The organism is Candidatus Oscillochloris fontis (assembly GCF_004138135.1).
Classification (GTDB): domain Bacteria; phylum Chloroflexota; class Chloroflexia; order Chloroflexales; family Chloroflexaceae; genus Oscillochloris; species Oscillochloris fontis.
Genome location: NZ_RYFD01000034.1, coordinates 1 through 47,894, shown reverse-complemented (window position 1 = coordinate 47,894; position 47,894 = coordinate 1). Strand labels below are relative to the sequence as shown.

The window sequence follows — 47,894 nt, the reverse complement described above, 5'->3', positions numbered from 1 at the left end:
GGCACGGGCGGTATTGATCAGGTTGCTGTTCAGGGTCGGCACGCTCTCCCGTACCGGGTAGTAGGCCAGATAATGCAATTTCGTCGCATTGCCGACCTTCGCATCCCATCCCAGACGCACGAACTGATTGAAGGCAGCCGTGAACAGGCGGCTCGTTTCGGTCAGCGTAGCCGCTTGGCTAGGAGATGGGGTCAATCGCATGCGTATTGTTCGCTGCATACGTACAGTATAACATCCAATCATCGTTTTCGTTCGAGCAGGCCAGTGGTTCGCAGCGTATGTATCCGAGGACTTCGGCGAGCTCAGTCGGGCCATGCGTGCCGTCCATGCGCCGCGCCCGCGTTTCCTCTACCGGGGGTAAAACCCCGCAGCTATCACGCGGGTTCGGATGGTATTATAGCCGGTAGCCGGGATGGGGAGGCATGCCTTCACGAAAAATCTTGTTAGCGCGAAGCGCCGCATGGCTTCGACAAGCTCAGTTTCGGCAAGCTCAGCTACCGCCAACGGCGCGGTGGCGCATCGTAACCGGCGAGAAGCGGATGTGTAGGGGTGCGTCGTGACGCGCCCTCCGGCGCGATGATCGCGGCGACGTATTGCGTGGGGACGCCAGGGGCGCGTCACGACGCGCCCCTACGCGATATTCCTTCACCGCACTTTCATACGGAGTAGACATGAGCATCAATTGGAGTGAACGCATCGCGCAGCGGGCGCGCGAGATGAGTAGTTCGGCGATCCGCGATCTGTTGAAACTGACCGTGCAACCGGAGATAATCTCGTTTGGCGGCGGGTTGCCCGCACCAGAACTCTTCCCCACTGAGGAGATTGGAGCCGCGTGTGAACAGGCGCTGGTTGAGTCGCCCGACTCGGCGCTTCAGTATGGGACAACCGAGGGCCACGCGCCACTGCGTGAGATGATCGCGGGTTGGATGCATGACCTGGGGATGCGGGTCAGCCCGTCGCAGACCCTGATCACCTCTGGGTCGCAGCAGGCGCTCGATATGCTCGGCAAGCTGCTGATTGACCCCGGTGCCCCCATTGCGGTCGAGAGCCCCACCTACCTGGGGGCGCTGCAAGCATGGCAGCCCTATCGCCCCCAACTGTTGCCGTTGCCTATGGATGCGCAGGGGCTGCAAGTGGAGGCGCTGGCCGAGGTGTTGGCACGCGGGGTGCGCCCGCGTTTCCTCTACATCGTCTCTTCGTTCCAGAACCCCACCGGGGTAACGCTGGCTCCCGAACGGCGGCGGGCCTTGGTGGAGTTGGCGGGGCGCTATGATCTGCCGATCATTGAGGATGATCCCTATGGCGAGCTTTATTATGAAGGAACCCGCGCTACCCCCTTGGCGGCGCTGGATTGCCAACTGTATGGCGAGTTGCGCCATGTCATCTATCTAAGCACCTTCTCCAAGTTACTCACCCCCGGCCTGCGCGTGGGTTGGCTGATCGCGCCAACCGGCCTGATTGATAAGCTGGTGCAGGTGAAACAGGGGCTGGATCTGCATACGGGCAGTTTGGCCCAGGTGGCGGCCTATCTGACCTGCCGCGATGGGCTGCTGGAACGCCACATCCCGGTGTTGCGCGAGGTGTACGGGCAGCGCCGCGATGTGATGTTGGCCGCGCTGCACGCGACGATGCCCGCCGGGGTGCGCTGGACCCATCCGGCAGGGGGGATGTTCCTCTGGGTGACGCTGCCCGACGGTTGGGACTCGGCGGAGTTGTTGGGGCGGGCGATTGGCCATCAGGTGGCGTTTGTGCCGGGGCGCACCTTCTACCCGGCGGGGGATGTGATCAATACCATGCGGCTCAACTTCTCTTTCTCGCCACCGGAGTTGATCAAGACCGGGATCTCCCGTTTGGCGGAGGTGGTGCGGAGCTATGCACCCGGCGGGCAGTTGCCGTTATGAGAATCGCAACCCTGGGTGGCTGGGAGTGCATGATCATCCTGCTCGTGATCGCGGTGGTAGCGGCGCTGGCCTTTCGGACTGGCTACTTCCGGGGGCGGCGGGGGCCACACTGAGCGCAGCGAATGAAAGGCCGCCCCCTGAGTCTGTCGAAGGGGGCGGTTCGGTTAAGCGTCCTCTTGCGCCCCGGTTTTTGACCGCAGAGGACGCAGAGGTACGCAGAGGAAGAACCATAGGTCGTAACCACAGGGAGCGCAAAACCCATCCCTCTGCGTCCCTCGGTGTCCTCTGCGGTTGATAGGGTGTACCACCGAGGATGATACCCTCCGTAACCGAACGCCTATGGGGCGGCATCCCCTGAATCGTTTGCCTGTAGCATCTTTGCACATGCTTGGTTGCGACAAGGCGATAGGTTCAACATGAGTTGGGAAGCTCTCATCTCGAAAACTCCCTCTTGAACAGAACAAACCAGGGCAAGCTTTATATCAAATAATCATTCATATATACTTGCTTTCGCAAAGAAAATATGGTATATTCCTTTCTGTTAAACGGAAATTGTACGGTTCAATAGTAACCTTCATTGATATACACAAGACAAAAACCATTATAATGATACAAAAATCTTTTGAAAGAAACAAGCATATATACCACAACGAAGCTTTTGCTGAACTTATTAAAGATGCTGTTCGTTTTTTTAACGGAACACCAGTTCATTGTCTGCCACCACCAGAAAGATTTTCTGGAACTGGCGTTTATGCTCTTTACTACACAGGAAGCAATCCTATCTATAAAAGGTATGCTGAGTTAAATCGACTTTCCTATGACTTTCCTATCTATGTAGGGAAGGCAGTTCCAACCGGATGGAGGCAATCAAGCTCATTAGGTGGAAAGCATAAAGCTCATCACGATAGTCGGGATATGTTTCCCTATGCGATCAAGTGCATTGAACGACTTCAGCCGAAAGCGTTTTTTTTTGAAAATGTCAAGGGTTTACTACGTACATCTTTCGCTGAGTATTTTGATTATATTATTCTTCGTCTAACGTACCCAACTTGCACCATCAAAGAAAATGAAGATTGGTTGCATCATCTCAATAGACTTAGAAAAATCACAACGAATCAATACAATGATATAAAATATAAAGTTGAGTACAAATTGCTCAATGCAGCTCACTATGGTATCCCGCAGAAACGGGAACGAGTGGTGATCATTGGTATTCGCTCCGACTTGGATGTTGAATGGACGTTCCCACAATTCACACATACCGAGGATAGATTGAACTGGGATAAGTTCGTTACTGCAGAATATTGGGATCGCCACGAGCTACCCCGCCAGCAGAATGTTTTGATCGAATCTCTGCTTCAGCAGAAGTACGGAATGTTTCCACCAGAAGAACTTCCTTGGCAGACTATTCGCGATGCACTGGTAGGCGTTCCACACCCACAGGAAGACCATAATATTCCAGATCACATCTTTAAGGGTGGTGCTCGTATCTACCCAGGCCATTCAGGTAGTAAGATTGACCAACCCTCGAAAACCATCAAAGCGGGTGGACATGGTGTGCCTGGTGGTGAAAATTTGATCCGCTATGAAGATGGATCAGTTCGCTACTTTACTATATTCGAAGCAAAGTTAATTCAAACATTCCCGCAGGATTTCATTATTACTGGTGCTTGGGGTGAGGCAATGAGGCAGATTGGAAATGCAGTACCTGTTAGATTATCTGAAATTATTGGTAAGCAGTTGCTTTTATTACTACATTCAAATCTTCCCATATTGCGTAAAGCCCATGCCACACCCGTATGGGCATCCCCTGAATCTCTAGGTTTCAGGAGAGGTGAGATGGTATAATACAGCCACGCAGCCTGCCCACCAATGAGGTTCCTCCATGCACCGCATACTCCGCACTCTATGCGCCGTCGCGGCGTTCCTGATACTCAGCGCCTGTAGTTTGCCGGGGGTGGGCCAGCCTCCGGCGGCGACGCTTGCGCCGCCCCCTAGCCCCGAACCGACCGCCGCTCTGGCTCCCGATCTGGATGCGGAGACGCTGGTGGAAGCCTTGGGGGTGCGCCTGAGCCATCCCCAGGGATGGGTGAGCGAGGTGATTTCGGGAACCCTCGTGTTGGCTCCGTCGGCGAGTAGCCTGGATCGCACCAGCCCCGGCCCGGATCTGCTGATTACGCTCGATGCCACTCCGTCCGAGCAGGTGGCGGCGCAGTATGGGCGCGAGGCGAGCCAGAATCCCGAAGCCTTCTTTGAGGTGAGTAGTGCGCTTATTCAACAATCCGGCTATACCATCAGCCCGACCACCCCGATCACCATCACGGGCCAACCGGCGCTGCTGGCCGATCTGCAAGGTACGGGTGGCTCTGGTCAGTTGGTGGTGGTGGTTGGCCCGCAACAGGTGGTGCGCGTGGTGGGCCAGAGCGACCCCGCAAGTTGGGCGCAGCAGAGCGTCCTCTTTCAGGCGATCCTGGAGAGTCTCACCTTCTTCCCGCTGACCCCAACGCCAACTCCTACCCCAGTCAATCTGGCGCTGCAACCCGATGTGCTGCGCGAGGGGCCAGCCGGGTTTGTTTTGCGGATTGGTGGGAATGGTGGCGAACGCAACGCACGCTTTATGTCGGCACGCGGCATGGCCACTGCCCCCGATGGTACACTCTATGTCGCCGAGAACAGCCGGGGCATTTGGGTCTTTGCGCCCGATGGGAGCCTGCTCAGCACCTTCGGCGCTGAAGAGTTGCTCGACGCCTATGATGTGGTACGTACCAGCACTGGCGATCTCTTCGTGGCCGATTATGGGCGCAACGCCATTGCCCACTTCCACGCCGACGGCACGTTTATTGCGCATTGGGGCAGTGCCGGGGAGGCTCCCGATCAGTTTGGCCTATCATCGCCGCAACGCATCGCCCTTGGCCCAGAAGAACAGATCTACGCCCTGGATAGCCGCTCCAATGCTGAAGGTGATGCGATCTCTAGCGTGATGATCTTTCAGCCTGATGGGACGTTCGTGACCCGGCTGAACCTGCCTTCCGATCTGGCCCCATCCGATTTGGTGGTGGATAGTGTGGGGAATATCTACCTCGCCGAGAGCTTTGGTGGCTCGGTGGTGAAGCTCGCCCCCGACGGTAGTGAACTGGCGCGTTTTGGCGATCCGGCAGCGACACTGAGCCTTGCCGCAGGTTCGATTGACCTGGATGCGGGGGGCGATATCTACCTCGCTACCTACAGCGCCGGGATCGTGCGCCTCTCACCGAGTGGGGTCACGGTTTCACGCAACGGCACGCCCGCCACGAGCGGCAGCCTGCCCGGCCCCGGCGAGTTTAGCCTGCCCAACGGGATTGTGGTTGGCCCCGGCGAGGTGGTGTGGGTGAGCGACAACAGTGGCGAGTACAGCGCGGTGACAGCGCTGCGCCTCCAGGGCGATGCGGCGCTCAGTTCCACCCCCGGCCCAGAGGCCGAGCAGAGCGCCACCCCGGAGCCGACCGTTGTGCCGGAGGAGAAGTTACTCCACCAGTGGGCCAGTGCGGCTACTGCCAGCAGTTTCTACGCCCCCGATTATGATCCCGAAGGGGTGCTTGGCGCACCGGATGTAGCGGGGTGCCAGGACAGCCCCGCCGCATGGGCCTCGGCGGCCCCCGATGGCCGCGACACGCTCGAACTGAGCTACGCGACGCCGGTCTTTGCCAGCAGCCTCGTCATCTACCAGAACAGCCAACCCGGTTTTGTCAGCCACGTGGAGTTGATTGACGAACGCGGCGAAGTCATCCCGGTCTATACGGGTAGCCCCAGCCTAAGCGTCACATGCCCGTTGGCCCAAAGCATCACCTTCACCCAGACCTTGAGCCGGGTGGTGAAGGTACGCATCACGATTGATCAGCGCGGCGGCACCTATTGGAGCGAGATTGATGCGGTGGAACTGATCGGGCTACCATAAAGCTATGCCCCAAACCCTAGTTTGTGTTGTTGTTTGGCGGCGAAGCCGCCAAACAACAACACAAAGATATTTCACTACTTCCCCACCCCCACCGGCTTCAACAAACGCACCGAGAGGAACAAAAACAGCCCCGTGGCCAAAATCGAGAGAAAGAGATAGACCAACCACGGTGAGGGTACCAACACATCACCCGTACTGGTTGGTATGTTGAAGTAGAAGGCATTCTCGCCGCCCACCAACGCGGCCTCGGTAATCCCCAGCGCAATAAAGGGGTGCGCACTCAGCATGAGGCCCACCGTATAGATATAGATAATGTCGGGTTCATAGTAGCCCAATATGATCGAAATGATCGTAAAGATAAAGGGAATAATCAGCAGCAGAAAGATGACACTCCCCAACGCTGTAATATTCGCCCCCAGTGTGCTACGCATCACAGTCGAGAAGAAGATCCCTATCGAGGCGTAGCAGATCGCCGTAACGATCAAGCCCACCAGCCCAATCGCAAACTCCGTTCCGCTCACCCCACCAAAGAGAAACGCCAAACCCGCCATGGGCAAAGCGGCAAAGATGAGCAACAGCGCAAACGCCAGCGCCGAAGTCAGTTTCCCCAGAATAATCTGCAACGGCGAGAGCAGCGTGGTGATCAAGAGATCATAACTCTGGCGTTCGCGCTCACCCGTAATCGCCCCAGCGGTAAGCGCGGGCGAGATGATACATACCTGCACTAGGGTCGCAATCATCACCGTAATAAAGATCGACTTACCAATCGTGGGGCCAGCCTCAATATCCGTCATCCCACCAGAGAAACTATTTGAACTGGCCAGATAGACCAAAAAGGTGATCATGCCGGTGATCGTGAGATAGATACTCAACAAGATCATCGCCCGCCAGCCACGGATACGTCCGCGTAGCTCACGGGTCAACACCGGATTCTTGAGCAGGTTCATTGCTTCCTCCTAGGATGGCAGCCCCAATCGGTAGCCGCGCCCACGCGCAGTATGGATCAACTTTGGCTGATGCGGCACGAGACGTTGTAGACGCTTGGACAAGCGGCGCACCAAGACCCCAATCCGATCCGATGAGAGGTCAATCTCTGATTCATCGGGATAGACGGCCTTATAGAGTTCCTCTTCACTACACACCGTACCATAGCGTGCATAGAGATAGGCCAAGAGGACGAACTGTAGGCGCGGCAACTGATCGCCAATCTCGCGCCCATAATAGTATACCTGCTGGGTCGTAGGATTGATAGAGATCGGATCTGGCTGTGAGTCATTGGGTGTGACCGACGCAGTACGGGCAATCTCACCCGCGACAAGTGTGTCCAAGAGCGGGCTAAAGATCTGCCACCCATCGGCGTGGGGTTTGAGCAAGCCCTTGAGGCTCAGATCGGCATGATCATGGAGATCGAGCTTTCTGTGATGATGGGCCTGCCAGAGCAGATCTTGCTCTTCATCAGAGAGATCATTCCAGATCTTGAGGCACTCGTTACGCACATTCGGAGCACGCCGCATCAAGAGGCGCGGCTCGTCACTCAACGTTCCATACTCTAGCACGACCTGTACCAGAGTGCGGATGAGGCTGGGATGCCCGCCACTCAGATCAATGATGCGCTCAATCTCAGCCGGGGGGATCGTCTGCTGATAGCGGCTACTAAAGCGCACGGTCTCACGCTGCGCATCTTCATGCCGCAGAGGGGGCAAGCCCTCTTCACCCAACGAAAAGAGTTCGAGAAAGGACTCGCTCTCTTCCGCATACATATCGGGGCAGAGCGTCGGCAAGCGCTCGCGGGTCAGCGCGAGATACATCAACCGATACTTATAGCGATCACGCAGGGCGCGCAGATTACGGAGTGTGGTGGTGCTTATTTGGGGTAATAGCGCATCAAATTCATCCAGAATAATAACTAAACGGGTATAGTCGAGGGCGACATTGATCGCATTGCTACAGCGACGCAGCGCCATCGGATAGTTCCCATAGGCGGCGAGGATTGCGGCATGCTCCTCACTGATACGTTGGAGCGCCACTTCAGGCAACAGCGTGCGCAACCCCACCCGGAGCGCCACGGTCAAGCCCTCAAAGAAACCCCAACCGCTAGGTTCCGCCAACATGTTCGCATCGAGGCTACAAAAGGCTAAGGGTTCACCGTTCCCAGTGATATAGTGGGCAATCACATCAAAACGTTGAAGATGCTGGAGCATGTTGGTCTTCCCGATCCCATTGATTCCGACGATACTACAACATTCACCCGCAGCCAAGTGCTGGATGAGCGGTTCAATGATCTCGGCACGATAGGTGATTGGACGTGGATCGAGCATATTCAAAACCCTCCTATGGATGAACGACGTAGACTAGCTTGGTAGAGCGGATGCAGGCTGCCCCCCACACCACACCCGCGAGGATTGATGTGCCGCCGCAGCGGACGCGGCGCTGCTTGAACCTGATTGGGCCACGTCTCCAACTTTCGGATCTGTTCAATCACGGTGGCCGCATAGGCCGCACTCAGATAGGCCACACTCGCCAGCGGTTCGATCCGGGCCTGCGGCTGTACCCAACGCTCGCGGCCCTGATCGTACAGATTACGATACTTTAACGCGGCGAGTCCATAACCAATCAGCCCTAGATAGTATTCGTAGGGGCGTGGGCCGCCCCCCTTGACCGGCTTGAGTGCCAGTTGGCGTAGCCTCAGGATAAACTCATACGCCCGTACCAGTTCGTGATCCCGATCCAGATAGCGTTCAACATCACTGGGGTTGGTTAGGGCGGCATGCAACGCGGCCTCCAAACGGAGCACATCAACCCGGCTGCGCAGCCGGTGGCTCAGAATATGTAACTTATACTCCATCTCCAGTTTGACCAGATCAAAGACCGTATGCCCACCGGGGCGAGTCTGATCAAAATCAATCAACCATGCTGTCACGCCACCGATCCCATTGGGGCCATACTCACGCATCAGGATGTTCCCCAGGTTCAGATCGCCATGGATAATCGAGGTATGCAAGGATATGGGGGTATCGAGCAGGGTAGCATAGATCGCTAACGGGTCGGCGAGATTCTGGCCCACCAGATTCTCAACTTGGCGCAACCCATGGCGTTCAATCTGATCATACAGCAGCGTATAGCGGGTTTGTACCACCTGCGCCTCCAGTGGAGCCTCCTGAAGCAGCGCCGCCCGCACATGGGCGACGTCTTCAGCGGGGATGATTAGTTCAATCCGTGCCGCAACGGGATCGAGTGGCCGGTAGATACCGGCTGGCATCGGGTTGCCTGCCAGGAGGTGCAGGCGTAGCCGTACCAACCCGGCATCCATCGGCTGTGCCTCCACCTCCTGCAACAGCGGGTAGCCCGCACAGACCCCCAGCGTGATGCGCTGACCCAACAGGCTGCGGGCCTCTGGCTGATCAGCGCGGGCGAGGAGGCTCTTCACGGCCTGCGCATCAACACCACCGTGCCCGACACGGACATTTTTCAGACTCAACACTGGCGGCAACACGCGATTATAGAACCACCCCGGACACTGATTGGCGAATAGCCGCGCATTCATATGCCAACCATTCTGGCCGCCACTTCCTGCCAGGGTATCGGTAAACAGGTTACGAATAGCCGTCAACGCACGCTGCTGATCGGGGTGTTGCCAGAGATAATCGCGCAACGTCTGGATCGGCGCATCCACCGACCCCAAATACGCATAACTCAACGCCGCCAGCCCACCATACGCACTCGTCGCATGCAACTGGGGGCGTTCTGCGCGCGTAAAGGGTTCCACATACTGGGTGTAGTTCTGATACTCGGCAGCAATCGCAGCGGCCTGCCCAATCCGAATCGCCACCGGATGATACTCCGCACCATCGTGGGTGATCGGCTGCGCCAACACGAGACTCAACGAACTAAGCCCGGCACTACTCCCCGGCAGCGTGCGTACCCGCACCTGCGCCACATCTGGTTGCTTGGCAAAGAGATCGCCGATCAAGGTTCGCAAGTGGGCGAGATTGACGCCATCCAGCGCATGATCGAGGAATATATCAATGGCGTCTGGCGTAAGCATCGGTGTGGCGTGTCACCCAATCGTCGCAGTATGATCGTCCTACATACAAGACACCTCCCTCTTACATAATTTGTGATCGGCGTATGTTTCCCAAGGAACACACAACGTCAGGGTGGGCACATGGCCCACCCCGACGTTGTGTTCTGACGAGCACCGACTAAAAATGCACATCGAGCTTCAGCGCCTCAGCCAGAAGTGCGTGATACTCGGTACGTGGTATCTCGATCACCCCAAACTGTCGCGTCAGATTGCTGGCCATCTGCGCGTCAACCAGCACAAAACCACGTTCGCGAAGGTGCTCGATAAGGTATACCATCCCGACTTTGCTGGCGTTCTTCTCTCGATAGAACAAGCTTTCGCCAGAAAAGAAGCCACCGATACTAATCCCATATCCACCGCCAACCAGATCATCGCCATTCCAAACCTCGGTACTATGGGCATAGCCAAGGTCATGCAGTTTGGTGTATACCGCTACAAGATCGGGCGAGAGCCAGGTTGTTTCGCGTAGAGGATGGATTGCGGCGCATTCGGCAATCACCTTGCCGAATGCGCGGTTGAAGGTGACGGTGAAGTGGCCACGGTTGATGAGTTTGCGTATGTTAGTGGGGACATGAAAACGCGAATCGAGCGGGAGGATCGCACGCATCTCTGGGTCGTGCCACTGCACAATGTCGAGTCGCCCCGCCATTGGAAAGCGGCCTTGGCGATACTTGGTTAATACGGCATTCGGGGTTAACTGTTCTCGCTGGCGAAGTACGAGCGAGACGAGGTTACGCGCAATCGGACGAAGTAGCCGCTTAACACGGTGCATTATTCTGATTGCCTTTCTAAAATCACCCCTCAAAAAACCGCTTGGCTAAGCTCGGCAACTGCTTGAGTACACCGGTGCGGATACGGGTGTGGGGTAGCGAGTCGAGGAATTGTTGCCCGTACTTCTTCGAGATCACCCGCTTGTCGAGAATGACCACGATCCCACGATCTTCTCGTGAGCGGATGAGCCGCCCGAAGCCCTGCTTGAACTTCAGAATACTCAATGGGACGCTGTATTCGTTGAAGGCGTCGGTGAAGAGTTCACTGCGCGCCGCGTAGATCGGATCGGTGGGGACGGTGAAGGGCAGTTTGGTGATCACCAACACCGAGAGTGCATCCCCCACCACATCCACGCCCTCCCAGAAGCTGCTCGTGCCTAAGAGGACGGTGCGCGGAAATTCGCGGAAGCGGTCGAGGAGCGCGCGCCGTGAGCCGTCTACCCCCTGGGCTAAGACGGCGATCTCCTGCTCCTCCAAGTTCTCCTGGATGGCGGCGTAGGTCTGCTTGAGCGCACTGTTGGCGGTGAAGAGCGCTAATGTGCGCCCGCCAGTGACGGTGCAGAGATCAATCAGGCTCTGCTCGACCGATTGCTGATAGCCGCGTTGGTTGGGTTCGGCGATGTCGTTGGGGATGAAGACCAGCGCTTGTTGCTCAAAGTCGAAGGGGCTGTCGAGTTGGAGACTCTGGTAGTCGCTGATGCCGATTCGTTCGCTGATGAAGTCGAAGCTCCCCGCAATGGTCAGCGTGGCTGAGGCGAGGATCACGCTGCGCTTTTGGGTGAAGAGGTGCGCCTGCATGATCTCGGCCACATCCAGGGGCGCGGCGATCATAAAGAGGCTGTTACGGAAGCGATCATGGGTCAGCCAACAAATAGCCTCTGGGTTGCCAAAGATGATGTCCTTGGTATGTGTGCGGACTTCAAGCACAAATCGGTTCAGGATGGTGGTCTTGAGGAATAGCTCGTCATAGTTCATGAAGGCATCACGATCTATGCCGCTCAGAATGGCCTCGATCTTACCCAGACCGTCACCAATCGCCGTTAGATTGTCTAACAGGTATTGCCAGTTGACCTGGATTATCTCCCAGGTATCGCGTTGGCGGATCTGATCGGTGAGCCGCAAGCGGGAGTCGTAGGGGCTGGCTTCGGCCTCTTTGGCGATAAAGGTGTTGATCTGGCTGAAGCACTCGTCAATCGTGAGCCGCGTGCGCATGACGCTCGGCATGAGTACCCGTACCTGCTCGCTCACTTTGTCGAGTAGTGCCTGTTCGACCTGCCCCTGGCTCATCCGCATGGGTAGATCGCTCAGCAGGCCGCTCACCGCCTGGAAGCCGCCTTCTAGGTAGAGATCGTCGAGGAACTGGATCAACTTGGCCTGATCAATACTGAAACTGAGTTGATCGGTGGCCACATCCTCTAGGTTGTGGGCCTCGTCAATAATCACATGATTGTAGTCGGGCAGCACCCTCGCCGTACTGGTCAGATCGGCGAGTAAGAGCGCGTGATTGACCACCAGGATATGTGCGGTTTCGGCTTCGCGGCGCGCCTGGAAGAAGAAGCACTGCGCAAAGTGTTTGCAGCGCACCCCGATACATGTCTCACTCGTCACACTCACGCGGTTCCAGGCGGTATGCTCGCGATCAAAGAGTAGCAGTTCGGCCTTATCGCCACTGGTGGTGGTGGGGAGCCAAAGCTGAATCTTGAGCAGCGCCCGCACCTCTTCGGGGTTGAGGGCTGGGTTCTCGCGCACCTCGTGGTAGCGCTTGAGGCAGAGGTAATTGCTGCGTCCCTTGAGCAGGGCAGCCCGGAAGGGCGGATCGTCCTCCGATTCCCCGGCCATGATCTGTTGCAGATCGGGAACATCTTTGAAGAAGAGTTGGTCTTGCAGATTGATCGTGTTGGTCGAGACCACCACCCGCTCACCGCGCCGCAGTGCGTGCTGCACCGCCGGTACGAGATAAGCCCAACTCTTGCCGGTACCCGTTCCGGCCTCGACAATCAGGGCGTGGCCCTCATTGAAGGCCGCACCTACTGCACGCGCCATCTCGATCTGGGCGCTGCGCTCTTCGTAGCCGGGGAAGGCATGCCCCAATGCGCCCTCGCGACTGAAGAACTGCGCGATCTGGTCGAGATCGAGCGGGCGACTGTCGTTCGTTGGTTCCAACGTGGGCGACGCATCCATTTCCCATGTGAATCGCGAATTGGCGGGTATCAGACGTGGTTCGACAAGAACCTGTCGGGCGCGCTGCTCCAGCGCATGCTCAAAAAGGTCGCGCATGGGGAAGGGGACTTGCGTACTGATACGCACAATCTCCTTCAGTTGCTCCAGACTCAACGCTTCAATCACGCCTAAAAGGTGGTTGAAGACATGCGCCGTGACCTCGGCATCATTCAGCGCCCGGTGGTCGGCGGGGTGCGCGATCCCCAGGCGCTCCGCAATAGCACCGAGCTTATACACCGCCATCTGGGGCAGCAGGATCGTCGCCAGATCGAAGGTGTCATAGACGGGCTGACTGAAATTCATGCCCTGGGAGGTCAGCATTTTGAGATCAAAACTGATCGAATGCCCCACCAGCGGGTAACTCTTAATGAAACTCACGATCTTGCCGCCCACTTCGTTGAAGGACGGGGCATCGGCGAGATCGTCTGGCGTAATCCCGGTCAGCCGGGTGATCTTGAGTGGCAGGGGTTGGCGCGGTGCGATGAGTTGGCTAAAGCGCTCAAGGATCTCGCCACCACGAAATTTGACCGCCGCAAACTCGATGATCTCGTCTATACCGGCTTGCAGCCCGGTTGTCTCGACATCAAGGGCGACGAAGATGCGTTCTTTCATAGGGTTTGTATCTTGTGTAGGTGAGGTTCGTAGGGGTATTATACCCGCTTGTAGGGGCGAAGCATGTGGCTCCATACAATATGGATGGGTTCTGCCCTATTCGTTGGGCCACATGCCTCGCCCCTACAACACCTAATCTAGATCCCAACCTATCTATTGATACGAACATGCGCTATACTGGTTATGGAGATCTACAGGTTATCATCAGGGATGCGCTGCTATGCTCTTGTCATCCTCCGCCACAAGCCAGCCGCAGGGTGCATATCAAGATGCCCATGTTCTAACCCGCATTGCGCAACATTCGAGCAATGCGATGATTCTTACCAATCATCAGGGTCGGATCGAGTGGGTGAATGCAGGGTTTACCCGTTTGACCGGCTATGTCTTGGCGGATGTGGCGGGCCACAAGCCGGGGGATCTGCTTCAGGGGCCGGGTACCGATAAGGCCACCGTTGAGCGCATGAGTCTCGCTATTCGCCAAGGCCAGGGCTTTAGCGAAACCGTACTCAACTACAATAAAGCGGGCCAACCCTACTGGATCTCGCTCCAGGTCTCGCCTATTTTTGATGCGCAGGGCCAGTTGAGCAACTTTTTTGGTGTGGTGACGCCCATCAGTGAGCGGCGCTATTACTCGCAACTCTTCTGGCATAGCGAAACCTATTTGCGTATGGTCTTTCAGACCATGCCAGTGGTTCTGTTTGTGCTCGATCAGCAGGGTCATTTTATCCTCGGTGCAGGTAAGGGTTTGGAGTTGTTGGGCTTGAAGCCCGGCATGTTCACTGGGCAATCGGTCTTTACTATCTATGCTGATCAACCCCAGATTCTGCAAAGTATCCGCCGGGCGCTTGATGGCGAGAGCTTTGCTGTCCTCAACCAACTCAAGGATTTCTCCTTCGAGACGCGCTACCACCCCATCCGCGATGTGCAGGGGCAGGTGACTGGGGTGATCGGGGTGGCCTTCGATATTAGCTCGCGCATTCAGGTCACGATGGCGTCGCAGAATGCTAATTCGCGCCTCTCGACCCTGATTGCGAATATCCAAGCGGGGGTGCTGGTTGAGGATGATCAGTGTCGCCTGACCCTTGTCAACCAGACCTTCTGCGCCATGTTTGGCCTTGCCATTCCTCCAGAGGCGTTGATTGGGATGGATTGCCAGGATATTGCGCGCATGATCACCCCAAGCCTAGAGAATGCAGATGCCTTCTTTGCACGCTTTCACCAGATCCTTGAACAGCGCCAACCCGTCACTGGGCATATGGTGCGTATGGCCGATGGGCGCAGCCTGGAGTGTGATTTTGTGCCCGTCTTTGAGGATGAGTGCTACCATGGTCACCTCTGGCTCTATCGTGATGTGAGTGATCGTGTGCGTGATACCGCAGAGTTGGTGCATGCCAAGGATGCGGCTGAAGCAGCGACGCTGGCGAAGTCATCCTTCCTTGCGACCATGAGCCACGAGATCCGCACGCCCATGAATGCGGTGATCGGTATGACGACTCTGATGCTCGATACCGATTTGACCCGTGAGCAGCGTCAGTATGCCGAGACGATCCGTACCAGTGGTGATATGTTGGTGGCGCTGATCAATAATATCCTCGACTTCTCGAAGATTGAGTCGGGGCATATGGAGCTTGAACAGCAGCCCTTTAGTATCCATGTGTGTGTCGGAGAGGTGAATGAACTCCTTGGCCCCAAGGCGCTGGAGAAGGGTCTGGTCTTGACGGGGATGGTGAGTTCGCAGATGCCGGCGATGATTGTCGGTGACATCACCCGCGTGCGCCAGATTTTGGTGAATCTGGTCTCCAATGCGATCAAGTTTACCAATGCTGGTGAGGTGACAATACGTGTCTCGGCGCGCCCCGATGAGACCTCCAGCGGCGATCATCTGATCATCACGATGACGGTGGCAGACACCGGGATCGGTATTCCTGAGGATCGCATGGATCGCCTCTTCCGCCCCTTTAGCCAGATTGATGCGAGTACGACCCGTCGCTTTGGTGGTACTGGGCTGGGTTTGGCGATCAGCCGTCGCTTGAGTGAGTTGATGGGGGGCACGATTACGGTGCAGAGTAAGGTTGGGGTTGGCTCCTCCTTCCGCGTGACATTCCGTAGTACAGCCGTTGATCCCAACCCATCCATCATCACCACTATTCCTCGTACTGATCGCCCCAAACTGGCAAAGTTGGGCCGCCCAATGCGCGTGTTGCTCGCGGAGGATCACCAAGTCAATCAGCAGGTGGCCCTGCGTATGTTGGAGAAGATTGGCTATTATGCCGACCTCGCTTCCAATGGCAAAGAGGTGATTGCCGCCATGCACCACCGTGATTATGATGTGGTGCTGATGGATGTGCAGATGCCCGATATGGATGGCTTGGATGCTACGCGCCGTCTGCGGGCGATGTTGCCCGAATCCCGCCAACCCTACATCATCGCTGTGACAGCCAATGCGATGACGGGCGACCGTGAGGTGTGTCTGGCGGCGGGTATGGATGACTATATCAGTAAGCCGATGTTGCGCGCTGATCTTGAGGCGGCGCTGCTGCGTGCCCAGCGTGGACGCCATGCACCAACGACGACCGAAATTGCCCCTGCTGAGGAGCCGGTTCAGCTCAATCAGGATGTCTTGACGATGCTGCGGGAGAGTATGGGCAGTGCATCCGAATTTGCCAAGCTGATCGAGATCTTCTTGGAACAGGCTGAACGTGATCTGATTGCGATGCGGGCGGCATGGCCCAATGACTTGAACCAATTGGGGCGTTTGTCCCACCGCTTTAAGGGCAGTAGCCTCTCGTTGGGTGCCCAAAGTCTAGCCGCGATCTGTCAGCAGTTGGAGCAGCGTGCGCACCAGAATCTGGCCGATAATGAGACCTACGCGCTCTTTGGGGTGATCGAGGTGGAGTATCGGCGGGTGAAGGAGCGCTTGTTGCAGGTGGTAAAGGAATAAGTACGGTGCGGAACCCAATCGGTTCCGCACCGTGTGACTGCTTAACGCACCCCCACCGCTGCGGCTAACTCGCGCTGCACGATACTGACGATCAGATCATCCAGGCGCTCGACGGTGTAGGGCTGATCGCCCGCCTCAAGTGTGGTGCTCTCACCCGGCGCACCCGAACTCGCACCCTCCTGGTAGGTCAGGAAGATGAAGCCCGCCATGGTCTGCTGGGCCAGTTGGCGGAAGACATATTCCGCCGGAGCATCGGTGTTGCTGGCGGCAATCGGGTAGATCTTGACCCCGCGTGCGACAGCCTCACGCGCACCGTCCAGGTAGGTAAACTGCATCTGCTCATACGTGTGCGGGCCAGCATCGGCAACCAGGAAGACGAGGCGCACCGCCGCTTGATCGCTCCACTCCATCGTGAGCAGGGCATCCTCCAACGCGGCATCCACCGCCTCCGGGGTGTCGCCCCCGCCCATGGCCGTGAGGGCGTTTAGTTCAGCGCGGAAGGCGGCGAGGTCGGTGGTGAAGGCGACCGGGCGGGTCACATACTCATCGCCCTCGTCCTTGTAGGCTACCAACCCGTAGCGGATCTGTGGACGTGGGTTGAAGGTGTCTATGCGCTGGGCGATGCTGTCAATCGTCTCCTGGATACGGTACAACTCGTCGCCCATACTGCCGGTGGTATCGAGCAGAAAGAGCAGATCAAGGCGCAGGGTCGGATCGATCTGGACACCGCGCAGCCCGACCTCAATCGGGGCGCTGCTCCCGCGCTCGAAACTCACCTCGGCGCTGGCGTTGCCATAATTGGCCACGAGGCGGAACGTGGTGGCGTTCGGGCTAACCCCGATCACCCGTGGCAGAAAGATCGTCTCGCCACCGGCGTAGGTGCGCCCCTGGAAGACCAGTTCCTCCCCGGCGTAGATGCTGATCCGTGCATCGAGCACCGGGCGCTGGTTATCGTCAATCACGCGGATCAGGTAGCGCTCGCTGGGATCAACCTGGCGTACTTCACCCATCTGGTAGGTGCGCAGGTAGTCGAGGTAGGCGGCAAAATCGTCGTTGTCATCAATCTCGCCCGCCTTGAGGTTGGCAACTTGGCCCTGGGGGCGCGAGGCGGGGCTGGCCTCACCGAGGCCACCGTCAGTTGGGGCGGCGGCGACCTCCCCGGCAATCGGGGGCTTCTCGGCGTCGCCGCTGCTGGCATCAGTGGCGGGCAACCCCATAACGTCGGCTGGGGCGGTAGCGGCGGGGGCGGGTGGGGCGCTATTCTCACGTTCAGCACTCGATAGGCCACTACTGCCCGCGCCAGCGGCGGGGGCACTGACCGGCACAGACTGGGAGCTAGGCGCAGATCCACAGGCGGCCAGGAGCATCAGGATGAGGCTGAAGAACAGGGCCATGGATGGCAAGCGGCGGTATGGGTGCATCGGGAGCCTCCTCTGGGTGGAGAATTTGGGCATGCTGTTGGAGAGACGTGTTGCGGGCGGGGAAAGTTCCGATGCCGTTGGCTCTATGTTAAGATACCAAGAAACCCGATCATCAGGAGTAGGGGCGAAGCATCGCCCACCATAGAGCAGGGAAACCCGAATGAGGTTGGCGGGCGATGCTTCGCCCCTACGGGATGATCAAGGAGTACCCACATGACTTCCACCCAGATTCGGGGCGCGTGCCCCCACGACTGCCCCGATACATGTGCGTTGATCACCGAGGTTCATGCGGGGCGTGCGGTCGCTCTGCGTGGTGACCCGGCCCACCCGATGACTCAGGGTTGGTTGTGTGCCAAGGTGCGCCCCTACTTGGAACGGGTCTATAGTACTGAGCGCGTGTTACACCCGCTGCGCCGGGTTGGCCCGAAGGGCGGCGATCAGTGGGAGCGTATCTCCTGGGCGGCGGCGCTGGCCGAGATTGCCGAGCGCTGGCAGGCGATCATCGCTACCCACGGCGCGGCGGCGATTCTGCCCTACTCCTATAGTGGGACGCTCGGTTTGGTGCAGATGGGGGTGTGTGACGAACGCCTCTGGAATCGGATGGGGGCCAGCGGGCTGGATCGCACGATCTGCTGTAGCGCTTCGCATGTCGCGGTGCCGGCGACCTTGGGGGTGCGCCACGGCCCCGACCCGCGTGAGGTGCTGAAGAGTAAGTTGGTTATTCTCTGGGGGAACAATCCGGCCACGTCTGGCCCGCACTTCATGCCGCTGCTGCGTGCGGCCCAGCGCCAGGGCACCTACGTGGTGGTGGTAGACCCGCGCCGCAGTCTGACCGCCCAGCATGCCGATCTCTTCCTCCAGATTCGGCCCGCAACCGATGCGGCGCTGGCCTTGGGGTTGATGCATGTCATCTTTGCCGAGGGTTTGCAGGATCAGGCGTGGCTGGCGGCGCACACCCACGGCTGGCGCGAGCTTCAGGATCGTGCCGCGCTCTACCCGCCGGAGCGCGTGGCTGCCCTGACTGGCCTGGAGTCTGAGGTGATCGTTGATCTGGCGCGGCGCTATGCCACCACCAAACCGGCCATGCTCAAGTTCGCCGATGGCATTCAACGCCATACGAATGGCGGCCAAGCAGTACGGGCGCTCTGTTGCCTGCCCGCCCTGGTCGGGCAGTATGGGGTTCCTGGTGGCGGGCTGAACTACAGCACCAGTGGCTATGTCAAATGGGCGAGCGCGGCGGTCGGTCATGCCCATGAATGCCCGCCTAGCCCGCGCAGCATCAACATGAACCGCCTGGGGGCGGTACTGACCGGGGAGGTGCAAGATCCGCCGATCATGGGGCTGTATGTCTACGGAGCCAACCCGGTGGCCTCGGCTCCCAACGCGGGCCTGATCGTGCGCGGCTTGCTGCGCGAGGATCTCTTCACCGTCGTGCATGAGCAGTTCATGAGCGACACCGCCCGCTATGCCGATATTGTCCTGCCCGCCACGACCCAACTTGAGCAGGTAGACCTGCACCGCCCGTATGGCCACCGCCATCTGCAATACAACCATGCCGCGATTGCGCCGCTGGGCGAGGCGCACAGCAATTGGGACACCATGCGTGCCCTGGCACAGGCGATGGGCTACACCGAGCCGTGGCTGCACGCGAGTGCCGAAGAGGTGATCGCCGAGATCCTGGAGGCGAGTCGCCCGCACAACCCGCAACTAACCGGCATCACCCTGGAGCAGTTGCAGCGTGAGGGCACTGTGGCGCTGCACTTTACCGAAGAGAACTTCACCCCGTATGCGGATCTGCGCTTTCCCACGCCATCGGGCAAGGTGGAGCTGCTCTGTGCGGCGATGGCGCAGCACGGGGTTGACCCGCTCCCCGACCATGTGCCGGTGGCGGAGTTGGATGGCACGGGGCTGATTCTGATCTCAGCCGGGGCGCACCACTTTGTGAGTAGTACCTTTGGCAACCAGCCCAGCCTCCGCAACAAGCAGGGCGAGCCACGCATCGAACTCAACCCGCAGGATGCGGTGGTGCGCGGGATCAGTGACGGCGATCCGGTGCGGGTCGTGAATGCCCGTGGCGACTGTCTGCTGCGGGCGCAGATCAGCAGCGATGTGCCGCCGGGGGTGGCGGTGGCGCTCAAGGGCCACTGGCCCAGCCACTCGCCAGAGGGTCGCAACATCAACTGGACCACCTCGGATGATCTGGCCGATCTGGGCGGCGGGGCGGTGTTTCATTCTAATCGGGTCGAGGTGGTGCGGTTGGGGTAGAGACGCATAATTATGCGTCTCTACGGATTCATAATGCAAAACTGCGATGAATCGCCCGTACCGCCGCATCCCCATCGGTGGCGGAGACCACCAACGAAATGTTGTTCTCGGTGCTGCCCTGAGCAATCGCGATCACATTGATCTTCGCCTCGCCCATTGCCCCGAAGACCTGCCCGGCAATACCGGGTGTTCCGCGCATGCCCGATCCGACCACGGCGATGATCATGACCGAGTCCTTCACCTCGATATGCTCGACATTATGGGCCGAGAACTCGCTCTCTAATTCTTTGCGCAGTTCGGCTACCGCCGCCGAAGTTTCGGCCAGGGGCACGGCGAGGCAGACGCTCTGCTCGCTGCTGGCCTGCGAGATGAGCAGGATGTTGGCTTTGGCGCGTGCCACAGCGGTAAAGATGCGCGCCGCCACCCCAGAGAGACCGAGCATCCCCGGCCCGCCCACGGTGATCATGCTCACCTCTTTGATCGCCGTCACTGCACGAGCGGTACGATCCCCCCGTCCCTCACCGATCAGCGTACCGGGGTGTGTGGGGTTGAAGGTGTTGCGGATGCGAATCGGAATGTTGCGCTGCACCAACGGCAATACCGTCTTGGGATGCAGGACATTCGCCCCATAGTAGGCCAATTCGGCCATCTCGCTATAGGAGAGCACGCGCAGCGAACGCGCTTCGGGCACCACCTTGGGGTTGGCGGTCAGCACGCCATCCACCTCTTTCCAGAACCAGACCTCGTTGGCATCGAGGCATGACCCCAGGATGGAACAGGAATAGTCGCTCCCGCCCCGGCCCAAGGTGGTCGGCACCCCGGCGCGTGTTGCCCCGATGAACCCGGTAACCACCGGCACGACCCCTGCTTCGAGGAGGGGGAGAAGCCGCTTGCGGGTGCGCTCGGTGGTCTCCTCCATCAGCGGCGAGGCCGCACCGTAGCGATCATCGGTAATGATCAATTCGGTGGCATCAATCGCCTCGGCGGGCACCCCGGCGGCGCGCAGGGCGGTGGCGATGAGGCGCGCATTGAGCCGTTCACCCAGGCCACTGAAGAGATCGAGCGCACGCGGCGTCAGTTCGCCCAGCACCGCAATACTGCGCGAAAGATTGCTCAGATAATCGAGCATCGTGCGAATCTCTGGCTCCAGCGCCGCACATGCAGCAGGCGGGGCCAACTCAGCCGCAGCACGCATATGAAGATCGAGCAGGCGCGGAGCCACATGGGCCGTCGCATTCCCATCGCCTTGCGCCGCCGCATGGGCCGCCGCAATCAGCGTATCGGTCGTCCGTAGGTCGGGGGCATTCATCGCCGACACCACAACCACCACCTCGTGGTCCTGGCGACTCTCGTTGACAATAGCGGCGACCTGTCGGATTGCATCGGCGCTGCCGACCGAGGTACCGCCAAACTTCATCACAACGCGCATAACTGGTTGACCCTATGGTTTAAGGAATGATCAAGACTTTGCCCGCCGTCTCGCGGCCTTCAAGGGCGCGATGGGCGTCGGCGGCGTCCGCGAGTGGGAAGCGGCGATCAACACGCACCTGAAGTTCGCCCTGGGCGATCCAGGTGAAGAGATCGGTCGCCCGCCATGCCAACTCCTCTGGCGTGGCGATGTAGTGCCAGAGCATGGGCCGGGTGAGGAAGATCGAGCCTTTGGCACTTAGCACGAGCGGGCTGGTGGGCGGCACTGCCCCACTCGCATTGCCAAAACTGACCAGCATCCCACGTGGGCGCAGGCTATCCAGGCTGCCCTCCCAGGTATCCTTACCGACCGAGTCGTAGACGACATCCACGCCGCGCCCGGCGGTCAGTTCACGCACGCGGGGGGCAAACGGCTCCTCGCGGTAGAAAATGACCTCATCGGCCCCGGCGGTGCGCGCCAACTCGGCTTTGGCCGCCGAACCCACCGTGGCGATCACCCGCGCCCCAATACGGTGCGCCAGTTGCACCAGCAGCAAGCCCACGCCACCCGCCGCCGCGTGGATCAAGCAGGTCTCGCCCGCTTTAAGCGGATAGGTGCTAAAGACGAGGTAGTGCGCGGTCATTCCCTGAAGCATCACCGCCGCCGCCAGGTCAAGATCCACCGCAGCGGGAACATGCACCAACTTCTCGGCGGGAATCAGCGCATACTCAGCATAGCCGCCCAGACCCGCCGCCGTTGCCACACGATCCCCAACCGCCACGCCGTTCACCCCCGCACCGATGGCATCCACCGTGCCAGCAAACTCACTCCCAGGGATGTAGGGCAGCGACAGCGGATAAAGCCCGCTACGATGATACGTCTCGATATAGTTAAGCCCCGTAGCAACTACCTTCACCCGTACCTGACCCGGTTCCGGATCAGGGCGATCAATCTCATCAACACGCAACACCTCTGGCCCACCCGTCTCGTGGAAGCGGATTGCTCGCATAGCTCTCTTCCTCCCTTGCGCCGCGAGAAAACCTGAGCCTATACTATAACAGGAATTTGCTTCGGGGTAGAAAGGTGAAGGAGCATCCATTGTTTGGTGAACACCATTTTCCCACCACCTACTTCCGCCGCTACGATGAGGGTGACGACCGCGATTTCTACCGTTACCCGCGCCTCACTGCCCACATTGATGAGCCTGCCCAACGTGCCTTGGGCCAGATCTTCCACGAAGAGATCCCCGCTTCCGCCCACATCTTCGATCTGATGAGTAGTTATCATACCCACCTCCCCAGCGATCTGACGCGGAAATGGGTGGTTGGATTGGGCCTCAACGAGGAGGAGTTGCGTCAAAACACGCAACTCAACGAGTACATCATCCACGACCTGAATAACGAACCCCATCTTCCCTTTGCCGACGCCAGCTTCGACGCCGCTCTGTGTACTGTCTCGGTACAGTACCTCACCCGCCCCATTGAGGTCTTTATTGAAGTTGGGCGGATTCTCAAACCAGGGGCACCCTTTATTGTCAGTTTCTCCAACCGTTGTTTTCCCAGTAAAGCCGTGCATGTCTGGGTGGGTACCAGCGACGCGCAGCATATGACCTTAGTGAAACAATACTTCAGCTATGCCGGGTGCTTCGATGCTATTCGTGGTTTAGATCGTTCACCCTGTCGCTGGCTGAGTGATCCGCTCTTTGCGGTTATCGGGAGAAGAGGCTAGATCGCGATCTCTGGTATAATCCGGCGATAATCGTCACCCATCATCTAGCGGAGACTGACATGCCTGCTGTCGCCCCTCAACCGGTGCAACTCAATTGCCCCGCATGTGGCAATCCCTTTCGCACCGCCGTCTATACCTTGATTGATGTAACGCAGCAACCCGAACTCAAGCAGGCGCTCCTCAGCGGTCAGTTGAATATGGCCGTTTGCCCCAATTGTCAGACCGCCAGTATGCTGGGGGCACCGATCTTCTATCACGATGCCACCAAGCAACTCTGTCTGGTCTATTTCCCCCAAGAGATGAAGAGTTCACCGGCTGAACAAGAGCGTTTTGTGAGTGATGCAACCAGCTTTGTGATGCAGTCGCTCCCCCAAAATGCCCCGCGTGTACATCTGCTCAATCCGCGCCACTTCCTGACTCTGCCCTCGTTGTTGGACACGATTCTCGAAGCTGACGGTATCTCTCGCGAGATGCTCGAAGCCCAGCGCCGCCGGGTGGATCTGATCAGCGAACTGGCCGGGGCACTCGCCACTGGCTCTGGCTTCTCCGAGTTGGTAGACGCCCACCGCACCGAACTGAACGAGGAGTTCTTCACGACCCTCAACGCCTTCATCGGCGCAACCCCGCCGAGTCAGGCCGACTCGCGGATGTTGTTGGAGGCGGTGCGCGACCACCTCGCCGAAGAGTTGGGTGGCCTCGATGGCTCCGCCGCTGAGGATGCCGAACTGGCCGAGGTGATCGCACGGCTGGCGAGCGCCCCCGAAGAGGATCTCGAAGAGAACGTCGCCCAGTTGCGCGGCTACATTGACTATGACTTCTTCGAGGTCTGGACGCAGCAGATCGAAGCGCTCGAACTGGCCGGGGATACGGTGGAGGTGGAGCGGCTCACCGTACGCCGCACCCGCGTCCTAGAGATTGTCGAGGATCTCGACCGCCAAGCCCAGGAGATGTTTGAGGCTGGGAGCAAGGTCTTAGAACTGGTACTCTCGGCTGAAGATCCATTTGCGGCCCTCCACACCAACGCCGATCAGGTCAACGAAGCCTTCCTGATGGTACTCTCGGCCAACGTCGGTGCCGCCCAGCGCGCCGGACATGAGCAGGCCGTGGCGCTGCTTGATCGTCTCGCCGAAGAGGCGGTGACGATCATCCAGGATCGGCTCTCGCCCCAGGAGCGCTTCATCAACGAACTGATGCTGGCCGAAACGCCTCAGGCGGCGACCAAGCTGCTGCGCAAGAACGTGGCCATGATCACGTCCGATCTCGTCACGCAGCTCAATGCGTTGGCCGATCAAGAAGAGAAGCGCAACAACAAAGCCTCTAGTGATCGGCTGCGCCAACTGGCCCGCGAGTCGGGCGCGATGCTGTTTTAGGCAGATCGGCCCTCACCCCCAGCCCCTCTCCCTTGATGGGAGAGGGGAGATTCCGCAGCGTGATGCGCCTACTCCCCCCTCGCCTGTGGGCGTAGCCCACGGGCGAGGGGGGCTGGGGGGGGTGAGGGCCGCCAGAGGTTCCCCATGCCACCCACCCGCGTTTTGGTGATCAAGCCCGATGCACTCGGTGATCTGCTGCTGGCAACCCCGGCATTGGGGCAGTTGCGCCAGGGCTTGCCGCATGCCCACATCAGCGCGGTGGTCGGCCCGTGGTCGCGCATGATCTGGGCCACCCATCCAGCCCTCAACACCCTGCATACGCTAGAGTTCCCCGGCTTTGCACGCACCATTGGCCCACGGCGGCGTCTGCGGCCCTACGGGATGCTGCTGCGCTACGCAGCGGTGCTGCGCCGCATGCACTACGATGCCGCGCTGCTCTTCCGCGACGACCACTGGTGGGGGGCAATGCTGATCGCCCTGGCCGGGATTCCCATCCGCATCGGCCATGCCCACCCGCGTTGTGCGCCCTTCCTCACCCACGCACTGCCCTACGATCCCAAGGCGCATGTAAGCCGCCAGAGTTTGGCGGTGGTGGCGGCCTTGTTGGGGCACGTTGCCAGTGATGCACCACCGACCTTCTTTGATCCGGGGGCGGCGGCCAGTGCGTGGGCCGCACAGTGGTGCGCCACCAACCTGACCAATGCGCCCTTCGTGGTCATCCACCCAGGGGCCAGCGGGCCAACCAAGGCGTGGCCACCGGAACGCTGGGTCGCCGTGGGGCATGCGCTGGCCTCACGCGGCTGGCGGATCGTACTGAGCGGCGGCCCCGACGAGGTCGAACTGGCACGGCGCGTGGCAGCACAACACCCCCCGGCGCTCAACCTGGCCGGAGCTACCAACATCCCTCAACTGGCCGCAATTCTGGCCCGTGCCCACCTGATGATCGGCGGTGATACCGGCCCCCTACACCTCGCGGTCAGCCAGGGCTGCCCCAGCATTCACCTCTTTGGCCCCAGCGACCCCGGACGCTTCGGGCCGTGGGGCGATCCGGCGCGCCATCGGGTGGTGACGGCGGGTTTGGCGTGTAGCCCGTGCAGCCAATTCCAGACATGCCCGCGCCATACCGATCCATCCGAGTGTATGCAGAAGATCGGCGTGGACGAGATCGTGCGCATGGCGCTAGACATGCTACGCTGAGAGCTTCCGGGAAGCTGAAAGCTTCCCGGAAGCTCGGCTACGTGTTAATCCTCCGCCGGTTGCACCACCCCATCGGGGAAGAGTTCACCCTCGGCGGTGATCGCCAGCGTCGCCTGACAAACCCGCGTCTCGCTGGTGGGCGGGCTATCATCAATGCTCGCCACCTCTACCTTAATCGTCAGATCGATATCGAAGGTGCCCTTCCCCTCGGTGAGCCGCCACATGGGCGTGGTTGCTACCCCAAGGTTGTCCTGGTAGGTCAACTTCTGGAAGCGTACCTCACTCCCAAACGAGCCACTGATGTTGATGCCCAAACACCCAGTCAGCATGGTCACGGCGAGCAGGCTCATCAGGATGGCCGCGCCACGGCGGCGGCGGCGCATGAAGAAGAGCGCGAGGCCAGTCGGCAGGGTCAGGGCTACGGCGACGCCTGCGCCGTTAGCCTGGGAGCCAGGGGCTGCACCACTCGTAGTAGCTGGCGGGATGCTGAGTTCCAGATCGGCAAGGAATTCCTTATCCTTGAGCGTGATCGTCGAGACATAGGTGATGTCGGGATCAGTGGGTTCGGTCTTCAGGCTGGCCCCCGGATCAAACACAAACTCCAACTCACCGGGGCGATTGGGGTTAGCCGCATGGTAGGAACCCTTTGGGGCGACCAGGGTTGTCAACTGGAGCAGCGTATCCGAATCGGTCAGTTCTGCGCTGCTATCATCTTCAGGGTCATCGCTGGGGCAGTTCATCGAAACGATGTTTGCGCTTTTGACGCTAAACACCCAGTCGCCTTCGAGCTTGATTGGCTCGACCTTGGCCTTGAAGGTGGTTGCGGTCTCGCGGGCAATTGCCACCAACCGCACTTGTGGCTCGCCGATCCCATCGTGGATGGGGGCGATCACCAGTTTGCTCGCGCCGGTGTGGTGCTGCGGCTCGCCACCATTGATACTGTAGTAGACTTCCACCCCCGCCTCGACCGTCAGCATCACCGGCTGGCCGGAGGGGCGTTGCTTCATCAGCGGTGCGCTGCCATCCAGGCCACTGCGGATCATCAAGGGGTAGACACTATCCGGCTGCATCGAGGCTTCTATCGTTCCCGTCTTGACCACCTGGGGTGGGTAACTGGTTGTATCGAGGACAAACGGCGCACTCTTGTCCTCAATCACCCCCACGTAGTCGCCGATGGGTGCGCCAGTACTAAAGGCACTCACGGTATCGGCATAGCCATCGAGCTTGCCGGTGAGGATGTAGCGCGCATAGCGATCCAGGTTGGTCCGCAGCGTGGCGCGCTTGTCGCTCTCTTGCATGGGGTAGGTACCCGCATTCACCGCCGCAACAAAGCTCTCCATTGTCAACGGGCAGCCGCTGGAGCAGATATTCGCCCGTAGCAACTGCGCATGCAGATACTGTTCACTCGACGCCCACTGGTAGGGTGAGAGTTGATAGATCAGGGTTTTATTGTCATTCAGCGTCGAGCGGCCATAGAAGTTGGCGGCAAAATCGGCGGCGGCGGGGTCGGCGATGAAGACGCCCACCTCGGCGACGCTCTCCAGCCACCAACGCAGATCGCCATTCACGAAGCCCCACAGCATGGCGTAGTTCTCGTCCTCAACCCAGTGCATCAGTTCGTGCCACAGGCTATAACGGCTCTCGGCACCCCCGATCTGGCCCGCAGCGTCGGCCCCGATCCGCACGCGGCCCAAGGTCGAGTTGTAGGTGGGGGTTGTATCACCGGCAATGATCGCAATCTGCACCGGGCTGAGGCCGGAGATCTTAGCGGCGGTGAAGCCCGCAGCGGCCAAACGGCGCATGCCCTCTTCGGTGGCGGCGATCACCGCATCGGCGGTCTCGGTCGTGATCAGGCCGGCGCGACCCCAGGCCACCTGTACCGAGCCGGAGGCGTTGCGGCGGCAGGTGCTCAGTTCAACCGGAATATCGCCATAGACGATACAGTTGCGGTTGCCACTATTCTGGGCGTGGGCCACGCTCACCCCACTGATCTGATCCCAGAGCGGCACCGCCGCATTGCGCGGGCCAATCACGAAGTAGTGGCTCGTCCCAGCGGTCGCCATCGGGTCGCCCTCCAGATCGGGCGGGCTGGCGGATGGCACGCGCACCGGGATGCTCAAGAAGCCATCTTCTGGCTCTACTTCATACACAAAGAGGTAGAGCCCATCAACCAAGACCGCCACCCGCGAGTCGGGGCTGGTGGCGGGGAGGCGTAGCTCTACTGGCAGGCGCGAGTCGCTCTCCCCACTCATCTGAAGGGTGTAGAAGGGCGTCTCGCGCTGCACCACCTGATCAAGTTGCTCTACAATCGTGCCCCTCGCCTCGACCACGGCCAGTTCGAGGTTGCCAGCACCTTCGACGGCCTCCGCCGGTAGTGCGACCTCAGCGCCCGCGACGACCTGGGTTTCGCCATCGGCGGCGGCGCTGATACGCTCCTGTTCAGTGAAGGTGGCGGGTTCGGGCGGCGCGAGGGTGGCGGTCGGTGCGGCGGGCGCAGCCGTATTCGTTGCGGGGTTCTCGCCAGTGGTTGGCGGGCCATTATTGCCACACGCGGCCAGCAACAGGCTGAAGACGAGTACGAGGCTGAAGATGCCGGGTGAGGCGGAGAGAAGACGCCGGTTCATAGGGAACCTCCGTTCTTGGTGTTGGGATGCGAGGGTAGGCGATGCCCACATGCCGGGGGAGCACGAAGTGTCTGATTATTGTAGATCCGCATCTACCCTCACGCGGACACAAGATCGTCACCACGGGTGATAGTTCTACCACCAGAGTCGCACCAACGGTGTATACTAAAAGCAATGAGCACACATGCTACTCCTGTGCGCCCCGAGCGCAAGCCGGTTGGCGAACCGAATGCCTCCTACGAGATGCGCAACTATCGTCTGCACGAGCGGATCGGGCAGGAGGAGTTGGCGACGGTCTACCGTGCCAGCCACCTGACCCTTGATCGTCCGGTGCAGGTACATATTCTGCGGCGTCAGGATTGGATTTCGAGTAGCCGCTTCCAACTCGCGGCACGCCTTGCGGCGCGGCTCGCGCACCCCAACTTGCTGCCGGTGATTGACGCAGGCCACGACGAGAAGTATGGGGACTATCTGGTGACCCCGCAGACCGACGGGCGCCCACTGGCGGTGTTGTTGGCCAGCGGCTCGTTGGAGGTGATGCTCGCGCTGCGCGTGGTTGCCCAGATCGCCGCTGCCCTCGATGATCTCCACCAGCAGCAGATCTTCCACCGCGATGTGCAACCGGCGAACATCCTCGTCACCGCCCAGGGCGTGGCCTACCTCTTCAACCTGAGCCTTGCGGCCAGCCCTGATACGCCCGATCTGAGCAGTATTGATGAGGCCGACTACCTGACGCCCTATTCCGCACCGGAACAGCGTTTGGCGCAGGGTGAAGCCGGAGCGGCGCTGGATGTCTATAGCCTAGGGGCGGTGGCGTATCACATGCTCAGTGGTGAAGTGCCACCCGCACCGGGCAGCCCACTCCCCAGCCTCGCCGCCCGCGATCCCAGCCTCGCCCCCGCAGATCGCGTACTCCAACGCATGCTTGCGACCCACCCCGAAGCACGCTTTCCGAGTGCCGGAGCCGCCGCGAGTGCGCTGCGCCAAGCCCTGCGTAGCCATATTGATCTGGCTACCACCGATATGGAGGAGTCGCGCTGGGAGACGAGTGCCGAGTGGCTAGAGAACCCGCTGGAGACGGCGCTCGGCGATCAGCTCGATGCCAGTTTCAAGGAGTATCTGGCCCGCTCGCGTAAGCGCGCCGACGAGTTGCACCGCCGCGATGTCATCCGTCGCCACCTCAATCGCTGGAGCCGCGATGGCTTCTTCCGCCGCCGTGCCCTCGGCCAACTCGTCCAGCCCGAACAGATCGTCAGCTACAACATCTACTTCTATGAACTGCGTACCCTCTATGAGTCACGTAGTGCCCCTGAAGCTCGTATCCGCCCGCAGAAACCCGATGAACGCCCCTCGCTCCAGGCCACGCCTGATGTCTGGAGTGTCGAGGTGCCCACCCGCGATCCCTTTGAGACTGTCGCTGCGAAGATCATCCCATTACCCAACTCGATCAGTATCATCAGTTGTACTGCATGCGGTGGTGCCGGTGAGCAACCCTGTAAGGTGTGCCAGGGTAAGGGCACAGTCAATAAGGTGCGTAAGGTGAGTCATCCCGACCGCAGCGTGACGGAAGAGTCGGTGACGAGCGAATGTCCAAGTTGTCGTGGCTATCCTAACCAGAAGTGTCCGGCATGCGAAGGCACTGGTAATCAGGCTAAGGAGCAGGTCTTTACCTATGCCCGTCGCGCCAAAGAGTGGCAAAATAGCGATGATATTGAAGATCTGCCCCAACTGGCGGTCAAGAAACGGATCGAATCGGTCTATAGTGCGCGGATTGATCCCTATGCCGGCCAGTGGTACAGTGTCGCCCCCCTCGCTGATATGCTCAAAAAAGCGGTCGAAGATGCCGGTGATGATACGCGCCTCATTGCGGCAGAACTGAAGATCCGTGGGACAACCATTACCGAGATGGATTTCCTACTTGAAGAGAAACCGCAGCGTATCTACTTGGTTGGTTTCGATAATGAACTCTTTGGTGATTGGTCGCTCTTCAACCCCGAACGCATGGCGCTGGCCGGTTTGGCGGCATTTTTGACCCTCTTATTTGTGATTGTCCTCATTCTTGCGTTCTTATAACGATAATCAATTTCACATTTAAGGGTAACTGTTCACACTTGGGGTAAAAGAAACCTCTGGTTGACGCAAAGGCGCAAAGACGCAAAGGTTTTGAGGGGGGCATATTCTTGAAGTCTTTGCGCCTCTGCGCCTTTGCGTCAAAACCGGGATGCTAGGAGAAGTGTGAATAGTTACATTTAAGGATGGCCACTATGCACAACACCCTGCGTTCTATGTGGGGGTTGCTGGTTGTGGCTGGTCTGATCCTTGCCCTCCAGCCTCATCATGCTGGGGCAAGCCTCGTTACCACCACTCAAACAACCACACCTCCCAGTCGCTATATCGTCCAACTCGCCGGTGATCCACTGGTGACGGTTCTGGCTCAGGCATCCCAACTTGCCGGGGCTGATCCGAATGCTGAACTCGATCTCACCAGTTCGGCGGCCCAGCGCTACCAGAACCAACTCGCCAAGCAACGCGCCCAGGTACTCGCCACCATTGCCCAGCGCATCGGCCAGGAGCCGCCGCTTGCCTATAGCTATGACCTCGTCTTCCATGGGGTGGCGCTGGAGCTTACTGCCGAACAAGCCGCCCAGATCGCGGATCTCCCCGGCATTGTGGCGGTGCAGCCCGAAGCCTTCTATGAACTTACCAGCGATGCTGGCCCCACCTGGATCGGGGCCGATCAGGTCTGGAACAGTGGCTATATGGGCGAAGGGGTGATCATTGGGATGATTGATACCGGGATCAATACCCGCCACCCCTCCTTCGCTGAGGTTGGCGGCGATGGCTATCGCCACCTCAACCCGCTGGGCCAAGGGGTCTATAAGGGGGCGTGTGACCCCACCAACCTGCCTAGCCGTGCGAACGGGAATCCCTCTGGCTATAACCCGGCGATCATCTGCAACAACAAACTGATCGGTGCGTGGACGTTTCCCAACACGGCAACCGCATTCAATACCAGTACCGGCGAGCCAAGCCCCAACGACGAACATAATCATGGCTCACATACCGCCAGCACGGCTGCGGGCAACGTTCTCTACAACATCGTCTCTGGTAGTGTCACCTACTCGCGCATCTCCGGGGTCGCCCCGCATGCCAACATCATCGCCTATGATGCCTGTGGCTATACGGTGAATGGCGTGTACTATGCGAGTTGCCCCTCCGCCGATCTACTGGCGGCGGTCAACCAAGCCGTTGCCGATCAGGTGGATGTGATCAGCTACTCGATCAGTGGCGGCGCAGATCCCTGGAACGACGTGGTTGAACAAGCCTTTCTGAATGCCCGCACCGCCGGGATTGTCGTCAGCACGTCGGCGGGCAACTCCGGCCCCTATGTTGGCACGGTGGCCCATGTCAGCCCGTGGGTGATGAGTGTGGCCGCCTCAACCCATGATCGCGCCAATACCACCCGTACTATCAACCCGGCCAATGGCGATCTCATGGCCTATTTCAGTTCGCGTGGCCCGGCCCTCGAATCCTATGCACGGGTCATTAAGCCCGATCTAGCTGCGCCGGGCTCCTACATCTTCGCGGCCTATGCCAACACCGGCGGAACCAGCCCCAACTATGGCCTGATGAGCGGAACCTCCATGTCCGCGCCGCATGTCAGTGGGGCCGCCGCGCTCTTGATCGGCTTGCACCCCGATTGGTCACCGAGCCAGGTACAATCCGCCCTGATGACCACTAGCTATGCGCCGATCACGAAGGAGGATGGTATCACCCCCACGACGCCCTTCGATAGTGGTGCGGGACGGGTGCGCCTCGACCGCGCCGCACGGGCGGGGTTGCTGCTCGATGAGACCTCGACCAATTTTCGTAATACTAGCCCCGCAATTGGTGGTGATGCCAGGGCGCTCAATCTGCCCAGCATGGCCGATCCGAGTTGTGTCTATAGCTGCTCGTGGACACGCATCGTCTCTAATCCGCTCGATGTGGCGGTGACGTGGACAGCCACCACCCAGACGAGTGCGCTGAGTGTCGAACCCGCCAGTTTCACGATTCCCGCCCATGGCACCCAGAGCCTCACCTTCACCCTGAATGTCGCCGGTAAGCCCTTCGATACCTACGTCTTTGATCGCGCTACCCTCAGTGCTCGTGATGCTCTGGCCCCCGATGCAAGTTTTCCCGTGGCGGCGGTGCCTAAGACGAATAACCTTGCGAGTCGGCTGGTCTTGAGTGCGACCACCTCCACGAGCCAGCATACGCGCACCATCTCGACCCTGCCCTACACCGCGCTCACCACCCAGATCACTGGCCTCACCCAGGCCACCCGCCAGACCATGACGATTGCCAATGGGGTTAGTGATACCTCGACGCTGCTGGTTGTGCCCGCCAATACCGCCCGCCTTGTGGCCGAGATCCAAGGCTCAACCTCGCAGGATGTCGATCTCTTCCTGATCCGTGATGCGAACGATAACCAGATCCTCGATTCTTCTGAAGCCTGGGCGTGGGCCTGCTACAGTGCCACAGAGTTGGTGGATGAGTATTGTAGTATCCCCAATCCAACCCCCGGTACCTATTTTGTGCGCGTGGATAACTATTTGGCCTCGCCGAACCAGACAAATGATCCCGTGACGCTGCTCACCGCTGTGGTGCCAAATGCGAATCCTGGTAACCTCACGCTCGATCTTCCCAGTAGTAGCCCTGGTGGGCCGATTGATCTTGAGTTTACGCTCACTACGCCTACTTCGGTTGAGGGCGATTTCTGGTATGGCCATGTCAAACTGGCTGATCCCAACACATCAACCACCCTGGTGGATGTTGATGTGGACTTCCGCCACATGCAGGCTGGCCCGGCCCAACTGATCGTGATGGACGGGAATAACCAGAATGCGGTGATCAATACCGCTTTTACTTCCAAACTGAGCCTGATCGTGGTGGATAGTGTCGGCAAACGGGTACCGGGGGCGATGGTCACGTTTACTAGCCCTCCCAGCGGGGCGGGGGTTACGTTCCCTGCGGGGAATACGGTGACGACCGATCTTGATGGCTGGGCTGAGCTAACCGTACAAGCGAATGGGACTCCAGGCGAATTTGCGCTGCTTGCGAGTGTGGAAGGAGTATCAGGGCCAGTTAGTACCCATTTCTCATTGAGAAATCTACTGCAACCTTATATGATCTATCTACCATCTGTATATAAATAATCGAAAGAACCCCCAAAACCTATGCAGCAGCGCACCATCCTTCTCACCATCCTATTCGCGTTGCTTCTCTTTGCGCAGCCTAATGCCCAGGCGCAAACGACCTACTATGTCTATCTGCCGCTCGTACAGCGTGCGCCACCGGCTGGACAGACACTTGAGCAGTACCAGATTGCCCAAGCGGTGCTGGCTATCGTCAATACGCAACGTGCCAGCGCCAGCCCGGCCTGCGCCCCACTAACGATGAACGAGAAGCTGACTCTCGCCGCCCAGCGTGAGAGCCAGGATATGGCGCTGAATAACTTCTTTAGCCACACCAACCCCGATCCCAGCCGCGCAACGCTGACGCTGCGGGTGAATGCCACCGGCTATGCGTGGCAGTCGCTGGCCGAGAATATCGCCGCCGGGTATAGCAGCGCCTCCAGCGTCATGCAAGGCTGGATGACGAGCGATGGCCACCGCACCAATCTCCTCAACTGCACCTATACCGAGATCGGGATTGGGTACTACTACCAGGCCGATGACCAGCCCTTACCGAGTGGGGGTGGCCCGTATTACCACTATTGGACGCAGGTTTTTGGGCAGCCACGGTAATCACCTCCCATCACGCCCGCACCAACGCCTCCACCTGCCCCAGCATGTCTGGGGCGGTGACGAGTGCCTCGCCCACCAACACCGCGTCTGCGCCGCGCCCGCGCACCATCTCCACATGCTCCGGGGTGAAGATGCCGCTCTCGCTCACCAGCACTGGCCGTTCTGGCTCCGCCCCTACGCGCTGCGCGAGGCGCGCCGTGGTCTCCAAACTGATGTTGAAGCTGTGTAGATCGCGGTTGTTCACCCCTACAATCTTGACACCCAGAGCCAATGCGCGCTCCAGTTCGGCTTCGTCATGCACCTCAACCAGCGCCTGCATGCCGAGGTCATCGGTCAGCTTGAGCAGGTCGCGCATCTGCGTATCATCCAGCGCCGCCACGATCAGCAAGAGCGCATCGGCTCCGTAGGCGCGTGCCTCATACACTTGGTACGGGTCAATAATGAAGTCCTTGCGTAGCAGCGGCGGCACCCCCGGTAACTGGCGAATGCCCTCCAGAAACAACAGGCTCCCCTGAAAGAAGCGGATGTCGGTCAGCACCGAGATCGCCGCCGCGCCACCCTTGATGTAGGTACGGGCGATTTCGAGGTGGTCGAATGCCTCAACCAACACGCCCCGGCTCGGCGACGCCTTCTTGACCTCGGCAATCAGCGCGGTGCGCGGCGGGCAGCGCAACGCCGCCGCGAAGTCACGCGGGGCGGGCATGCGCGCAATGCGCTGTTCGAGTGCCGCCAGCGGGATCTTGGCGATCTGACGGCGGACTTCGGTCGCTTTATGGTTCAGGATCTTGGTGAGAAAAGTCTCGCTCATAAACAGTTCCTTCTATCAAAATGCAGCGTATTGATGGCCCTCACCCCCCTAGCCCCCCTCTCCCGTTCGCGGAGCGAACGGGAGAGGGGGGGAGACGCTCCGAGATACCGCAGAATTGTGCCCCCCTCTCCTGTGGGCGAAGCCCACGGGAGAGGGGCTGGGGGTGAGGGCCATATAACGGCACAGTGTCAATCTTGGTTGAACCAGGTCTAACAAGCCTTTGCGTCAACATCTTATACTCAGTTTCGCCGAATATCTCCCACCACCACCACCTCATCCCCAAGCTGAATGCACTCATCGAGGCTTGGTGGCAGGAGGCTCGCACCACCCCGGCGCAGGCAGATCACCAACTGGCCACGTGCTTCACGCAGATCCGCCACGCGCTGCCCCAGCAGCGCATCTCCATCCGCCACCTGAAACACCCGCGTGGCAAAGATACGTTCGCCCACATCAAAGGCGTAGCCCACATCATACCTGATCGCGGCAGCGGCCAATGCAGGCGCGGCCAGCGCCGAGGTGCTGTAGGCGGTGTTGATGCCAAACAGTACCGCCAGTCGTTCGGCCAGCACATCACTAAAGACCCGCAACACCAGATGCAGATCGGGGCGCTGAGTACGCGCCGCCATGCCTACCTGTACGTTGAGCAGGTCGTTACTGTAGAGCGAAGCCAGCGCGTAGGCGTGCTCCAATCCCGCCTCGGCCAGCACCTGGGGTTGGCGCGCATCGCCCTTGATCACCCGCACCCCCAGTTGCTTCATCTCGGTCATAATCCGGGCCGGGGTCTCCGGCGTACAGATCGCCACAATCTCGGCATGCGGCGCATTGGCCAAGAGTAGCCGGATCACATGCAAGCCCACCTGACCCATCCCACACACGATCACACTATTCAGGGTTGGGCCAGTGGGGCGTGTGGCTAACGGGCGTAAGAAGCCGGTCTTACTCTGCGGAATATTCTCTAAACGCACTCGTTCGAGGTTCTCCAGCCGCCCGATCATGAGCACCACATCCCCGGCGGCGAGTTGCTGCATGAACCCGGCGCGCCGCTCACGCCCCTGCTGGTCGCGGTGGCGCAAGATGCGCACCCCATACTGCTCCTCGATGCTGCGCACAAACCCGGAGAAACTACTCTCTGGTGCCACGGTCAGTTCGGAGATACCGAGCAACCCTTCGGGAAGGTTGATCACCTGCACAATCTCGCGGCTCAGTGCGGCGGCGGCGAAGGTGGGCGCGGAGAGCATCGAGATGCAGAAGGCGGTGTTGGGGCCAAAGGTTCGTTCGAGGTTGGCATCCAGTTCGCGGTTATAGATGCGCAACACGGTTTGAAGTGCGGGCGCAATCCGCCGCGCCGTTAACACAATCTCAATATTGAGTAGGTCGTCGTTGATCGCCGCGATCAGCCCGCGCGCCCGGGTCGCCCCGGCCTGGCGCAGGATCTGGGGATCACGCGCATCCCCCAGCACCACCGGCACCTTGAGTTGTAGCAGCGTCGCCACAAACTCACTCGCCCAATTCGCTTCGATCACCACCACCTCATAGCCCGAGTCGAGCAACTGGAGCGCGGTGCGGTAGCCCACCCGCCCCAACCCGGCAATAATGATGTGGTTGCTGAAGGTGCGCGCCAACGCGATCTGCCAGATCTCCGGGTTGGCGCTCTTGTCGAAGATCAGGCGGCTCAGGTCAATCGCGCTCTGCAAGAGGAAGAAGAGCCCCAACAACGGAATGCCGAAGAAGAGCAACCGCCCCACCGCATCGGGCGGGAACGCCAAGCCACTCTGGAAGATGAGCAGTTGCAGCGTCTCGTAGAGCGCCTGGGCCAGATCGATCCCACAATCGCTGCCATCGGCCTGACAATGTTGGGGGAAGTAGCGCCAATAGAGGTAGAGCGTACCGCTACTCAGCACCAGCAGCAAGGCCGTAAGCGGGAACCATGCCCGCTTGAGCAGGCGTCCATCATCGCGCAGATTGGCCCACAGTAAGCGCCAGAACGAGTAACGCCGTCGCCGCCCGCGCAGCCGCTCTAGGCGCACCTCATCTTCGGAGGTGGCGGGGCGTGGCTTGGTTGGGGCGGGGCGTGGGGGCATCACTGGTTACTCACCGCCACCAGCGCATCAAGCCGCTGCATGGCCTGGCCACGATCAATACTCGCGCGCGCCTGTGCCAAACCCTCCCCCAGATCCTGCGCCAGATCGCCTGCTACCAGCGCCGCTGCCGCATTGAGCAACACCACATCACGCGGCGGCCCCTGCTCCGTTCCAGCAAGAATCGCACGCACCATCGCCGCATTCGTCGCCACATCACCACCGCGCAGCGTACTCTGCTCGGCCCGCGCCAACCCCAGATCCTCTGGCGCTACGCTGTGCCGCGTCGGCTCCTGACCGCCCCGCACATCATAGATCAGGTTCGGGCCACTCAGGGTCAGTTCGTCTACCCCACCGTGGCCATGCACCACCAGCGCATGCACCGTGTCGAGGCGGCTGAGTGCCCACGCCAACTTCTCGGCCAGTGGTGCGCTGGCCACCCCCAAGACTTGGTGGCGCGCACGTGCCGGGTTGGTGAGCGGGCCGAGGATGTTGAAGATCGTGCGGATGCCAATCTCGCGCCGCACTGGCCCCGCAAAACGCATCGCGGGGTGGAAGTTGGGCGCAAACATAAAGCCGATCTGAGCCTGAGAGAGGCAGCGCGCCACCCCTTCGGCATCAAGATCGATGCGTACCCCCAACCCTTCGAGCACATCGGCACTCCCGCAGACACTCGACATGGCCCGGTTGCCATGCTTCGCCACCGTCAAGCCCGCCCCCGCCGCCACAAACGCCGCCGCCGTGCTGATATTAAAGGTGTGTGAGCCATCACCACCGGTGCCACAGGTATCCGCCACTGGCCCATCCACATAGACGTGGGTCGCCTTCGCCCGCATCACCTCGGCCATACCCGCAATCTCAGCATCAGTCTCGCCCTTCAGGTGCAGCGCAGTGAGGAAGGCACCGATCTGAGCCGGGGTCGCCACCCCACTCATAATCTCGTCCATGACCATCGCGGCTTCGGCTTGGCTCAGATCCTTCCTTCCAACCACGGCGATGATTGCATCACGGATATTCACGCGGCCTCCTTATGGTGTAGGGGCGAAGCATCGCCCGCCAACCTCGTTCGGGTTCCTCTGATCCATGGAGGGCGATGCTTCGCCCCTACGGCTTGCCTTATACTATACAATAGAACCTAGCACCCCCTGTGCCCAAATACTCATGCCGGAGGCTCCCCATGCCGACTCGCGAAGCGTGGCACGATCTACTCGAACAACAATTGCCGCCCCCATCCGCTTTTGTGGCGCGTAACCGCCGCATCACATCCTTCTATGCCCGTTGGTACCTGCAAGAACCCTGGCTCTTCAAATGGTCGGGGATGGCTGCCTTTGCCTCGGATCAGGTCGGCTTGGCGTTGGCGATTGCCGAAGTGCTGCGCGCCCCCCGCGATCTGCTCGTCACTGGCGCGGCCCCCGCTGCCGACCGCAACCTGCTCGATGTGGGCCGCGATCTGTATGGCCAAATGCTCACCCTCGCGCTCTTTCTCCCCGTCACCCTGCACAGTTCACTCAGCCGCCAACTGCTGCTCAACGATCTAGATCTGCTCAAACAGGGCAACGACGCCATCTTTGCCGATATTGGCTGGGCTCACGCCGCCTATTCCCAGGGTGGCCTGCGTGAAATCGAGGCCAATGTGCGCGATGGTGAGCGCGAGAGTCTGTTGGTGGGTTTCCAGATGATTGATGAAGGTGCTCAGCGGCTAAGCAAAGACCCCACCGACCAAGAAGCGCCTAAGCTGATTAGCCAGGGCAATGTGGCACTGCTGCGCCACGAGCAGATGAATACGCTGCCCACCTACTTTGATCGCATGTCCGACTTTGGGCGCTCGATTGCCTCGATGGGCGCATGGATGAACTTCGAGGGCAACCCAATGACCTCGCCCTGGTTTGGGAGCCACGCCGGGCCACTCTCGCTCTTCAGCGGCAACAAGAGCGTCACCCGCCCCGCCGACCGCTGGGAGTGGATCGAGCGCGATGTGCTCCCCAAATGGGCCGCCGTTGATCGCGCCTACCACGAGGACTGCCCCATGCACCACCGCCTAGTGGCCATGGCCAACGAGTCACCCACGATGATCACCCAGGCCGCGACGATGCTTAGCCCGTTGTTCCGTACCCTCAGCCTGCAACGCGGGTGATGTGTGCAACGTAGAGTAGAGATGCAAAATTTTGCGTCTCTACTCTACGTTCCCGTTAATCTTATGCCAACTCCCCAACTCCCCCTCAACCAGATCCTCCACGGCGATTGCTTGGAGATCCTCAAGACCTTGCCCTCCAACTCGGTCAATCTCGTCTTTGCCGACCCGCCCTACAATCTGCAACTCCAGAATCCCCTGTTGCGCCCCAATCAGAGTCTGGTCGCGGCGGTGGATGATGACTGGGATCAGTTTACCAGTTTTGCCGAGTATGATCGGTTTACCGAGCAGTGGCTCGCCGAGTGTCGGCGTATCCTCAAGGATGATGGGACGATCTGGGTGATCGGTTCCTATCACAACATCTTTCGGGTTGGCCGAATGATGATGGATCTCGGCTATTGGCTGATCAATGATGTGATCTGGCATAAAACCAACCCGATGCCCAATTTCCGTGGTAGCCGCTTCCAGAATGCGACCGAAACGCTCATTTGGGCCAAGAAATCGAGCCAACAAAAGCGCTATACCTTTAACTATCACGCGATGAAGAACCTGAATGACGAAAAACAGATGCAGAATGTGTGGCATATTCCCATCTGTACCGGCACCGAGCGGCTGAAAGTGGATGGCAAGAAGGCTCATTCGACCCAAAAGCCCGAAGCGCTGCTCTACCGCGTGCTGATTGCCGCCAGTAACCCCGGCGATGTTGTGCTTGACCCCTTCTTTGGCTCTGGAACCACCGGCGCGGTGGCGACAAAACTTCAGCGCAGCTTTATTGGTATCGAACAGTCGGCTGAGTATGTACGCATCGCACAGGAGCGTATCGCGGCGATTGTTTCGGCTCCTCTCAACGATCACACCCTGCGTACCCCCTCCAAACGCACCGCCCCACGCATCAGTTTTGGCCAACTCATCGCCGCCAACTACGTCCACGTGGGTCAGCAGATCTTCTCGTCGGATCACCAGATCATCGCCACGGTCAAGGCCGATGCACACCTGCTGTGGGGCGATCAGAGCGGCTCGATCCACAAGATCGCTGCGCTCGCCCAACACAAAACCGCCGCGAATGGGTGGGAGTATTGGTATTGCGAACATTCTCCGGGTGAGGTGGTGAGTATTGATCATCTGCGCGAAGCTTACCGCCATAAGGCTGAAGAGATTCCGCCTTTTGACTGATGGCCTAGCCCGCCCTCATGTGCTACGCTTTGCACACGAGTCGGGGCGACGCATTGCCCCCTACTCATGGGCGTGTTAATGAGGAGATAGTACGTGGCACAACGGAGTGAATTTACCGCCCCGAATACCTATACCTACGACCAGCGTAGTACATGGCGTTGGATCTTCTCGCATGTGCGGCGCTACTGGTATTTTGCGCTCGGTTTCTATCTCTTCTTCACCATTGCCTGGGCCTGTTATGCCGGCTCGCAGGTGCTGATCGGGCGTGCCGCTGATGAGATTATTAGCCCCAGTAGCGCCGATGGCCTGTTGATCATCGCGCTCACCATCCTGGGCGTCCTGGTTGGCGATGGGGTTTCGGCCTTGTTTGGCAGCCTCTCCGCCGAGAATGTCGCCGCCCGCTTTGAGGCCGATGCGCGCCAGGAGTTGTACGAGAGCCTGCTGAGTAAGAGCAAGGGCTTCCACGACCGCCAGCGCGCTGGGGATATTATGGCGCGTGCCACCGATGATACCAATCAGCTCTCGAATCTGATCGTGCCCGGTATCACGCTCGTCTCGGAGACGGTGATGGGGATCGTCATTCCGCTCACCTATATCGCCTTCGTCCGTCTCGAATTGCTGCTGGTGCCGCTCTGCTTCGTGGCCAGTTACATTGTCACCGCCAAGCGCTATGTGCGCCGCCTCAACCCGGTGGTGCATGATCAGCGCGAGCAGTTTGGGGCCATGAACGCCGGGTTGGAAGAGACCATCTCTGGCATCGAGGTGGTTAAGGCGAGTGCCCGCGAGAACTTTGAGCGCGAGAAGTTCCGCCGTAATGCGCGTCTCTTCCGCGACTTCTTCGTGCGCCAGGGCTATATCGAGGCGCGCTACCTGCCCCTGCTGCTCTACGGCTTCGCGCTGGGACTCAGCTTCCTACACGCGATGTGGCTCTATCGCCAGGGCCAGATCGCCGTCGGTCAGGTGATCGCAGTCGTCGCTCTGGTGAATGTGCTGCGCTTCCCCACCTTCATCTCACTCTTCGCCTTCTCGCTCATTCAATCTGGCATCGCCAGCGCCGACCGCATCCTCCATATTGTGCGCGGTGAGAGCGATCTGGATGAGCAGCGTGCCGGCTATAGCGCCCCGATGCGTGGCGAGATCACCTTCGAAGCGGTCGAGTTCGATTATGAAGAATCTGGCTCCAAGCGCGTGCTGGAACATATCGCCTTCCACATCCCCGCCGGGAAGACCGTGGCAATTGTTGGCCAGACCGGCAGTGGGAAGAGTGCGCTGACTCAACTGGTGAACCGTACCTACGAGGCGACCGCTGGCCGCGTACTGATTGATGGGGTGGATGTGCGGGAGTGGAGCTTGCATGCACTGCGCTCGCAGATCGGCAAGATCGAGCAGGACATCTTCCTCTTCTCGCGCACGATTGCCGAGAACATCGCCTTTGCTCGCCCCGACGCCACCCGCGACGAGGTGATCGCCGCCGCCCAAGCGGCCCAGGCCCACGACTTTATCAGCAGCTTCCCCAATGGCTACGAGACGGTAGTCGGGGAGCGCGGCACGACCCTCTCCGGCGGGCAGCGCCAGCGCATCGCCCTGGCCCGCGCCTTCCTGAGCGATCCGCGCATCCTGATCCTGGACGACAGCACCAGTGCGATTGATAGTGCCACCGAGGATCAGATCCAACAGGCCATCCGCAAGGCCCAGGAGGGGCGCACCGTGCTGCTTATCACCCACCGCATCTCGCAGATCCGCTGGGCCGATCTCATCCTTGTGCTGGAGGACGGACGGATCAGCGCGGCGGGTACGCACGAAGAGTTGTTGCAGCAATCAGCGATCTATCGGCGTATCTTTGCGCGCTATGATCTCGTTTCCCAGGAAGATAGCTAACCGTAACTGTTCACACTTCTCCTAGCCTCCAGGTTTTGACGCCAAGACCCCAAGGCGCAAAGCCTGCAAGATACACCCCAATCAAACCCTTTGCGTCTCTGCGCCTTGGCGTCAACACGGGATTTCTTTTACCCCAAGTGTGAACAGGTACCTTTACTATAACCTTTGCGTCTTTGCGCCTTTGCGTTAAAAACCGGAGTACCTATGGGCTTTCTCTTTGACGGCCTCGACGCCGAAGCATATGACCGCAACTATACCGACGCCGATCTCGTCAAGCGCATCCTGCACTACTTCCGCCCTCAGGCGGGCAAGATGGGTATCGCCGCTGCGATGATCAGTGCCGCCGCGCTGCTCGAAGCAGGCATCCCGATCTTCATCTCGCGCAGCATAGATACCCTGCGCGATGATACCAGCCTGGGCCGCCTCGCCACGACGGCACTCATCCTCACCATTCTCGCCTCCTGCTCGTGGGTCTTCAACCTCATCCGCCAGACCCTCGCCGCCCAGGCGGTGGGCGATGTGGTACTCAAGATCCGCGAGGATGCCTGCGATTCGGTGCTGCGCCGCGATATGTCCTTCTACGACCAGTTCTCGTCGGGCAAGATCGTCAGCCGCGTCACCTCGGACAGCGCCGCCTTCTCGCAGGTGATGAATCTCTCCATGGAACTCCTCAGTCGCCTGCTACTGGTCACGGTGCTGGTCGGCTACCTCGCCACTGTCAGCCTGAAACTGACCAGCATCCTGTTGGCACTCGCGCCAATCATCATGGGCGTAGCGTTGGCCTTCCGTGCCATTGCGCGGCGCACCATCACCGCCTCGCGGCGCATGAATGCCGAGGTGAGTAGCCATATTCAGGAGACCGTCAGCGGGATCGGGGTCGCCAAGACCTTCCGCCAAGAGGCGGTGATCCACGCGGAGTTCCTGGGCGTCAACCGCCAGTCGTTGCGGGTCAACCGGCGCACGCGCTACGTCTTCAGCAGCATCTTCCCGATCCTGAACATACTGGCCGGGATCGGGACAGCGTCGCTGGTCTACGCGGGGGGCATCGGGGTGCGCGAGGGCGAACTGACTGCCGGAACCTGGTTCCTCTTCATCCAGGGTTTACAGAGCATCTGGTTCCCGCTCACCAGCATCGCCTCGTTCTGGAGCCAGTTCCAGTTGGGGTTAGCGGCGGGCGAGCGCGTCTTCGGCCTGATTGACGCCGAGCCACGGGTGATTCAGAGCGACTCGCAGCGCCTGCCGCAGCTACGCGGCGAGATCCGTTTTAGCGATGTGGAATTCGGCTACAAGCCGGAGGAGCCGGTACTCCAGCACTTCAACCTACACATCCGGGCGGGCGAGACCTTAGCGCTGGTGGGCCACACCGGATCGGGCAAGAGCAGCATCGCCAAGCTAGTCGCCCGCTTCTACGAGTACCAGCACGGCCAGATCCTGATTGACGGCGTGGACATTCGTCACCTCGACCTGAGCGACTACCGCGCCCGGCTGGGCATGGTCACACAATCGCCCTTCCTGTTTGACGGCACGGTGCGCGAGAACATCCGCTACGGACGCCCCGAAGCCAGCGACACCGAGGTCGTAGCGGCGGCGCGCCACATTGGCGGCGAAGCGTGGATCAATGCGCTACCCCAAGGGCTAGACAGCCCGGTGGGTGAACGCGGCGCCAGCCTCTCGATGGGCCAACGCCAACTAGTGGCACTGGCGCGGGTACTCCTGCAAGACCCAGCGATCATCATTTTGGACGAGGCCACCGCGAGTGTTGACCCGCTCACCGAGACTCTGATCCAAGAGGGGCTAGACACGGTACTTGCCGGGCGCACCGCCATCGTGATCGCCCACCGTCTGAGCACCGTGCGCCACGCAAATCGCATCATCGTGTTGCGCAAAGGCCAGATCATCGAAGAAGGCCACCACCAACACCTCTTGGCGGCGGGCGGCCATTACGCCGAGTTGTACAACACCTACTTCCGCCACCAGAGCCTGGAGTATATCGAGCAGGCCCGCAAAGCAGCGTGAGATGTCGCGACGCATCATGATGCGTCGCGATGTATGCGGTTATAAACTTGGTTATAATGTAGAGCCATGGAGCTCTACATCACCCCCGCATCCATTGGCTATCTCAACCAACTGATCCTCTGCCTGATGATCGGTTGCTATCTGCTGGTCTTGCAATCTCATCGTCGTCAACCTATAAATCGTATTCTTGGTTATTATTTTTTTGTCATTACTGGATTACTTTTTACATTCTTTTTTGAATCAGCACTGGCACCGAGCCAACGTATCTATCCCCTCTTCCTTCAAACCCCTCTGATCTCCCTCGGTCTGATCCTCATCTTCCAATTTGCCTACCGCTTCCCCCACCTTGCTGAGACCCGCCGCCGCGAAGCACGCTTGGTGCTCCTTCTGAGTGGCCTCTATGCGCTTTGGGAGTGGGGCTATGCCCTCTATCGAGCGATAACACTGGTTGGGCATCAACAATTTATCTACCGACCAGGGTGGAATAACTATCTGCTTCTGCTTCTCATCCTCTTGTTACCGATGGCCTTCCTCCGCCAACTCCTAGTGCTTACCCCGCAGAGGGAACCGGGTTGGGCCGGGGTTGTCGCGATGATCATCCATCCGCCAAATATGATTGTGCGTGCTACTCGTAATAACATGATTATCGCGTGTTTTTTGATAGTAACAGATGTGTCTTATATTTTACGTCATCATTATATTATTTCAGACACCCTTTCTAATATTGTGATATCAGTAGGCGGGTTGTTTGTCCTCTTCTTTTTTGCTCTTAACTATCTGAATGCCCAACCCGAAACAACATCGTTTATGATCAAACTGGCTGGTATAACATGTACAACAATGTTGGCGATTCTTGGCTGTGTTGGTTGGGTGATTGCACCACCCAATGCAGTCAACAACCCGGTCATGCTTCCTAATCAACAAACCCTACGTTTTAGCCCCAAGATTGATTCTGGTTATGAGATTGTGGCTCAGCCCGTTACCGATATTGAATTATTAGGAACCAAGATTTTTCTGAGCGAATCTCCTGCGCATGAGTGTAGTCATCCATTAAATTTTTCCTTCCCATTCTATGGAAAACGCTATGATCATGTCTTTGTCTGTAATGATGGCACGGTGAGTATGGGTCAAGCGGTGGCGTATCGTAATTATCAGTACTATTATGGTGGAGGTACCCCCGTGATCATGGCGCTACTCACCAATCTCGATGCCGATGCGGGTCAGGGTGGGGTCTTTGTGTATCAAGATCCAGAGCGCATGGTTATTACATGGTATGATCTGCCCAACTATCATGAACCCGAACAGGTCTTCACCTTTCAGGCCATCCTCTATAAGGATGGTTGTTTTGACCTTACCTACCATGCTGTTCCTCCCCTGCTCACCTACTACCCCAACAATAACCCCGGCGCGAGTGCGTGGGTAATTGGGGCGCTCCCTGGTTCTGAAGGAAGGCGCACACCACAACCGATCAATGTTGCCACGCTCCCCATATCCATTGGGCCAGAAGGGGCCATCCACGACTATCTGCTCGACTATCGGAGCCAACTCCACCACCTGCTCATACCGTTGGTCTGGTTGATTCTTGCAACCAGCATCTTTATTGTTGGCATCTTCCCCTGGTTCTTTCAGCGCACCCTTGTGCATCCACTCAACACGCTGCTGGCTGGGGTACGACGCATGATGGGCGGCGATTACAGCACCAACTTACCGGTACGCTACGAGGATGAGATTGGCTTCCTCACCAGTGCCTTTAACCAATTGTCAGCCGATCAGGGACGGCTCATCCAGACTCTTGAGAGCCAAGTTGCGGAACGTACCACCAAGCTTGATGTGATCAATGTCCAACTACAGGCCGAGATGAGTGAGAATCAAAAGGCGCAAGCCCAGATCTTGCAACATCAACGCATGCTGGCTACTCTTGCGGAGCGTGAGCGACTAGGTCGCGATCTGCACGATAGCCTCGGCCAGATGTTTGCGGTGATCAACATGCAGGTGCAGACAGCGCAGGTGTTGCTACAGCGCAACGAGACTACGGCTGCCAACCACGCGCTTGAGAAGGTGGGGGTGGCGGCGCGCCAAGCCCACGCCGATGTGCGTGGCTTCATCCTCGGTCTGCGTGGTACGCCCACCCGCAGTTTCTGGATGGCGTTGCAGCAGAGTATTGAGAATATACGTAGTTATGGGATCACGGTACAGATGGAGGAAGATGAGCCATGGGATGCGCATTGGCTCTCGCCGATTAACGAGATCAACCTCTTACGTATCATTCAAGAGGCTCTCAGTAATGTGCGCCAACATGCCTACGCCACCCTCGTGCGTATTCGTTTTGAACGTCACCATGATCGCCTCAAACTGCACATCCACGATAATGGGATTGGCCTTACCCTACCGCCAAGTTCCGACTCAACCCAACACTTCGGCCTGAAGACAATGCAGGAACGTGCCAATGAATTGCGTGGAGTGCTATATATCTGCTCCGATGCGCATCATGGTACCGAAATTTCTCTAGAGATCCCGATTAACACCTATGCAAACGCATCACATGTCAGTTAATTCCCTCCGCGTTGTCTTGATTGATGACCATCCCATGTTCCTTGAGGGGCTGCGGAGCCTATTGACGGCTCATGGCATGCAGGTGGTTGGCCTCGGCAGCGATGGGTTTGAAGCGCAACATCTCGCCCACACCCTACGCCCCGATCTGATCGTGATGGATCTGCACATGCCCACTTGTAATGGGTTAGAGGCAACTCGCCGGATCACGGCTGAGTATCCAGAGATACGGATTGTTATCCTCACCGTCTCCGCTGATGAGGAGCAACTTTTTGAGGCACTCAAGGCGGGCGCCTCCGGCTATCTGCTCAAGAGCCTGCGTGCCGAAGACTTCTTCCTCTTACTGGCTGGCCTCGACCAAGGTGCGCCCCCGATTGCGCCCGAATTGGCCCAGAAGATTGATCGCGAACTGCTGAGTACCATAGCAACCAGCACCAAAGAGGATGCTATGCTTTCTCCACTCCAACGCCAGATCCTACATCTGATTGGCCAAGGGTGTACCTACCGCGAAGTCGCCTACCACATCCACATGAGCGAATCCTCGATCAAATACCACATGAAGCAGATCCTCAGCAAGCTCCATCTCGCCAACCGCGCTCAGGCAGCCGTCTATGCGCGTCGGATGGGGGAGGCGTAGCGATGCAAGATGTTGCGTAGCGACGCAACATCTTGCGTCGCTACGTCTCCGTGATCTTTGTACTTTATTTGTACTTTTTTTGCCCCAATCCTTGCTCAAGATCCTTCATACTAGCGCCATCCGTGGATCGCATTCCTCAAGTTCCAACGTGGCCCCGTGGGCCTCGTGCGCTTCAGATCGTCTGAGGCGTATCGCCATGGTCAGATCTTGGCTCATACACAGCACAGGAGCATCATCGTATGCAACGCACGCTCTCTCTCCCCGCCCGTTCGTTGTTGGCACGTATCCGTTCAGGGTGGGTCACTCCTGAGTTGCGAGAATCAGTAGAATCCGGCATACTACCGCTATGGACGAGCCAC

Annotated in this window: 30 protein-coding genes; 17 read left to right on the top strand and 13 right to left on the bottom strand. The window is 59.1% G+C overall.

All coding sequences use genetic code 11. The features are described from left to right. Positions 1-201 (bottom strand): hypothetical protein (locus tag EKD03_RS13030; protein WP_202976795.1); only part of this gene is annotated, 201 nt, incomplete at its 3' end. A gap of 470 nt (positions 202-671) precedes the next feature. On the opposite strand from EKD03_RS13030, the gene EKD03_RS13025 reads away from it, so the two are divergent. The 3 genes from EKD03_RS13025 (at position 672) to EKD03_RS13015 (ending at position 5,835) form a co-directional block, all read left to right on the top strand. Next, positions 672-1,901, top strand: coding sequence for an aminotransferase-like domain-containing protein (locus EKD03_RS13025; RefSeq protein WP_129631453.1), 1,230 nt, complete (start codon positions 672-674; stop codon positions 1,899-1,901). A 606-nt stretch (positions 1,902-2,507) separates the two neighbouring features. Beyond that, positions 2,508-3,749 (top strand): DNA (cytosine-5-)-methyltransferase, encoded by a 1,242-nt coding sequence (gene dcm / locus EKD03_RS13020; RefSeq protein WP_129631450.1) that lies wholly within the window; start codon positions 2,508-2,510, stop codon positions 3,747-3,749. Positions 3,750-3,786: 37 nt separating this feature from the next. Further along, a complete protein-coding gene (locus EKD03_RS13015) occupies positions 3,787-5,835 on the top strand; it encodes an NHL repeat-containing protein (RefSeq protein ID WP_129631447.1) in 2,049 nt (682 codons plus the stop codon). Between the two features lie 74 nt (positions 5,836-5,909). On the opposite strand, the gene EKD03_RS13010 is transcribed toward EKD03_RS13015, so the two are convergent. The 5 genes from EKD03_RS13010 to EKD03_RS12990 form a co-directional block, all read right to left on the bottom strand. Next, positions 5,910-6,782: an ABC transporter permease gene (locus tag EKD03_RS13010; RefSeq protein WP_129631444.1), complete on the bottom strand. Its 873-nt coding sequence runs from the start codon at positions 6,780-6,782 to the stop codon at positions 5,910-5,912. A gap of 9 nt (positions 6,783-6,791) precedes the next feature. Continuing rightward, positions 6,792-8,153 (bottom strand): winged helix-turn-helix domain-containing protein, encoded by a 1,362-nt coding sequence (locus tag EKD03_RS13005; RefSeq protein WP_129631441.1) that lies wholly within the window; start codon positions 8,151-8,153, stop codon positions 6,792-6,794. A gap of 2 nt (positions 8,154-8,155) precedes the next feature. Next, complete coding sequence (locus tag EKD03_RS13000; RefSeq protein ID WP_129631438.1) at positions 8,156-9,880, bottom strand: phosphotransferase; 1,725 nt, start codon at positions 9,878-9,880, stop codon at positions 8,156-8,158. A gap of 157 nt (positions 9,881-10,037) precedes the next feature. Continuing rightward, a complete protein-coding gene (gene aat, locus EKD03_RS12995) occupies positions 10,038-10,691 on the bottom strand; it encodes a leucyl/phenylalanyl-tRNA--protein transferase (protein WP_129631435.1) in 654 nt (217 codons plus the stop codon). Positions 10,692-10,713: 22 nt separating this feature from the next. After that, complete coding sequence (locus EKD03_RS12990) at positions 10,714-13,521, bottom strand: helicase C-terminal domain-containing protein (protein ID WP_129631432.1); 2,808 nt, start codon at positions 13,519-13,521, stop codon at positions 10,714-10,716. Positions 13,522-13,741: 220 nt separating this feature from the next. Here EKD03_RS12990 and EKD03_RS12985 point away from each other — a divergent pair, with 220 nt between their 5' ends. Continuing rightward, complete coding sequence (locus EKD03_RS12985; protein ID WP_129631428.1) at positions 13,742-16,462, top strand: PAS domain-containing hybrid sensor histidine kinase/response regulator; 2,721 nt, start codon at positions 13,742-13,744, stop codon at positions 16,460-16,462. Positions 16,463-16,503: 41 nt separating this feature from the next. Here the strand turns inward: EKD03_RS12985 and EKD03_RS12980 are convergent, their stop codons facing one another. Continuing rightward, complete coding sequence (locus tag EKD03_RS12980) at positions 16,504-17,883, bottom strand: vWA domain-containing protein (RefSeq protein WP_161569261.1); 1,380 nt, start codon at positions 17,881-17,883, stop codon at positions 16,504-16,506. 213 nt (positions 17,884-18,096) lie between these two features. Between EKD03_RS12980 and EKD03_RS12975 the strand changes: the two genes are divergently transcribed. Then, entirely contained in the window at positions 18,097-20,148 is a 2,052-nt protein-coding gene (locus EKD03_RS12975; RefSeq protein WP_129631423.1) for a molybdopterin-containing oxidoreductase family protein, read from the top strand. A 28-nt stretch (positions 20,149-20,176) separates the two neighbouring features. Here EKD03_RS12975 and EKD03_RS12970 read toward each other — a convergent pair whose 3' ends face one another. Further along, the gene (locus EKD03_RS12970) at positions 20,177-21,577 is read right to left on the bottom strand and encodes an aspartate kinase (RefSeq protein WP_129631421.1); all 1,401 of its coding nucleotides are present in this window, start codon (positions 21,575-21,577) and stop codon (positions 20,177-20,179) included. Between the two features lie 19 nt (positions 21,578-21,596). Further along, on the bottom strand, positions 21,597-22,565 hold the full coding sequence (locus tag EKD03_RS12965; RefSeq protein ID WP_129631419.1) for a quinone oxidoreductase family protein: 969 nt from the start codon (positions 22,563-22,565) through the stop codon (positions 21,597-21,599). An 89-nt stretch (positions 22,566-22,654) separates the two neighbouring features. Here EKD03_RS12965 and EKD03_RS12960 point away from each other — a divergent pair, with 89 nt between their 5' ends. The 3 genes from EKD03_RS12960 to EKD03_RS12950 all read left to right on the top strand — a co-directional run bounded on the left by EKD03_RS12960 (position 22,655) and on the right by EKD03_RS12950 (position 25,851). Beyond that, positions 22,655-23,284: a class I SAM-dependent methyltransferase gene (locus EKD03_RS12960; protein ID WP_129631417.1), complete on the top strand. Its 630-nt coding sequence runs from the start codon at positions 22,655-22,657 to the stop codon at positions 23,282-23,284. 59 nt (positions 23,285-23,343) lie between these two features. Then, a complete protein-coding gene (locus tag EKD03_RS12955; RefSeq protein ID WP_129631415.1) occupies positions 23,344-24,654 on the top strand; it encodes a CpXC domain-containing protein in 1,311 nt (436 codons plus the stop codon). 144 nt (positions 24,655-24,798) lie between these two features. Beyond that, positions 24,799-25,851: a glycosyltransferase family 9 protein gene (locus EKD03_RS12950; protein WP_129631413.1), complete on the top strand. Its 1,053-nt coding sequence runs from the start codon at positions 24,799-24,801 to the stop codon at positions 25,849-25,851. A 44-nt stretch (positions 25,852-25,895) separates the two neighbouring features. On the opposite strand, the gene EKD03_RS12945 is transcribed toward EKD03_RS12950, so the two are convergent. After that, positions 25,896-28,475 (bottom strand): hypothetical protein, encoded by a 2,580-nt coding sequence (locus EKD03_RS12945; RefSeq protein ID WP_129631411.1) that lies wholly within the window; start codon positions 28,473-28,475, stop codon positions 25,896-25,898. A gap of 174 nt (positions 28,476-28,649) precedes the next feature. Here EKD03_RS12945 and EKD03_RS12940 point away from each other — a divergent pair, with 174 nt between their 5' ends. The 3 genes from EKD03_RS12940 to EKD03_RS12930 all read left to right on the top strand — a co-directional run bounded on the left by EKD03_RS12940 (position 28,650) and on the right by EKD03_RS12930 (position 34,264). Then, positions 28,650-30,548, top strand: a complete 1,899-nt coding sequence (locus tag EKD03_RS12940) for a protein kinase domain-containing protein (protein WP_129631409.1) — start codon at positions 28,650-28,652, stop codon at positions 30,546-30,548. A gap of 191 nt (positions 30,549-30,739) precedes the next feature. Beyond that, a complete protein-coding gene (locus EKD03_RS12935) occupies positions 30,740-33,673 on the top strand; it encodes a S8 family serine peptidase (protein WP_161569260.1) in 2,934 nt (977 codons plus the stop codon). Between the two features lie 21 nt (positions 33,674-33,694). Continuing rightward, the gene (locus EKD03_RS12930) at positions 33,695-34,264 is read left to right on the top strand and encodes a CAP domain-containing protein (RefSeq protein ID WP_129631405.1); all 570 of its coding nucleotides are present in this window, start codon (positions 33,695-33,697) and stop codon (positions 34,262-34,264) included. Positions 34,265-34,274: 10 nt separating this feature from the next. Here EKD03_RS12930 and trpC read toward each other — a convergent pair whose 3' ends face one another. The 3 genes from trpC to trpD all read right to left on the bottom strand — a co-directional run bounded on the left by trpC (position 34,275) and on the right by trpD (position 38,169). After that, complete coding sequence (trpC, locus tag EKD03_RS12925) at positions 34,275-35,072, bottom strand: indole-3-glycerol phosphate synthase TrpC (protein ID WP_129631402.1); 798 nt, start codon at positions 35,070-35,072, stop codon at positions 34,275-34,277. A 239-nt stretch (positions 35,073-35,311) separates the two neighbouring features. Beyond that, on the bottom strand, positions 35,312-37,153 hold the full coding sequence (locus EKD03_RS12920) for a potassium channel family protein (RefSeq protein WP_129631398.1): 1,842 nt from the start codon (positions 37,151-37,153) through the stop codon (positions 35,312-35,314). After that, the gene (gene trpD / locus EKD03_RS12915) at positions 37,153-38,169 is read right to left on the bottom strand and encodes an anthranilate phosphoribosyltransferase (RefSeq protein WP_129631394.1); all 1,017 of its coding nucleotides are present in this window, start codon (positions 38,167-38,169) and stop codon (positions 37,153-37,155) included. The genes EKD03_RS12920 and trpD overlap by 1 nt, the downstream gene beginning before the upstream one ends. 158 nt (positions 38,170-38,327) lie before the next feature. Between trpD and EKD03_RS12910 the strand changes: the two genes are divergently transcribed. The 6 genes from EKD03_RS12910 to EKD03_RS12885 all read left to right on the top strand — a co-directional run bounded on the left by EKD03_RS12910 (position 38,328) and on the right by EKD03_RS12885 (position 47,535). After that, a complete protein-coding gene (locus EKD03_RS12910) occupies positions 38,328-39,284 on the top strand; it encodes a DUF2515 family protein (RefSeq protein ID WP_129631391.1) in 957 nt (318 codons plus the stop codon). A 63-nt stretch (positions 39,285-39,347) separates the two neighbouring features. After that, the gene (locus EKD03_RS12905) at positions 39,348-40,454 is read left to right on the top strand and encodes a DNA-methyltransferase (RefSeq protein ID WP_129631388.1); all 1,107 of its coding nucleotides are present in this window, start codon (positions 39,348-39,350) and stop codon (positions 40,452-40,454) included. A gap of 93 nt (positions 40,455-40,547) precedes the next feature. After that, positions 40,548-42,332, top strand: a complete 1,785-nt coding sequence (locus EKD03_RS12900; RefSeq protein WP_129631385.1) for an ABC transporter ATP-binding protein — start codon at positions 40,548-40,550, stop codon at positions 42,330-42,332. A gap of 204 nt (positions 42,333-42,536) precedes the next feature. Further along, complete coding sequence (locus EKD03_RS12895) at positions 42,537-44,348, top strand: ABC transporter ATP-binding protein (RefSeq protein ID WP_129631382.1); 1,812 nt, start codon at positions 42,537-42,539, stop codon at positions 44,346-44,348. 66 nt (positions 44,349-44,414) lie between these two features. Further along, positions 44,415-46,901, top strand: a complete 2,487-nt coding sequence (locus EKD03_RS12890; protein WP_129631379.1) for a sensor histidine kinase — start codon at positions 44,415-44,417, stop codon at positions 46,899-46,901. Continuing rightward, the gene (locus tag EKD03_RS12885; protein WP_161569259.1) at positions 46,891-47,535 is read left to right on the top strand and encodes a response regulator; all 645 of its coding nucleotides are present in this window, start codon (positions 46,891-46,893) and stop codon (positions 47,533-47,535) included. The genes EKD03_RS12890 and EKD03_RS12885 overlap by 11 nt, the downstream gene beginning before the upstream one ends. The last annotated feature ends 359 nt before the right edge of the window (positions 47,536-47,894 follow it).

Bases quoted from the DNA above. Each gene is read 5' to 3' on its own strand.
- EKD03_RS13025 (WP_129631453.1), top strand. From the start codon at position 672: ATGAGCATCAATTGGAGTGAACGCATCGCGCAGCGGGCGCGCGAGATG.
- dcm (WP_129631450.1), top strand. From the start codon at position 2,508: ATGATACAAAAATCTTTTGAAAGAAACAAGCATATATACCACAACGAA.
- EKD03_RS13015 (WP_129631447.1), top strand. From the start codon at position 3,787: ATGCACCGCATACTCCGCACTCTATGCGCCGTCGCGGCGTTCCTGATA.
- EKD03_RS13010 (WP_129631444.1), bottom strand. From the start codon at position 6,782: ATGAACCTGCTCAAGAATCCGGTGTTGACCCGTGAGCTACGCGGACGT.
- EKD03_RS13005 (WP_129631441.1), bottom strand. From the start codon at position 8,153: ATGCTCGATCCACGTCCAATCACCTATCGTGCCGAGATCATTGAACCG.
- EKD03_RS13000 (WP_129631438.1), bottom strand. From the start codon at position 9,880: ATGCTTACGCCAGACGCCATTGATATATTCCTCGATCATGCGCTGGAT.
- aat (WP_129631435.1), bottom strand. From the start codon at position 10,691: ATGCACCGTGTTAAGCGGCTACTTCGTCCGATTGCGCGTAACCTCGTC.
- EKD03_RS12990 (WP_129631432.1), bottom strand. From the start codon at position 13,521: ATGAAAGAACGCATCTTCGTCGCCCTTGATGTCGAGACAACCGGGCTG.
- EKD03_RS12985 (WP_129631428.1), top strand. From the start codon at position 13,742: ATGCTCTTGTCATCCTCCGCCACAAGCCAGCCGCAGGGTGCATATCAA.
- EKD03_RS12980 (WP_161569261.1), bottom strand. From the start codon at position 17,883: ATGCACCCATACCGCCGCTTGCCATCCATGGCCCTGTTCTTCAGCCTC.
- EKD03_RS12975 (WP_129631423.1), top strand. From the start codon at position 18,097: ATGACTTCCACCCAGATTCGGGGCGCGTGCCCCCACGACTGCCCCGAT.
- EKD03_RS12970 (WP_129631421.1), bottom strand. From the start codon at position 21,577: ATGCGCGTTGTGATGAAGTTTGGCGGTACCTCGGTCGGCAGCGCCGAT.
- EKD03_RS12965 (WP_129631419.1), bottom strand. From the start codon at position 22,565: ATGCGAGCAATCCGCTTCCACGAGACGGGTGGGCCAGAGGTGTTGCGT.
- EKD03_RS12955 (WP_129631415.1), top strand. From the start codon at position 23,344: ATGCCTGCTGTCGCCCCTCAACCGGTGCAACTCAATTGCCCCGCATGT.
- EKD03_RS12950 (WP_129631413.1), top strand. From the start codon at position 24,799: ATGCCACCCACCCGCGTTTTGGTGATCAAGCCCGATGCACTCGGTGAT.
- EKD03_RS12945 (WP_129631411.1), bottom strand. From the start codon at position 28,475: ATGAACCGGCGTCTTCTCTCCGCCTCACCCGGCATCTTCAGCCTCGTA.
- EKD03_RS12940 (WP_129631409.1), top strand. From the start codon at position 28,650: ATGAGCACACATGCTACTCCTGTGCGCCCCGAGCGCAAGCCGGTTGGC.
- EKD03_RS12935 (WP_161569260.1), top strand. From the start codon at position 30,740: ATGCACAACACCCTGCGTTCTATGTGGGGGTTGCTGGTTGTGGCTGGT.
- EKD03_RS12930 (WP_129631405.1), top strand. From the start codon at position 33,695: ATGCAGCAGCGCACCATCCTTCTCACCATCCTATTCGCGTTGCTTCTC.
- trpC (WP_129631402.1), bottom strand. From the start codon at position 35,072: ATGAGCGAGACTTTTCTCACCAAGATCCTGAACCATAAAGCGACCGAA.
- EKD03_RS12920 (WP_129631398.1), bottom strand. From the start codon at position 37,153: ATGCCCCCACGCCCCGCCCCAACCAAGCCACGCCCCGCCACCTCCGAA.
- EKD03_RS12910 (WP_129631391.1), top strand. From the start codon at position 38,328: ATGCCGACTCGCGAAGCGTGGCACGATCTACTCGAACAACAATTGCCG.
- EKD03_RS12905 (WP_129631388.1), top strand. From the start codon at position 39,348: ATGCCAACTCCCCAACTCCCCCTCAACCAGATCCTCCACGGCGATTGC.
- EKD03_RS12895 (WP_129631382.1), top strand. From the start codon at position 42,537: ATGGGCTTTCTCTTTGACGGCCTCGACGCCGAAGCATATGACCGCAAC.
- EKD03_RS12890 (WP_129631379.1), top strand. From the start codon at position 44,415: ATGGAGCTCTACATCACCCCCGCATCCATTGGCTATCTCAACCAACTG.
- EKD03_RS12885 (WP_161569259.1), top strand. From the start codon at position 46,891: ATGTCAGTTAATTCCCTCCGCGTTGTCTTGATTGATGACCATCCCATG.